This is a genomic window from Tessaracoccus antarcticus, assembly GCF_003688855.1.
In the GTDB taxonomy this organism is placed as follows: Bacteria; Actinomycetota; Actinomycetes; order Propionibacteriales; family Propionibacteriaceae; genus Arachnia; species Arachnia antarctica.
This window is the reverse complement of sequence record NZ_REFW01000001.1, coordinates 227,740-282,565: the sequence shown is the minus strand read 5'-3', so window position 1 is coordinate 282,565 and position 54,826 is coordinate 227,740. Positions and strand designations below refer to the sequence as shown.

The 54,826-nt window shown below is 65.5% G+C and carries 56 protein-coding genes, 3 pseudogenes and 1 riboswitch (2 of these 60 running past the window's edge); of the genes and pseudogenes, 27 read left to right on the top strand and 32 right to left on the bottom strand.

Annotated elements, in window-relative coordinates; all coding sequences use genetic code 11:
- Together EAX62_RS01300 and EAX62_RS01295 are read left to right on the top strand one after the other, a co-directional pair.
- Positions 1-244, top strand: partial view of an amino acid ABC transporter permease gene (locus tag EAX62_RS01300; protein ID WP_456119767.1) — the final stretch only. 410 nt of this gene lie to the left of the window's left edge; 244 of the gene's 654 nt are visible here — the last part of the coding sequence; its start codon lies beyond the left edge, outside the window; its stop codon occupies positions 242-244.
- Positions 245-251: 7 nt separating this feature from the next.
- Positions 252-1,058: an amino acid ABC transporter ATP-binding protein gene (locus EAX62_RS01295; RefSeq protein WP_121900930.1), complete on the top strand. Its 807-nt coding sequence runs from the start codon at positions 252-254 to the stop codon at positions 1,056-1,058.
- A 146-nt stretch (positions 1,059-1,204) separates the two neighbouring features.
- On the opposite strand, the gene EAX62_RS01290 is transcribed toward EAX62_RS01295, so the two are convergent.
- The 4 genes from EAX62_RS01290 to EAX62_RS01275 are packed head-to-tail and all read right to left on the bottom strand — an operon-like array spanning position 1,205 to position 7,114.
- Positions 1,205-3,298, bottom strand: coding sequence for an MDR family MFS transporter (locus EAX62_RS01290; RefSeq protein WP_121899876.1), 2,094 nt, complete (start codon positions 3,296-3,298; stop codon positions 1,205-1,207).
- Entirely contained in the window at positions 3,295-3,714 is a 420-nt protein-coding gene (locus EAX62_RS01285; RefSeq protein WP_121899875.1) for a MarR family winged helix-turn-helix transcriptional regulator, read from the bottom strand. The genes EAX62_RS01290 and EAX62_RS01285 overlap by 4 nt, the downstream gene beginning before the upstream one ends.
- Positions 3,715-3,770: 56 nt before the next feature.
- Entirely contained in the window at positions 3,771-5,711 is a 1,941-nt protein-coding gene (locus EAX62_RS01280; protein ID WP_121899874.1) for an alpha-glucosidase, read from the bottom strand.
- Positions 5,711-7,114 (bottom strand): glycoside-pentoside-hexuronide (GPH):cation symporter, encoded by a 1,404-nt coding sequence (locus EAX62_RS01275; RefSeq protein ID WP_233557753.1) that lies wholly within the window; start codon positions 7,112-7,114, stop codon positions 5,711-5,713. The genes EAX62_RS01280 and EAX62_RS01275 overlap by 1 nt, the downstream gene beginning before the upstream one ends.
- Positions 7,115-7,250: 136 nt before the next feature.
- Here EAX62_RS01275 and EAX62_RS16620 point away from each other — a divergent pair, with 136 nt between their 5' ends.
- The 3 genes from EAX62_RS16620 to EAX62_RS16615 all read left to right on the top strand — a co-directional run bounded on the left by EAX62_RS16620 (position 7,251) and on the right by EAX62_RS16615 (position 8,023).
- Positions 7,251-7,409, top strand: coding sequence for a hypothetical protein (locus EAX62_RS16620; RefSeq protein WP_158600445.1), 159 nt, complete (start codon positions 7,251-7,253; stop codon positions 7,407-7,409).
- 105 nt (positions 7,410-7,514) lie between these two features.
- Positions 7,515-7,748, top strand: coding sequence for a hypothetical protein (locus EAX62_RS01270; RefSeq protein ID WP_147453965.1), 234 nt, complete (start codon positions 7,515-7,517; stop codon positions 7,746-7,748).
- A gap of 44 nt (positions 7,749-7,792) precedes the next feature.
- Positions 7,793-8,023, top strand: coding sequence for a hypothetical protein (locus EAX62_RS16615; protein WP_158600443.1), 231 nt, complete (start codon positions 7,793-7,795; stop codon positions 8,021-8,023).
- Between the two features lie 29 nt (positions 8,024-8,052).
- Here the strand turns inward: EAX62_RS16615 and EAX62_RS01265 are convergent, their stop codons facing one another.
- The gene (locus EAX62_RS01265) at positions 8,053-8,538 is read right to left on the bottom strand and encodes a methylated-DNA--[protein]-cysteine S-methyltransferase (RefSeq protein WP_121900929.1); all 486 of its coding nucleotides are present in this window, start codon (positions 8,536-8,538) and stop codon (positions 8,053-8,055) included.
- Positions 8,539-8,629: 91 nt separating this feature from the next.
- Between EAX62_RS01265 and EAX62_RS01260 the strand changes: the two genes are divergently transcribed.
- The 7 genes and pseudogenes from EAX62_RS01260 (at position 8,630) to rplI (ending at position 13,918) form a co-directional block, all read left to right on the top strand.
- The gene (locus EAX62_RS01260; protein ID WP_121899871.1) at positions 8,630-10,414 is read left to right on the top strand and encodes an AMP-dependent synthetase/ligase; all 1,785 of its coding nucleotides are present in this window, start codon (positions 8,630-8,632) and stop codon (positions 10,412-10,414) included.
- Positions 10,415-10,416: 2 nt separating this feature from the next.
- The gene (locus tag EAX62_RS17425; protein ID WP_233557752.1) at positions 10,417-11,178 is read left to right on the top strand and encodes a rhodanese-like domain-containing protein; all 762 of its coding nucleotides are present in this window, start codon (positions 10,417-10,419) and stop codon (positions 11,176-11,178) included.
- Positions 11,175-11,939 (top strand): SGNH/GDSL hydrolase family protein, encoded by a 765-nt coding sequence (locus EAX62_RS01250; protein ID WP_121899870.1) that lies wholly within the window; start codon positions 11,175-11,177, stop codon positions 11,937-11,939. Before EAX62_RS17425 ends, EAX62_RS01250 begins: the two co-directional genes overlap by 4 nt.
- A 167-nt stretch (positions 11,940-12,106) precedes the next feature.
- Positions 12,107-12,388: pseudogene (rpsF, locus tag EAX62_RS01245) on the top strand (30S ribosomal protein S6); the annotation flags it as partial.
- A 163-nt stretch (positions 12,389-12,551) separates the two neighbouring features.
- Positions 12,552-13,112, top strand: a complete 561-nt coding sequence (locus EAX62_RS01240; protein WP_121899868.1) for a single-stranded DNA-binding protein — start codon at positions 12,552-12,554, stop codon at positions 13,110-13,112.
- A gap of 105 nt (positions 13,113-13,217) precedes the next feature.
- Positions 13,218-13,457 (top strand): 30S ribosomal protein S18, encoded by a 240-nt coding sequence (gene rpsR, locus EAX62_RS01235; RefSeq protein ID WP_121899867.1) that lies wholly within the window; start codon positions 13,218-13,220, stop codon positions 13,455-13,457.
- 14 nt (positions 13,458-13,471) lie between these two features.
- Positions 13,472-13,918, top strand: coding sequence for a 50S ribosomal protein L9 (gene rplI / locus EAX62_RS01230; RefSeq protein WP_121899866.1), 447 nt, complete (start codon positions 13,472-13,474; stop codon positions 13,916-13,918).
- Positions 13,919-13,986: 68 nt separating this feature from the next.
- Here the strand turns inward: rplI and EAX62_RS01225 are convergent, their stop codons facing one another.
- The 4 genes from EAX62_RS01225 to EAX62_RS01210 are packed head-to-tail and all read right to left on the bottom strand — an operon-like array spanning position 13,987 to position 18,328.
- Entirely contained in the window at positions 13,987-14,823 is an 837-nt protein-coding gene (locus EAX62_RS01225; RefSeq protein WP_121899865.1) for a carbohydrate ABC transporter permease, read from the bottom strand.
- Complete coding sequence (locus tag EAX62_RS01220) at positions 14,820-15,767, bottom strand: carbohydrate ABC transporter permease (protein ID WP_121899864.1); 948 nt, start codon at positions 15,765-15,767, stop codon at positions 14,820-14,822. Before EAX62_RS01220 ends, EAX62_RS01225 begins: the two co-directional genes overlap by 4 nt.
- A 3-nt stretch (positions 15,768-15,770) precedes the next feature.
- Positions 15,771-17,078, bottom strand: a complete 1,308-nt coding sequence (locus EAX62_RS01215) for an ABC transporter substrate-binding protein (protein WP_121899863.1) — start codon at positions 17,076-17,078, stop codon at positions 15,771-15,773.
- Between the two features lie 35 nt (positions 17,079-17,113).
- Complete coding sequence (locus EAX62_RS01210) at positions 17,114-18,328, bottom strand: aminotransferase class V-fold PLP-dependent enzyme (protein ID WP_121899862.1); 1,215 nt, start codon at positions 18,326-18,328, stop codon at positions 17,114-17,116.
- Positions 18,329-18,456: 128 nt separating this feature from the next.
- On the opposite strand from EAX62_RS01210, the gene EAX62_RS01205 reads away from it, so the two are divergent.
- Both EAX62_RS01205 and EAX62_RS01200 read left to right on the top strand, forming a co-directional pair.
- Positions 18,457-19,179: a FadR/GntR family transcriptional regulator gene (locus EAX62_RS01205; protein WP_121900927.1), complete on the top strand. Its 723-nt coding sequence runs from the start codon at positions 18,457-18,459 to the stop codon at positions 19,177-19,179.
- A 169-nt stretch (positions 19,180-19,348) separates the two neighbouring features.
- Positions 19,349-19,948: a hypothetical protein gene (locus tag EAX62_RS01200; RefSeq protein WP_121899861.1), complete on the top strand. Its 600-nt coding sequence runs from the start codon at positions 19,349-19,351 to the stop codon at positions 19,946-19,948.
- 15 nt (positions 19,949-19,963) lie between these two features.
- On the opposite strand, the gene EAX62_RS01195 is transcribed toward EAX62_RS01200, so the two are convergent.
- Positions 19,964-20,149 (bottom strand): DUF6767 domain-containing protein, encoded by a 186-nt coding sequence (locus tag EAX62_RS01195; RefSeq protein WP_199711195.1) that lies wholly within the window; start codon positions 20,147-20,149, stop codon positions 19,964-19,966.
- Between the two features lie 50 nt (positions 20,150-20,199).
- On the opposite strand from EAX62_RS01195, the gene EAX62_RS01190 reads away from it, so the two are divergent.
- The gene (locus EAX62_RS01190) at positions 20,200-20,898 is read left to right on the top strand and encodes an NAD(P)-binding oxidoreductase (protein WP_121899859.1); all 699 of its coding nucleotides are present in this window, start codon (positions 20,200-20,202) and stop codon (positions 20,896-20,898) included.
- A gap of 91 nt (positions 20,899-20,989) precedes the next feature.
- Entirely contained in the window at positions 20,990-21,748 is a 759-nt protein-coding gene (locus EAX62_RS01185; protein ID WP_121899858.1) for an SDR family oxidoreductase, read from the top strand.
- Here EAX62_RS01185 and EAX62_RS01180 read toward each other — a convergent pair.
- The 4 genes from EAX62_RS01180 to EAX62_RS01165 form a co-directional block, all read right to left on the bottom strand.
- Positions 21,730-22,617 (bottom strand): oxygenase MpaB family protein, encoded by an 888-nt coding sequence (locus EAX62_RS01180; protein ID WP_121899857.1) that lies wholly within the window; start codon positions 22,615-22,617, stop codon positions 21,730-21,732. The two genes, EAX62_RS01185 and EAX62_RS01180, sit on opposite strands and share 19 nt — an antisense overlap.
- Before the next feature lie 363 nt (positions 22,618-22,980).
- Positions 22,981-23,403, bottom strand: coding sequence for an organic hydroperoxide resistance protein (locus EAX62_RS01175; RefSeq protein ID WP_121899856.1), 423 nt, complete (start codon positions 23,401-23,403; stop codon positions 22,981-22,983).
- 449 nt (positions 23,404-23,852) lie between these two features.
- Complete coding sequence (locus tag EAX62_RS01170; protein ID WP_121899855.1) at positions 23,853-24,161, bottom strand: transcriptional regulator; 309 nt, start codon at positions 24,159-24,161, stop codon at positions 23,853-23,855.
- Positions 24,158-24,640, bottom strand: coding sequence for a hypothetical protein (locus EAX62_RS01165; protein ID WP_121899854.1), 483 nt, complete (start codon positions 24,638-24,640; stop codon positions 24,158-24,160). Before EAX62_RS01165 ends, EAX62_RS01170 begins: the two co-directional genes overlap by 4 nt.
- 594 nt (positions 24,641-25,234) lie before the next feature.
- Here EAX62_RS01165 and EAX62_RS01160 point away from each other — a divergent pair.
- The 4 genes from EAX62_RS01160 to EAX62_RS01145 all read left to right on the top strand — a co-directional run bounded on the left by EAX62_RS01160 (position 25,235) and on the right by EAX62_RS01145 (position 28,143).
- Positions 25,235-25,801: an RNA polymerase sigma factor gene (locus tag EAX62_RS01160; RefSeq protein ID WP_121899853.1), complete on the top strand. Its 567-nt coding sequence runs from the start codon at positions 25,235-25,237 to the stop codon at positions 25,799-25,801.
- Positions 25,798-26,499, top strand: a complete 702-nt coding sequence (locus EAX62_RS01155; RefSeq protein WP_147453964.1) for a hypothetical protein — start codon at positions 25,798-25,800, stop codon at positions 26,497-26,499. Before EAX62_RS01160 ends, EAX62_RS01155 begins: the two co-directional genes overlap by 4 nt.
- A 14-nt stretch (positions 26,500-26,513) precedes the next feature.
- Positions 26,514-26,903: a hypothetical protein gene (locus tag EAX62_RS01150; protein WP_121899851.1), complete on the top strand. Its 390-nt coding sequence runs from the start codon at positions 26,514-26,516 to the stop codon at positions 26,901-26,903.
- 757 nt (positions 26,904-27,660) lie between these two features.
- Entirely contained in the window at positions 27,661-28,143 is a 483-nt protein-coding gene (locus tag EAX62_RS01145) for a hypothetical protein (RefSeq protein ID WP_147453963.1), read from the top strand.
- 399 nt (positions 28,144-28,542) lie between these two features.
- Here EAX62_RS01145 and EAX62_RS01140 read toward each other — a convergent pair whose 3' ends face one another.
- Positions 28,543-29,010: a MarR family winged helix-turn-helix transcriptional regulator gene (locus EAX62_RS01140; RefSeq protein ID WP_121899849.1), complete on the bottom strand. Its 468-nt coding sequence runs from the start codon at positions 29,008-29,010 to the stop codon at positions 28,543-28,545.
- 84 nt (positions 29,011-29,094) lie between these two features.
- On the opposite strand from EAX62_RS01140, the gene EAX62_RS01135 reads away from it, so the two are divergent.
- Positions 29,095-30,003, top strand: coding sequence for a VOC family protein (locus tag EAX62_RS01135; protein WP_199711054.1), 909 nt, complete (start codon positions 29,095-29,097; stop codon positions 30,001-30,003).
- Between the two features lie 335 nt (positions 30,004-30,338).
- On the opposite strand, the gene EAX62_RS01130 is transcribed toward EAX62_RS01135, so the two are convergent.
- Complete coding sequence (locus EAX62_RS01130) at positions 30,339-31,094, bottom strand: YqjF family protein (protein ID WP_199711053.1); 756 nt, start codon at positions 31,092-31,094, stop codon at positions 30,339-30,341.
- A 108-nt stretch (positions 31,095-31,202) separates the two neighbouring features.
- Positions 31,203-31,405, top strand: a riboswitch (cobalamin riboswitch).
- A 131-nt stretch (positions 31,406-31,536) separates the two neighbouring features.
- On the opposite strand from EAX62_RS01130, the gene metE reads away from it, so the two are divergent.
- Positions 31,537-33,855 carry a 5-methyltetrahydropteroyltriglutamate--homocysteine S-methyltransferase gene (gene metE, locus EAX62_RS01125; protein ID WP_121899848.1) on the top strand — a complete coding sequence of 773 codons (2,319 nt, stop codon included), beginning with the start codon at positions 31,537-31,539 and terminating at the stop codon, positions 33,853-33,855.
- A 42-nt stretch (positions 33,856-33,897) separates the two neighbouring features.
- Here the strand turns inward: metE and EAX62_RS01120 are convergent, their stop codons facing one another.
- From EAX62_RS01120 to EAX62_RS16610, 6 genes and pseudogenes are all read right to left on the bottom strand, one after another.
- Entirely contained in the window at positions 33,898-34,467 is a 570-nt protein-coding gene (locus EAX62_RS01120) for a DinB family protein (protein ID WP_121899847.1), read from the bottom strand.
- 174 nt (positions 34,468-34,641) lie between these two features.
- The gene (locus tag EAX62_RS01115) at positions 34,642-35,265 is read right to left on the bottom strand and encodes an NAD(P)-dependent oxidoreductase (RefSeq protein WP_147453962.1); all 624 of its coding nucleotides are present in this window, start codon (positions 35,263-35,265) and stop codon (positions 34,642-34,644) included.
- Positions 35,266-35,381: 116 nt separating this feature from the next.
- Entirely contained in the window at positions 35,382-35,516 is a 135-nt protein-coding gene (locus tag EAX62_RS17420) for a maleylpyruvate isomerase N-terminal domain-containing protein (protein WP_121899845.1), read from the bottom strand.
- Between the two features lie 50 nt (positions 35,517-35,566).
- Positions 35,567-35,827 (bottom strand): annotated as a pseudogene (locus EAX62_RS17415) (ankyrin repeat domain-containing protein); the annotation flags it as partial.
- Positions 35,828-36,045: 218 nt separating this feature from the next.
- The gene (locus tag EAX62_RS01100) at positions 36,046-36,525 is read right to left on the bottom strand and encodes a hypothetical protein (RefSeq protein WP_199711052.1); all 480 of its coding nucleotides are present in this window, start codon (positions 36,523-36,525) and stop codon (positions 36,046-36,048) included.
- Positions 36,526-36,756: 231 nt separating this feature from the next.
- On the bottom strand, positions 36,757-37,554 hold the full coding sequence (locus EAX62_RS16610; protein WP_158600441.1) for a sulfite exporter TauE/SafE family protein: 798 nt from the start codon (positions 37,552-37,554) through the stop codon (positions 36,757-36,759).
- Positions 37,555-37,789: 235 nt separating this feature from the next.
- On the opposite strand from EAX62_RS16610, the gene EAX62_RS01090 reads away from it, so the two are divergent.
- Entirely contained in the window at positions 37,790-38,575 is a 786-nt protein-coding gene (locus EAX62_RS01090) for an alpha/beta fold hydrolase (RefSeq protein WP_158600439.1), read from the top strand.
- A gap of 38 nt (positions 38,576-38,613) precedes the next feature.
- Here EAX62_RS01090 and EAX62_RS01085 read toward each other — a convergent pair whose 3' ends face one another.
- The 8 genes and pseudogenes from EAX62_RS01085 to EAX62_RS01050 form a co-directional block, all read right to left on the bottom strand.
- Positions 38,614-38,892: a hypothetical protein gene (locus EAX62_RS01085; protein WP_121899842.1), complete on the bottom strand. Its 279-nt coding sequence runs from the start codon at positions 38,890-38,892 to the stop codon at positions 38,614-38,616.
- Positions 38,893-39,044: 152 nt separating this feature from the next.
- Positions 39,045-39,791 (bottom strand): annotated as a pseudogene (locus EAX62_RS01080) (SPFH domain-containing protein); the annotation flags it as partial.
- Positions 39,788-40,561 carry a hypothetical protein gene (locus tag EAX62_RS01075; RefSeq protein ID WP_199711051.1) on the bottom strand — a complete coding sequence of 258 codons (774 nt, stop codon included), beginning with the start codon at positions 40,559-40,561 and terminating at the stop codon, positions 39,788-39,790. The pseudogene EAX62_RS01080 and the gene EAX62_RS01075, both read right to left, overlap by 4 nt.
- Entirely contained in the window at positions 40,561-42,876 is a 2,316-nt protein-coding gene (locus EAX62_RS01070) for a nitric-oxide reductase large subunit (RefSeq protein WP_199711152.1), read from the bottom strand. The genes EAX62_RS01075 and EAX62_RS01070 overlap by 1 nt, the downstream gene beginning before the upstream one ends.
- Before the next feature lie 470 nt (positions 42,877-43,346).
- Complete coding sequence (locus EAX62_RS01065; RefSeq protein ID WP_233557751.1) at positions 43,347-45,065, bottom strand: serine hydrolase; 1,719 nt, start codon at positions 45,063-45,065, stop codon at positions 43,347-43,349.
- Between the two features lie 44 nt (positions 45,066-45,109).
- Complete coding sequence (locus EAX62_RS01060) at positions 45,110-46,405, bottom strand: exo-beta-N-acetylmuramidase NamZ family protein (RefSeq protein WP_121899839.1); 1,296 nt, start codon at positions 46,403-46,405, stop codon at positions 45,110-45,112.
- Between the two features lie 65 nt (positions 46,406-46,470).
- Complete coding sequence (locus EAX62_RS01055; RefSeq protein ID WP_121899838.1) at positions 46,471-48,276, bottom strand: glycoside hydrolase family 3 protein; 1,806 nt, start codon at positions 48,274-48,276, stop codon at positions 46,471-46,473.
- 36 nt (positions 48,277-48,312) lie between these two features.
- The gene (locus EAX62_RS01050; RefSeq protein ID WP_121899837.1) at positions 48,313-49,284 is read right to left on the bottom strand and encodes a hypothetical protein; all 972 of its coding nucleotides are present in this window, start codon (positions 49,282-49,284) and stop codon (positions 48,313-48,315) included.
- Positions 49,285-49,590: 306 nt separating this feature from the next.
- On the opposite strand from EAX62_RS01050, the gene EAX62_RS01045 reads away from it, so the two are divergent.
- On the top strand, positions 49,591-50,277 hold the full coding sequence (locus tag EAX62_RS01045; protein WP_147453961.1) for a hypothetical protein: 687 nt from the start codon (positions 49,591-49,593) through the stop codon (positions 50,275-50,277).
- A 31-nt stretch (positions 50,278-50,308) separates the two neighbouring features.
- Positions 50,309-51,577 (top strand): glycosyltransferase, encoded by a 1,269-nt coding sequence (locus tag EAX62_RS01040; protein ID WP_158600437.1) that lies wholly within the window; start codon positions 50,309-50,311, stop codon positions 51,575-51,577.
- 24 nt (positions 51,578-51,601) lie between these two features.
- On the opposite strand, the gene EAX62_RS01035 is transcribed toward EAX62_RS01040, so the two are convergent.
- Positions 51,602-52,294, bottom strand: coding sequence for an NAD-dependent epimerase/dehydratase family protein (locus tag EAX62_RS01035; protein ID WP_121899834.1), 693 nt, complete (start codon positions 52,292-52,294; stop codon positions 51,602-51,604).
- Positions 52,295-52,414: 120 nt separating this feature from the next.
- On the bottom strand, positions 52,415-53,563 hold the full coding sequence (locus tag EAX62_RS01030; RefSeq protein WP_121899833.1) for a baeRF3 domain-containing protein: 1,149 nt from the start codon (positions 53,561-53,563) through the stop codon (positions 52,415-52,417).
- A 243-nt stretch (positions 53,564-53,806) separates the two neighbouring features.
- Between EAX62_RS01030 and EAX62_RS01025 the strand changes: the two genes are divergently transcribed.
- Both EAX62_RS01025 and EAX62_RS01020 read left to right on the top strand, forming a co-directional pair.
- Positions 53,807-54,100: a DUF3072 domain-containing protein gene (locus EAX62_RS01025; RefSeq protein WP_121899832.1), complete on the top strand. Its 294-nt coding sequence runs from the start codon at positions 53,807-53,809 to the stop codon at positions 54,098-54,100.
- Between the two features lie 113 nt (positions 54,101-54,213).
- On the top strand, positions 54,214-54,826 hold the 5' portion of the coding sequence (locus EAX62_RS01020) for a lactonase family protein (RefSeq protein WP_121899831.1). Its footprint extends 401 nt past the window's final position; only the first 613 of its 1,014 coding nucleotides appear in the window; it begins with the start codon at positions 54,214-54,216; the stop codon falls past the right edge of the window.

The following is a 54,826-nucleotide window of genomic DNA, read 5'->3' as shown; positions in this document are numbered from 1 at the left end:
GCTCGCGTTTCGTGCCATCCTCCCGGTTCTGGGAAGCCAGTTCATCATTGCCGTGAAGGACTCGTCGCTGGTGGCCTTCATCGGGCTCACCGAGTTGTTCCGCACCGCCCAGAACACGGCTGCGGCGACCTACAAACCCCTGTCCACCTACGCGATCGTCTCCGTGTACTACCTGGCGATCGTGCTCGTGCTGACCGCCGTGGTGAACCGCATGGAGAAGCGCCTGGGCCGGCACAAGTCGTGAGGTGACCATGCCTGATTCAGAGAACAACCCCGACCAGAGCGCACAGGACCGCTTCCTTGCAGGCGATGCCGACAAGGGCGAGTCCATCGTGCAGCTGCGCGGGGTGACCAAGAAGTTCGGGGAGACCGTCGTCTTCTCCGACGTGGACCTCGAGGTGGGTGTCAGCGAGGTGGTGGTGCTCATCGGACCCTCGGGCGCCGGCAAGTCCACCCTCCTGCGCTGCGTCAACGGGCTGGAGGAGATCACCTCCGGCGAGATCGTCGTGGCTGGGCAGACGCTCAGCTATGACCAGAAACACCTCAACCGCATCCGCTCCCGGATCGGCATGGTGTTCCAGTCCTTCAACCTGTTCCCGCACATGAGCGTGACGGAGAACATTGCCGTGGCGCAGCGCGATGTGCTGGGACGCGGCAAGGACGAGGCCATCCAGAAGGCGCACAGCCTGCTGGAGAGGGTGGGTTTGTCCCACAAGGCCGACGCCTACCCCGGCAGCCTGTCGGGGGGCCAGCAGCAGCGTGTGGCCATCGCCCGAGCACTGGCCATGGACCCGGCGGTCATGCTCTTCGACGAGCCCACGTCGGCCCTGGACCCGGAACTCGTGGGTGAAGTACTGGCAGTCATGAAGGACCTGGCCGAGGAGGGCATGACCATGATGTGCGTCACGCACGAGATGCGTTTCGCGCGTCGCGTGGCGGACAGGGTGGTCCTCATTGCCGACCACGGCATCGCCGAGCAGGGCCCACCTGACCAGGTGCTGGACCATCCGGTGACCGAGCGGGCCCAACACTTCCTCTCGGAGCTCTCCGACCACTGAGCTGCTCGTCGTCTGTTCCCTGAGTGCCGCCCGTGGGGGACGAAGTGGCGGTGTGTCGAAGAGTTGGTGAGGTGTGGGTGGTCCTTTCATGGAAACGGCCCTGACGATCCGTGGATCGGCAGGGCCGTTTGTCGCAAGCGGGTCGGCTACCTGGTTGCGGGCTCCGGGCGTCGACCGGCGTGCACGTCGAGGTCGAGCAACAGCACCGTGGACAGGTCGTTGGCTGCTGCACGCAGCTGCGTGACGTCGACTGCCTCGTAGTTGTCGGTGACGGCGTCCTCGTAGCCGGACAGCACATCGGTGCGGTCCCGGCCCTCAGCCACCCTCACGGCGATGTCCTGGCGGATGCCGTTGCTGAGGATGCCGCCCTTGCGGGAGGCCAGTTTGGCGAGCGTGGCGGCGTACTTCTCCGCCTCCGCGACGTCTGCGGGGTCCTCGGAGGACAGCATGGTGGCTGTCCGTTCCAGGACGGCCTGGCCGTTCTCGAGCTTCCCCTCGCCGATCTCGGTGATGGCGCGGCGCAGCAGCTCCCGCTCGGGGCGCTTGGATTCGCGAACCATGAGGTGCATCTGCAGGGCCAGTACACGTTCGCGGGTGCGGGCACCCTCGTCGTCGTAGTGGTTCAGGCTCGGGACCACTTCGCTGCGACCGCTGCTCTGGGACATGGTGTCGAGGAATTCGCGGCGTGCCTCATCCGGTGTCGAGATGGTGTCGCGCAGGGGCATGGCCTTGATGGCCAGGGTGGCGAAGAACGAGATCACCAGGATGGGCAGGATCGCGAGGAAGACGATGTGCAGCCTGTCAGCCAGGCCGTGACGGATCGCGTCGGCGACTGCCGGGGGGAGTCCCGCCGTGGCGGAGGGGTCGAGGACGTCGCCGACGCCGACGTTGTTGACCCGGTCGCCCATCTGCTCCGCCACTCCCGGAGGAAGGTGGGAGGTGATGGCCTTGGCCAGTCCGCCAGTCATGAGGGAGCCGAAGACGGCAATGCCGACGGTGGCGCCCACGTTGCGGAAGAACTGCGTGGAGGCCGTCGCGATTCCGAGATCGCGGCGGGCCACGGCGTTTTGCACCACGAGGGTGTATTGCTGCATGGAGGCGCCGAGGCCGATGCCCAGCACCACCATGGCGATGCTCAGCTGGGTCTGGGTGGATTCAGCGTCCAGTCGGCTCATGAGCCATACCCCGGCGAACATGGTGAGCACGCCGAGCAGCATGATCTCCTTGTAGCGGCCGGTGCGCGTGATGAGCAGGCCTGCGCCGATGCCAACGAGGATGAAGCCGATCATGAGCGGCAGCAGGATCAGGCCGGAGTCGGTGGCGCTGACGCCGAGCACGCCCTGCGCGTAGACGGGAATGTAGATGGTGGCGCCGAACATGACCATGGACACCGAGAAGGCTGCAATGTTGGCGGCCGTGAACACGGAGTTGCGGAACAGGCGCAGCGGCAGGAGGGGCTCCTCGGCCTTCATCTCGACGAACACGAATGCCACGACGCCCAGCCCGCCCAGGACGAACAGGGAGATGATGACGGCGGAGTTCCACGCGTAGGTGGTGCCACCCCACGAGGTGGCCAGAAGAATCATGACGAGCGACGGTGCGAGCGTCAGGATGCCCCACACGTCCACCTTGGCTTTGCGTTGCACGTGCGGCAACTTCAGGAAGCGGACCACGAAGAAGAGCGCCACGATGCCGAGCGGGATGGTGGAGAAGAAGTTCCAGCGCCATCCCAGGTTGTCGGTGATGAGGCCACCGGCCAGCGGGCCCGCCACGGAGGTGACGCCGAAGATGGCGCCCATGAAGCCCTGGTACTTGCCGCGCTGCCGCGGCGGGATGATGTCGCCAATGATTGTCTGCGACAGCGGCATGATCGTGCCCATGCCGAGGCCCTGGATGGCGCGGCCGGCGACGAGCATCTCGAAGGAGACACTGAACCCGCTGACGATCGAGCCGAGCATGAAGACGGCTAGGCCGCCGATGTAGAACAGGCGGCGCCCGTACAGGTCGGACAGTTTGCCCATGATGGGGACGCTGACGGCGGAGGTCAGCATGGCGGCCGTGGCCACCCAGGAGTAGTGGTCGATGCCGCCGAGGTCGGCGACGATGCGCGGCATGGCAGGGCCGACGATCGTCTGGCTCACGGAGGCCACGAGCATGCCGATCATGAGGCCTATGAAGACCTGCCGGTCCTGCGGTGAGAGTTTGTACGCGGTTGTGGGCGCTGTGGGGGTCTTGGTCATGCGTTCTCCAGGCTGTCGTTCAATCGGCTGAGTAGGCGGGCGAGCTCGCTCTTGTCCTCGGGGGTCCACTCGCCCAGCGATTCGGTGATGAGGTGTACGCGTCGGGCGCGTTCGGCGGAGAGGGCATGGCGCCCTGCGTCGTTGAGGGACAGCAGGTGTGCGCGTCCGTCCTGTGGGTCGGGGTGGCGCTCGAGGAGCCCGCTGTCGCACAGGTGCGCGACGCGGCGGCTCATGGTGGAAACGTCGAAACCGCGCATGGCGGCGAGGTCGCTGAGACGCGCGCCCTCTGAGCAGGCGCCGGAGGAGAGGGTCACCAGCGTCGAGAAGTCCTGGTGATCCATGCCCTGATGGGGACGTTTCGCCAGTGCCCGCCCCAGGTTTGCGAACAGCCTCGCCATCTCATCGGTTAGTTGCATGATGCAAGCATATACTTTTGGCCGAAGGAGCTGAAATCAACAGCTGTCGCTATCGCTCAGCCGAGCAGGTGGTGGAGCCGCACCTCGTAGGGGTCGAGTCGTGCCGGGTCGCCGCTGCCGGTTGCCAGGACCGTGCGCACGAGTTCGTCGCGGTGTGGGCGGTGCAGATGGCGCCCCGAGAGGTTGACTTCGATGAGCCAGGAGTCGCCGTCGAGCTCGCGCCGCCAGGCGAAGTAGTCGCGACGGTGGGCGTCGACGTAGTGGACATCGCCCAGCCTGAGTGCCCGGTGTTGCCGGCGCAGTTCGATGAGGCGGCGGTAGAAGTTCAGCACGGAGTTTGGGTCCTGCCGCTGTTCCGCCACGGTGTACCCGGTGGACTGCTCATGGAATCCGATCCACGGTGTGCCCGTGGTGAACCCGTGGGACGCGGAATCGTCCCATCGCATGGGAGTGCGCGCATGGTCACGCGACCCGGCCATCACCCCATCGATGCTCTCAGGGTCCTGCTGCAACGCCAGACGGTTCAGGGTCTCGATGTCGCGGAAGGACGCGGCGTCCGGGAAAGCCTGGTTGACGGCCGCGATCTCCTGGCCCTGGTAGATGAACGAGGTGCCCCGCGAGAGCAGCTGGATCGCCGCCAGAGCCTTGCCCAGAGCGGTGCGGTGGCGCGGATCGGCGTCCACTTTCGAGATCATGCGCGGGTTGTCGTGGTTCTCCCAGAACAGGCTCACCCAGTCCCCGGAACCGAGGCGGGATTCACGGGACACCATCTGGGCCTTGAGCTCGTTGAGGTCGTAGCGGTAGTCGTCCCACCGCGTTTTGCCCGGATTGTCCAGCAGGTCGAAGCCAAAGAGGAGATCCAGCTCCTGGCGATCCTCACCTGTGAGGAGTCGGCCGGTCTCAACGCCGATGCCGGGGGTCTCGCCGATCATGACGGCCACGGGATCGCAGCCCGGCCCCTCCGTGGTGTCGCCCGGGCGGGTAAACCCCTCCCGACGCAGCTCGGCCAGGTACCGGTGGAGGTTGGGGCCGTGGAAGTAGTGCTCCACCCCGGGATACTGCATGAGCCGACCGACGAGCTCGTTGCCGTCGGGCAGACCCGGCCGCTTGGAAATGAAGTTGATGACGTCGAGTCGGAAACCATCGATGCCGCGAGCGAGCCACCACTGCACGATGTCGGCCACTTCGCGTCGCACTGCCGGGTTGTCCCAGTTGAGGTCTACCTGACCAGGGGCGAACAGGTGCAGCGCCCAGCGTTTCGCGTCGTCGAGCCATCGCCAGGCAGGGCCGTAGAAGTACGAGCCCCAGTTGTTGGGGAGCAACTCCGGCTCCCCACGGCGAAGCATGTAGTAGCTGCCGTACGGTCCGTCCGGGTCCTTGCGTGCCGCTCTGAACCACGCGTGCTGGTCGGAGGTGTGGTTCACCACCAGGTCGAGGATGATCCGCATCCCCCGCTCGTGGCAGGCGGCGATCAGTTCGTCGATGTCCTCCTGGGTGCCCATCTCGGTCATGACGGCGCGATAGTCGGAGATGTCGTAGCCGTTGTCCTCATTGGGTGACGCGAAGATCGGGGACAGCCACAGGCAGTCGACACCCAGCTCGGTGAGGTGGTCGAGGTGGTTGATGACACCCCGCAGGTCACCGACGCCGTCGCCATTGGAGTCGGCGAAGGACCGTGGGTAGACCTGGTAGAACACTGCCTCCTTCCACCAGTGGGGGACAACGGGGCCGGTGGTGCGGGCCGGGGAGTCGGAGACGTCGTTGAGGAGTTCCAGCAGGGTGTCCATGAAGCCGGGCCCCATCAGACGCCCTCCGACGCGTTCGATGAGACCAAGTGGCAGTGGGCGGATGACGGGGTTGTCCACCCAGAGTCGGGAGCGGCCCATCTGGAGCAGGATTCTGCCGATCACGTCGCGCCCCAACGGGTGGGCATAGACGTCCCCCACGGTTGAGTGGCGGTCCAGGCCACGTCTCGACGAACGGTGCTCTCGCTGCATCACGACAAACCTTCCCTCGTGCGCAGGTCCGAGACGATGCCGGCATAGCGCTTCTCATCCAGTGTGTACCAGCGTCGCAACACCACCCAGCTGATGATCACCAGCACCATGGGCACCACCATCATCACCACTTTGAACGACACCACGCCCGAGGCCGTGAGGTCGGCCGCGGACTGCGCCCGACTGATGCCGGAGACCACGAGGGCGATACCAACAAGGCCGGTGCCGAGCGCGTTCGAGGCCTTGTAGATGAACGGCTGCAGGGCGAACGTGATGGACTCGTTGCGACGGCCCAGCTTCCACTCCCCGTACTCGACACAATCTGCGATGAACAGCAGCATCAGGAGCTGGATGAACGCCTGCCCCATGAACAGCAACACACCGGCCACGGCGATGAGCGCCATCGATGAGCCGGCGAGAGCGAAGACGGCCAGCCCCGCGGCGCACATCGCGGAGGCCACCCCGTGGATCTGGCGACGCGTCAGCCGGGCAGAGACGAGCGGGAAGATGGCCAGGCCGGTGAGCTGCGCCACCCCGAGGATGAGGGCGAAGATGGGGTACATCCCCTCGTCGCCGTACACATACTTGAAGTAGTAGATGCCCAGGCTGGTGGTGGCGGTGTACCCGGCCATGAACAGCAGCATGGCGGCTGTCACCACGAGCAGTTGGTCGTTGCGGGTGATGACGGCGAACAGTTCACGCAGAGGGGTGCGGGCAGTGGGGGTCGCAACCCGCTGTCGCGTGAAGATGAGTGTGAGGGACTGGAACGCCAGCATCAGGGACACGAGGATCACGGCGAAGACGAACCAGGCCTTCTCCTCACTACCCAGCAGGGCCGTGAGCTGGTTCGTGATGGGGATGACACCCACCACGACACTGAAAAGGCCGACGTTGGCGGCGATGCGTGCCACCACCCCAATGGCTTCGCGCTCCTTCAGGTTCCGTGACAGGGACGGGAGCATGCCGTAGAAGGAGATGTCGTTGATGGTGTAGCTGATGCCCCACATCAGGTAGGCCACGGCGAACACCAGGAGGAACCCGGTTCCCCGCAGTCCTGTGTCGACGAACAGGATGAGGGTGGAGACCGCCCACAGCACGGCGCCGACGGCGATCCATGGCTTGAACTTCCCCCACCGGGAGCGGGTGTTGTCGACGACGACACCCATCACCGGGTCGTTCAGTGCGTCGAAGATACGCATGACCACGATGATGACGGTCACGCCCACCAGTGTGGCCTGGGAGATGTTGACCACCTCGGTGAGGTAGTACACAAGGTAGAGGCTGACCAACGCGGCCGACATGTCCCGGCCGATGGTTCCCAATCCGAAGCTCAGCCTGTTGCGCCACCGATCAGGCGCCACGGACCCGTCCGACGACGTCGGATCCCCCCCGAGTCCACTCATGGGCGTCAGTGTTGCACGCCTGCTGGTTACAGCAGCAGCAGTTCGCCATTCATCCCCTCAGGAGACCCGATGCCCGACACAATGGAGGTCCGTGAGGTCACGGAAGCGGGCTGACAAGCACCACGAAGGAGTTGCCATGAGCGAACAGAATCAACCATCCGAGGATGTTGACCGCGTCACCACCGAGGCGCCAGCAGAAGGGGCGGAGAACCCCGGCGACGACACCACTGCGGGCACGCCCCATGCACAGGACCCGGCAGAGGGCGTCGACCCCGATGAACCCGCTCAGCGCTGAGGCAACAGGTGGCGTCCGATCGCGGCAGGCACCCATCGCATGGGGTGATAATGGCGGTAGATGCGCGCCGACGCGCACGCCGTCGGCAATGACGAAGGAGTCAAGATGACCGAAGTGCAGGACCTCCCGGACGAGGGGTCCGACAACCCTGGGGGCTACGGGGAACAGGTGGTCGAAGAGGTACCCGAAGAGGGTTCGGGTAACCCTGGGCCCAACCTGGGGGACGTGGTCAAGGAGGTCCCGGCGGACGGATCCGAGAACCCCGGCCCGAACCTCGACGGAATTGAGGAGAAGGTCCCCGAGGAGGGGTCCCAGAACCCGGGTCCGGAACTCGCCTGAGTCATCTCACCCAGGAACTCATCCCAACTGAGGAAGGATTTGCCATGAGTCAAAAACCACATCCCCGACACGGGTCGGAAAATCCCGGCGGACACTCGCCGGAAGTACCCGAGGAGGTTCCAGCGATGGGGACGCTGAACCCGGGCGGTCACCCCGGCGACGTGCCGGAGGAACGCCCGCACAGGGGTTCACAGAACCCGGGCGGCCACACCGCCGATGAGCCGGAAGAGGTTCCGGGCGAGGGTTCGGACAACCCGGGGCCTGAACTGGTCTGACGTGTGGTTGGTCGAAGGACGGACAGCTCCTACTGGTCTGCAGCGGCAATGCGCCGTTCATGATCCAGCAGGAGCTGTTTCGTGGTGGCGCCCCCGGCGTAGCCGATCAACTGTCCGGAGTACCCCACCAAACGGTGACACGGCACGATGATGCTGAGCGGGTTGCGACCGGTGGCACCACCGACTGCCCGGCTCGCCGTCGGGCGGCCGAGCGACGCCGCCAGCTCCCCGTAGCTCATGGTCTGCGCGTACGGGATCTCCCGCAGGGCATCCCACACCATGATCTGGAAAGTCGTACCCCGGGGCGCCAGCCGGAGGTGGAAGTCGCGACGCTCGCCCGCGAAGTACTCATCGAGCTGGGTCACCACCTCAGCGCCGGCCGCGTCGTCACGTTCCCCCAGGTCGCTGGCGGCGGGCATGTGCTTCTGCTCGAGTCGGTAGAGCCCCGTGAGGGCGCCGTCGTCCAGGACCAGGACGTAGTCACCGACCTCCGTGGTGTGGAAACGATGCTTCATCTTCATCCCCTCCTTGCTGGTTGTGGGGCCCCGGGGCCGTGGTTACGCTGACGTGGATAAGCTGACCCGAACATGATTGACAGGGGAGTCCATGATCGAACAGATTGCCGTGCGGATGCGAGCCACCATCGCCGAGCATCCCCACAACACTGCCACGCGCATCCGCGTCGATGATGCCTGGCGCACCCAGACGTTCACGGAGTTCGGGAAGCGCATCGACGCCGTTGCGCAGGGTCTGCTGGACATCGGCATCGAGGCCGGCGACCGCGTTGGTCTGTTCCTGAACAACTGTCCTGAATGGTCGGAAATCGACTTCGGCGTGGCCACGGTGCGGGGGGTGCTGGTTCCGCTGTACGCCACGTCCACACCCACGCAGATCCGCCACATCGTGGGGGACTCCGAGCTGCGCATCCTGTTCGTCGGTAACCGCAGCGAGTGTGAGCGCGTGCTCTCGGTGAAGTCGGAGCTGCCCTGCCTCGAGACCATCGTCATCGTCAAGCCCTACGACGACCTTCCCGAGGGCGTGATCTCGTTCGCCGATTTCCTCTCGACGCCCGATGACGCGGCGCTGGCAGCGCGTCTGGGGGAGGCGGAGGGCTCTGACCTCGCCTCCATCATCTACACCTCCGGCACTACCGGCGATCCTAAGGGCGTCATGCTGGAGCACAAGGCGCTGGTGCGGCAGAAGGAGGCCCTCGAGAAGGTTTTCGAATTCGGCCCCGAGGATCATTCGTTGGCTTTCCTTCCGCTCTCCCACACCCTGGAGCGTGCATGGACCACCGTCGTGCTGCTCAAGGGATGCATGAACACCTACGTGGAGAACGCCCGCACCGTGGCCGACCAGTTGGTGCTGGCCAGGCCCACGCTGCTCGTGAGTGTTCCTAAGCTGTACGAGACGGTGTTCTCGACGGCGCACGCCAAGGTGTCGTCGTCAGCTGTGAAGCGTCACATCTTCACGTGGGCGCTTCAGGTGGGTGCACGCAACCAGCACTCCTTCCGCAAGGGACGGACCCCCAGCCTGTGGTGGCGCGCCCAGCTGCCATTGGCTGACAAGCTCGTCCACTCCAACGTGCGCGCCGCGATGGGCGGTACCAAGACGGTGCTGGCATGCGGCGGGGCACCGCTCCGCAAGGAGATCGAGGAGTTCTTCTCCTCCATCGGCATGCCCATCTACACCGGCTACGGCCTCACGGAGGCGTCCCCGCTGGTGAGCTTCAACTCGCCGGGTGGGTTCAAGTTCGGCACGGCGGGAAGGGTCATCGTCGGAGGTGAACTGCGTGTCGGTGAGCTCGGGGAGATCCTGTACAAGGGCCCCAACGTCATGGCCGGGTACTGGCACAACGATGAGGCAACGGCTGAGGCCATCCAGGACGGCTGGCTGCACACGGGCGACATCGGCTACGTGGACACCGACGGTTACCTCGTGATCACCGACCGGTTGAAGGACATCATCGTCACGCTGGGGGGCAAGAATGTTGCGCCGCAGCCCATCGAGGGCATGATCCTCGCTGATCCGCTCTTCGAACATGCCGTACTGCTGGGCGACAACCGCCCCTACATCACGCTCCTCGTCAAGCCTGCCCTCCCGCAGGTGGAGGAACTGGGGAAGATGAAGCAGTGGCCTGGAGAGGTGGCCGACTGGCTCGCCGGCAACGAACTCCTCGACGAGGTCAAGCGTCGCGTCGCCGAGCTGACTGCCATGCTGCCCAGTCAGGAACGGCCCCGTGAGACGGCGGTCATGGATGATGAGCTCACCATGGACAACGGCATGCTGACTCCCACGCTGAAGGTGCGTCGGCGTCAGGTGGAGGAACGGTTCAAGGCGTTGATCGAGGACATGTACGCACGCCTTGATCGTCTCCGCTCCGACCGCTGAGGATGGCCGTTCGGAACCGTCGGATCTGGTGGGCCTCGTGGCCCGGCGCTCTGGCGGTGGGGCTTGTCTCGCTGATGATGGTGCTGGCCGGGGCTGTGCCGTTGGCGCTGTTCTCCCTGCTGGCCACCTCCGACCCGTCCGGCACCGACGTCGGGGTGGCGGATGCCCCCGGCGTCGGGCTGCGGGTGCTGTGGATGGTGCTGGCCGTTGCGGCGTTGGCTCTTCCGGTAGCGGTGGTGGTACTCGCCCGTAAAAGGTGGCTGGGCTGGACCCTGGCAGGGCTCGCGGGCAGCGGAGTTGTCCTTGCCGTGGGTCTGGGGATGATGGGAATCCTCTTACTCTGGGACCGCCCTTTGCGTGGCGCGCCAACCCGGGGCACGATTGCGGCTATGGGACTGATGGATTTCCTCAGCAAGCGCATGCCGGGGCTGAGCGTCGACGAGACATTGATGGCACTCAGCAAGGGGGCCGTGCTGATTGACGTCCGCACCAAGGCCGAGTACGAGAACGGCCACGCCCCCGGCGCCCGGCCCGTGGATCCGAAAGCCCTTCACGATGATCCTGATCTGGCGATCCATGGCGACGACCCACTCGCCGAGCGTGACGCAGCCATCATCGTCATGTGCGACAACGGACTGCGGTCGTCGGTGGCGGCCGCAGAACTGCGCAGCAAGGGGTTGCTGGCCGAATCCGTGGCCGGTGGCTTGTTCGCCTGGATTCGCGACGGCAACCCCTCCATCCCCGGCCCGTACCGCCGCCGATGAAGTGGGTCGTACCGGCCGCTGCCGGGGCGGGCCTCGTGGGCGCGGTGGGTTCCTATCTGGTGGGGCGACGGGTCATCGACACGCACGTCACCGACTACGCAACGCACTGGGGTATCCGGCCCGGCCAGCTCCCCGAGGGGGTGCTGCACTACGTGGCGCTCGGCGACTCCGCCGCCCAGGGCGTGGGGGCCTCCCGCGTGGGGGCGTCGTACGTGGCGATCATCGCGGCACGCCTCGCTGAGCAGACGGGCCGTGAGGTGGCCGTCACCAACCTGTCGGTCTCGGGCGCAGTCAGCGACGACGTCGTGGCCCACCAACTGCCCCAACTGGCGGACCTCCCGTTCACCCCCGACATCATCACCATGGACATCGGGGCCAACGACGTCGTGTTCCCGGGGCACGACACCGACACGTTCACCCGTTCCATGCGCGTCATTCTGGAAGCGCTGCCGCGGGGAAGTTTCGTGGCGGACGTGCCGTGGTTCATGATCCCGGGCCTCGACAAGCAGTCGCGCAACATGGCGGCGGCCGCCGCAGCCCTGGTACGACTTTCCGGCCACCACCTGGTGGCGATCCACGAGGCGTCCAGGGCCGTGGGTCGGCTGGCCTACCTGCGCTACACGGCGCAGGACCTGTTCCACCCCAACGACAAGGGCTACGCCAGCTGGGCGCAGGCGTTCTGGGATGCCATCGTCGCATCGGGGCGCCTGGATGATCTGGCGCAGATCCCGCCGGCGGAGGACGCCCCGGCTTCACCTTGAGGGCAGAACCCGGCCGGACGCGTCGACAGCGGGGCTTCCCGGGGTCCGCTTTCGCTCGAGGGGCCCCACTCCGGTAGAGTCGGGCGTCGGTCGGCATTCAGCCGGCCACGCACTCCTGCCGCGGGACATCCTCGCGGCCGTCAGTCCACAGGAGGTTGTGCCAAAGCATGCGTAAGTACGAAGTCATGGTCATCATCGACTCCGACGTCGATGAGCGTCAGGTTCCGGCTCTGGTCGAGAAGCACCTCGAAACCATCACCAAGGGTGGTGGCACCGTCGACAACAACGACCTCTGGGGTCGTCGTCGTCTCGCCTACGACATCAACAAGAAGTCCGAAGGCATCTACGCCGTCCTCAGGATCACCGCCGAACCGGCCGTTGTCCAGGAGATGGATCGCCTCATGGGCATCGACGAGGCAATCGTGCGGACCAAGGTCCTGCGCGTTGAGGAGCCCAAGAAGTCCAAGGACAAGGACAAGGACTCCAAGGAGTCCAAGGCCGTGAAGTCCGAGGACTGAGTCCTTTCAACACATCCAGTCGGGATTGATGATGCACTCGGGCTGATGCCCACAGTGCACGTCAACAATCCCAACGTCCGATCCCGGAGGAAACATGGCAGGCGAAACACAGATCACACTGGTCGGCAACCTCACCGCCGACCCCGAGCTGCGCTTCACCCCGAGCGGTGCAGCCGTCGCGAACTTCACTGTCGCGTCCACGCCCCGCATGTTCGACCGTCAGACCAATGAATGGAAAGACGGCGACGCCATGTTCATCACCTGCTCGGTCTGGCGTCAGTACGCCGAGAACGTGGCGGAATCCCTGCAGAAGGGGTCCCGCGTCATCGTTTCCGGCCGGCTGAAGTCACGCAGCTACGAAACCCGCGAGGGTGAGAAGCGCACCGTGTTCGAGGTTGATGTCGAAGAGGTCGGTCCCGCCCTCCGTTACTCCACCGCCAAGCTCACACGAACCACCGCTGGTGGTTCCGGTGGCGGCGGCGGTGGCCAGTGGCAGGGCAACCAGAACACTGGTGGCTCAAACAGCAGCGGCGGCGGCGGAGGCCAGGATCCCTGGTCCAGCAGCAGCAGCAGCAGCAGCAGTTCGCCGGCAGGCGGCAACCGCGGAGCAAGCGATCCGTGGGCGCAGAGCAATGCCGAAGAGCCCCCGTTCTGATCCACCACCACAACTGACCTTGCCAAGGTCAGCTGGCACATTCCGTCTTAGGGACGGGCTTCCATTGGGCGCCGCCGGCGCCTGCACCACAAGGAGAGCACCACAATGGCCGGTCCACAGCGCAAACCTGTGAACAAGAAGAAGATCATGCCGGTGAAGACGACTCGCGTCGCCAACGTCGACTACAAAGACACCAACCTTCTGAAGAAGTTCATTTCAGAACGAGGAAAGATCCGCGCCCGCCGCGTCACTGGCCTTTCGGTCCAGGACCAGCGCAAGGTCGCTATTGCCGTCAAGAACGCGCGTGAGGTTGCTCTGCTGCCTTACGCCTCAACCGCTCGCTGATTGGGGAGTGCATTATGAAGCTCATTCTCACCAGCACCGTTGAAAAAATCGGTATCGCCGGCGACGTCGTCGAGGTCAAGGACGGCTACGGCCGTAACTTCCTCCTGCCCCAGGGCAAGGCGATCCGCTGGACCCGTGGCACCGAGAAGCAGATCGAGGGCATCAAGCGCTCTCGTGACGCACGCGAAATCCGCGGCGCAGACCATGCCGCTGAGATCCGTACCCAGATTGAGGGCCTGCAGATCAAGGTCCCGGCCCGCGTCTCCGACTCGGGTCACCTGTTCGGCTCCGTCACGACCAGCGACCTCGTCGTTGCCGTGAAGAAGGCTGGCGGCCCCTCGATCGACAAGCGCTCCGTCTCCTTCGCCAAGCCGGTGAAGTCGGTCGGTCAGCACACCGCAGCCATCAAGCTGCACAACGCGGTCACCGCGCACGTTCCTTTCGAGGTCGTAGCCAGCTGAGCGCAACCCAGCAACGCAGAAGAACCCCGGCCACCTGGCCGGGGTTCTTCTGCGTTGTAGAGGGTTTCTCAGCCCTTGGTGGCGCCCTGGGTCAGCCCTGCCACGATCCATCGGCTTGCGAAGGCGAACAGCACCATGGTGGGAAGGATCGTCAGGACGGCGGCGGCTGACATGGGCCCCCATTCGATGTTGAAGTTCGAGATGAAGCCGTTCAGCGCCGTGGGGATGGTCTTGCGGTCATCGGTGTTGATGAGCGTCACCGCAAGAAACAGTTCGTTCCAGCTGTTCACAAAATTGAAGATGAACGTGGCAATGATGCCGGGCGTCATCACCGGAACGATGACCCTCCACAGCGCCCCGAAGCGGCTGGCGCCGTCCACCATGGCTGCCTCCTCGAGGCTGTCGGGGACGTTGTCGAAGAAGCCGCGCAGCATGATGGAGGCAAACGGGATGGACATCGCGATGTAGACCAGTACGAGGCCGAAACGCTTGTCGACCAGCCCCAGGTTGGTGAACATCTGGTAGAGGGGCCCCAGTGCGATGAAGGCCGGGATCATCTGGGTGACCAGGAAGGCCATCATCACCGCACCCTTGCTGCGGAAGTGGAACCGTGACAAGACGTAGGCACTCAGCAGCGCGATGGTCGTGGCCACGAACGCTGCAGATGCAGACACCACCAGGCTGTTGAGCAGGTAGGCGCCAAACTCCGACTTCTGGAAGAGGCTGGTGTAGTTGCTGAATGAGAACTCCCGCGGCCAGTAGCGGACCGGATATTCGGCGATTTGATTGGCCGGTTTGAACGAGGTCAGCAGTATCCAATACAGGGGGAACAACGAGATGAGGGCCCAGACTCCCAGACCTGCAGCCCGCGGAATGCTCACCCACAGCGGATCTTTCTGGATCATGGCTTTCGCTCCCTCGTGAGCAGCGTGAGGTACACGCCTGTGAAGACCACGAGGACGCCCATGACGATGAACCCGAGTGCAGACGCCAGGCCGTAGTCACCCTGCTGCGTGAACTGGATCATCCACGTGGTGGCAATCTGGGTCTGGTTGCCGGGGCCGCCTCCGGTCATTCCATAGATGATGTCGGGGAAGTTGAATATCCAGATCACTCGCAGGAGAACGGTCAGGACCAGTGTGGTGCGAATCGTGGGGATGGTGACGCGCGTCAGGGTCCGCCACCTGCCAGCCCCGTCGATGGCTGCGGCCTCGTGCAACTCGTGCGGTACTGATTGCAGCGCGGCGAGGATCATGATGGCGAAGAAGGCCACGCCGTACCAGACGTTGGCGACGATGACGGCGACGAGTGCGAGGTCGGGATTCGCCAGCCAGGGGATGGGCTTGGCGCTGACGCCCGTCCTCATCAGCATGTCGTTGAAGACACCGAACTCCGAGTTGAACATCCAGCGGAAGAGGATGCCGATGAGGAAGCCGGACACGGCCCATGGGTAGAAGATCATCGCCTGGTACACGCCGCGGAAGCGGAACTTCTTGCGCAGCCCCAGTGCCAGCATGAAACCGATGAGGAACTGCACCACCAAGGAGGCGACCACCCACACCAGCGAGTTGAGCATCACCTTGCTGAAGAGCGGGTTCGCGATCAGGGTCGTGAAGTTCTCCAGCCCGATGAACGGCGTGCTGGTCAGGTCGTACAGCGACCACTTGCGAAACGCCATCTGCCCACCGACCACGAGGGGGTAGTAGGTGAAGATGATGACGAAAATGAACGCGGGCGTGAGGTAGGCGAGGATCGTGAGCGACGTGCGTTTGGTGAACTGTCGCCGCCTGGGCGGGGGCGCCTCGTGTGTGCGCCCCCGCTCGGCGACCTCATCGGTCGAGGCTGACATGGGTCAGCCGTTCCACTTTTCGGTCCAGAACGTGTCCCAGCTCTTGAGCATGTCAGCCGTGGACATCTTGCCGAGCAGGACCTGCTGCAGGTCCGTTTCCGACTTCTGCATCCACTCGGTCCACCATGCGACGTCACGGGGTTCCGTGACGCTGATCCACGTCTCTGGTTGGGAGGTCATCTCCACATAGGCCGCCCAGGGGCCGGTCTTGAAGAACTCGTCCTCGCCGGCAGACTTCAGAATCGGCACCAGCGAGTTCTCCTTGGCGAACTTCGTGGAGATGTCCCCGGACAGCCACTGGACCAGCTTCACCGCTTCCGGCTTGTGCTTCGATGCCTCTGCCACGCCCCAGCCTGCAGTGGCCATGGGCCAGGCGGCCTTGCCTGTGGGCCCAACCGGGTTGGGGGCAACACCCCACTGATCAGCGGTCAGCGTGGAATCGTTGACCACGGCGATCACTTCCGGATCCTGGAGCAGGAATGCGGTGGACCCGTTGGTGAAGGCCTGGACCATCTCGGAATAACCCCATGACACTGACGATTCTGGCGAGCCCGTCTTGAACAGGTCGATGTAGCGGTCGATCGCCGTCTGCGACTCCGGCGTGGAGAAGATGGTCTTGCCGCTCGTCACCTTGTAGGCGTTGGTGACGTCCAGATTGTCGGCGTTGTAGGCCTGAAGGATGCTGAGCACCTGGCCGGCCGAGTTCTTCCCGCCACGGAAGGCGTAGCCGTACTTGTTCTTCGTCGGGTCCTGGATCTTGGCTGCCTGCGTGATCAGGTCATCCCAACTCTTGGGTGCGCCGTCGAAGCCGGCCTCCTTGACCATGTCTGTCCGGTAGAACAGGCTGAGCCCGTAGAACCCGTAGGGAACGTAATACGACTTCCCGTCCTCGCCGACTGCGACGGTCTTGGCTTGGTCGGTCAACTTGTCCAGGCCCTCCCAGCTCTTGAGGTCCCCGGACATGTCGTACAGCCATGTGTTGTTGCTGAAGGGGCCCACCGTGAGGTCGCGGACCTCCAGCACATCCACGCCGGATCCTGACTGGAGCATCTGCTGGATCTTCTGATCAGCCTGCTCGGTTGGCGGTGAGATGAGTTGCACCTTGATCCCGGGATTCTCGGTCTCGAACTCGGAGAGCATGCCCTTGAGCAACTCGGTGCGAGCGGGGTTGGTGAGGCTCTCCACCATGGTGATGGTGACGTCCCCGCCATCGGACTTGTCGTCGCCCCCGCCGCCGCTGCCGGAACATCCGGTCAATGACAGTGCGAGCGCTGAGACGGCGGCCACTGTGGTCAGAAGCTTCTTGCGCATCGATCCTCCTTGATGATGATGATGGTGTGTCGTGTTCACGTGATCCCCCTGGTCTGGTCGGATGACCATGCGTGAAGCAGGGGGATTCCCACGCTGGCCAGATACTCGAAGTCGTGGATGGAGGTGTAGGCGTGTGCTGACAGTCGCATGTAGCCGGATCCATCGAAGTTCGTGAAGGCGGCTGCGATTCCCGTGGCGTCCCCGAACGGAACCCGGAGAGCATCTGCCTCGGAATGTGTGCTGGCCAGGGTTCCCGGAAGGCGGAGCAGCCTCATGGGTCCGACCGGTTGTCCCACATCTGGACAGGGATTCTCCACGAGACCGTCCAACGACTCAGCGACTAACGCGCAACCGGCATCCATCACTGCGCGCGCGTGGTCACGGATCTGGGACCAGCCAATGGACTCGTCCAAGTGGCGCCACGCGAACGGGGCGGTCAACCAGGCGGTGATGTCCAGGGTGCCGTTGTGGTCGAAGCGCTGTGGGAATGGGCTTGGCGAACCCCATGAGTCGATCACGGGGTAGAGGTCCTGTCCCGTTCCCCGTGAAACCAGAACCGCTGCGCCCCGGGGCGCGCACACGAACTTGTGCAGGTTCCCCACCCAGTAGTCGGCTTCCTTGCACACGGGATCGGCAAGAACACCCGGGGCGTGGGCGCCGTCGACAAGCGTCAGCACCCCCCTCTCCCGTGCTGCCCGGCAGATGTCGTCGACCGGGAACTGGCGGGCCGTGGCAGAGGTCACTTGGTCCACCACCAAGAGGTGGGGCCTGTGGTGATCGAGGGCTGCGACGATGATGGAGATCGCCTCGTCGGCCGTTGCACACAGCGGGATCCGCGCCGTGCCCATCCGCCCTCCGGTGCGCTGCGCAAGGCGGTCGGCACCCATGGTGATGGCGCCGTAGCCGTGGTCGGTGACCAGAACATCGACGGGATCTGCACCCAGCAGCGACTGGAAGACAACCGAGGCGCCGGCTGAGGCGTTCAGCACGAACGCCATGTGGGCGGGGTCGACGGCGAGAAGTGTTGCCATGTCTTCCCTGGCGGATGCGATGCGAGGTGCCAACGTGGCGAACCACCTCACGGGGTTCCACTCCATGAGGCCACGCAGTCGGGCCTGCTCCTCCTGCACTGTCACGGGCACAGCGCCGAAGGAGCCGTGGTTCATGTGGTGCACCACAGGATCGAGCGACCATCGCGGCTCGGGATCGGACCATGCCGTTGATGGGACCTTCGAAGGGGATTTCGACATTGATTGCCTCCTGTCGGACAAGTATGCGACAAGTACTCGCTTTTGGCTATGGATGGACGTGAAAACATCGCTATTGTCAGACAATCCTGAGGTGGGCGCGGGATGGGATGATCGACACAGGAGGCGAGATGAGCGCTGTGGAGACCGCAAGGACCGGGCTTGCCCGGATGATTGCTTCGGGGGAGTTGGGCGCAGGGCAACTTCTTCCCAGCGAGGCTGACCTCTGTGAGCGTTTTGGTGTGTCGCGGAGTTCGCTGCGCGAGGCGCAGAAGATGCTCTCGGTGGCTGGCGTGCTGACCTCGCGGCCGGGTCGCAGGTCCGCCGTGTCTGAGATGAAGGCTCCCCAGATCATGTCGGGGCTGGAGATGGTGATGCCGCTGCTTCCATTGGACCGCTACCTGGAACTGTTCTCGCTGAGGGAGGTCCTGGAGGGTCACGTTGCGGCCCAGGCGGCAGCACGGATGACCGATGCCGAGTGCGGCCGCCTCGTCGAACTGGCCGAAGAGTTGGCAACGACGCCGCCTTCAGATCTCGCGCAGACGCTGGACGCCGAGTTCCATTCAATGATCATTCGTGGTGCTGGCGACGAGATGGTCGCGTCTCTCCTGGAGGTCATGCGCCGGCGTGGCCGCGATTACCGGATGTTCGAGATGTCTGAAGGGGACACGTTGAAGGGCATCAGCGATCACGCGCATGGGGAGATCGCTTTGGCCATCAGGAACCGTGATCCCGAATCCGCCCGGTACCTGTCCATGCAGCATGTACGAGTGACAAGGGCGTGGTTGGAGAGCTTGCGGCCGGGCCCCATCGTGTTCGAGCCGGACCCTGGCGGGAGTTCTGCACGGGCCTGATTCATCGACGGGTGGGGCGGCTCAGCCACCACGGCGTCTGTGTGAAGAGTGGCCGCTCAGCGCTGCCGATTGGGCAACTCGGCCATGGGGATCTAATATTGTTCGGCTACTCATCGCAGGCCGCGTGTGTATTGCCGCGCGCCGCACAAGAATTCCCTGGAGGAAATTGATGTCGTTCAACCGTCTTCGTTTTGTTGTCCCCTTCGCCCTGGCTGCCGTTGCGCTGGGCGTGACCGCGTGCGCCCCGGATGACTCCGCCCCGACGCCCACCGTCACAGTGACGGCGCCGGGTGAAGAGGCAACCACCGCGACGTCCGAGCCGATGGGCGAGTCCATCGAGCCGATGACGGAGACTTCCGAGCCAGAGTCCGCCCCCACCGAACCGTCGACGCCGGCTGAGACCATTGGACCGAACGATGAGAGCGGCGTCGTTGACGTCACCGTCGCAGGGGACCAGGGCATCCTGGCGCTGCAGCACTCCGGCACCGTCCCCACGGGCACGGCCGGTCCGACCAACCAAAAGCTCATCGCTGGTCCCGGCGGCTGCTTCGCGCTCACCAACGAGGGTAAGCCGCAGCTGCTGGTGTTCCCCGCCGACGCCACGTTCGTGCTGCAGGAGGGCAAGCCGTCTGCGACCATCGCCGGCACCGAGCACCTCGTGGGCCGTCAGTTCAGCGTCGCCACCACCGCGGTCCTCAAGACCAGCGTTGCAGGCATCCCCGAACGCTGCACACAGGGATCCGCCGACACCGTCCTCGTCGTCAACTGATTGACCATCCCGGGGTCAGCGTCGCTTCCAGGCGGCCAGCTCGTCCCGGGATTCCGGGTCGTCCATGATCAGGTAGACGAGGCCGCAGTCCTGCGGTCCCGTGACGCTCGCCTGGCACAGAGTGCACGGCTCCCCGGGTCGCAAGGGACACTTGGGGTCGGGGCGTTTGCGGGGGCGTGCGGCGGGAACTGCGGCTGTCACGACCCCGACCATACGCCTCGCCGAACCGGCCCCCCGGGTAGGGTCGATCCATGAAGATCATGATCATCGGTGGACATGGGAAGGTGGCCCTGTTGGCCGCCCCGATGCTGGCCCGAGGGGGTCATGACGTCAGGTCCGTGGTGCGCAACCAGGACCATGTGTCCGACGTTGAGGCAACGGGTGCCACCGCCGTGGTGGCCGACGTCGAGCGTATGGACGATATGGAGACCCGCGACCTTGTGCTGGGCTGCGATGCCATCGTGTGGGCTGCCGGCGCAGGTGGCGGAAGCCAGGAGCGGACGTACGCCGTGGACAGGGACGCGGCGATCCGCGCCATTGATGCGGCGGTCACGCAGGGGGTCGGGAGGTTCGTCATGGTGTCCTACGTGGGTGCTGGACGGGACAACGTCCCTGAGGACGATCCGTTCCACGCCTACGCGGATGCCAAAGCAGCGGCCGATGCCCACCTTCGTGCCACCGGCCTCAACTGGACCATCCTCGGTCCGGGCGAGCTCACCCTCGACGAGGGGACGAGTCGCATCGAGTATGGCGACCACGTCACCGAGGGCAGGACTTCCCGTGCCAACGTGGCGGAACTGCTGACGGGTGTCGTGGGCCGCAGCGACCTCGGTGGTGTCACCATCAACTTCCGGGACGGCAACGTGGCCATCTGGGAGGCAATGGAGAGCCTGGCCCGGCGCGCCGACGGCACCCCCGTCGCCCCGCTGCGGGAAGGTCAGCCCGAGTAGTCGATTCGCCGTATCCGGCCAAGGTCGTCCCTCACCTATTGCTTGCCAACGGATCAGATTCTTCCATCCGTGCCAGCGTTATGGTCGACCCATGAGGATCGTGATCATTGGAGGACACGGACAGGTTGCCCTGTTGGCTGCGCCATTACTCGTCAGGGGCGGCCACCGGGTGACATCGGTGGTGCGTAATCCTGACCATGTGGCAGAGGTCGAGGGCACTGGTGCGAAGGCGCTGGTCAGCGATGTGGAGCAGGCAGACGAGGCGGAACTGCGACGCCTTGTGGCAGGTGGCGACGCCGTCATCTGGGCTGCGGGAGCCGGGGCCGGTATTCCGCAACGCACCTACGCTGTGGACAGGGACGCTGCCATCCGCACCATCGACGCCTCTGTCGCCGAGGGAGTGGGGAGGTTCGTCATGCTCTCCTACGTGGGGTCAGGCCGCGACAACGTCCCTGCGGACAATCCGTTTCACGCGTACGCGGACGCCAAGGCTGTAGCCGATGAATATCTGCGGGGAACCTCCCTGAACTGGACCATTCTCGGGCCGTGTCAGCTGACTGACGACCCGAAGTCAGGACGGATCCAGTACGGCGACGAGGTGTCCGGGGGGAGGGTCTCCCGCGGCAATGTGGCCGAGCTCCTGGTGGGCGTAGTGGGGCGCACCGACCTGGCGGGGGTGACCATTCGCTTCCGGGATGGCAGGACCGGCGTGTGGGAGGCCATGGAAAGCCTGGCGCGTCGAGCAGCCGGCCGACCCTTCGCACCACGGCGGGAAGGCTACCGAATGGCGCCGGAGCCGGAGCGGTCCGGATTGCCGCATCGAAGTGTCCGTCAGCTCGGCGTGGAGTAGGTCCCCGACTGGACCCGGCCGGGTGAGGTGAGTGCCCATCGCACCACGGCAGTGGCGAAACTGCCGAGCGGTTTGCCCACCAGACGGTCAAACCATCTGCTGGTTGGCAACTTCAGCTCGCGCCGCGCCCACACCGGAAGCGTGCTGATGGCCCCGGCCACCAGCATCCAGTATCCCGGCCGAGCGATCCACGGCACCGGAGGTGTGTTCACCAGGAAGGACACCGTGTCGTGCGCTGCCTGCGAGGCCCGCAGTTCGGGACGGTAGGCGTCCAGCGCCGCATGGAGTTCTGCTTCGGTGCGCGGAAGATCGACCGCTCCCAGCATCTCCCCGACGGGGGCGGCCTCGGCCACGTAGGCGTCCGCTTCGGCCTGTGTGAGCTTGCGGTCCCCGAACTGGTGGAAGCCTGTGAGGAAGCTCTCTGTCTCTGCGAGGTGGACCCACTCCAGCAAGTGTGGGTCGGAGGCGCGATAGGGGGTGCCGTCGTCAGTCTTGCCGCGGACTCGTTCGTGGATGCTGCGGATCTTGCCGATCAGGGCTTCGGCCTTGGGGATGGGACCGTAGGTGGTCAGTGCGAGGAACTCGCTGGTGCGCTGCAGCCGGCCCCACGGGTCGGAGCGGTAGCCCGAGTGGCCGGCAACCCCTGCCATGGCCGCGGGGTGCAGGGCCTGCAACAGCAACGATCGTATGCCGCCCGCATACATGGCAGCGTCGCCGTTGACATGCCAGATCATGGAATCGGGGGTGTGCCAGCGTTCGCCGGGGGAGTCCCAGATGGCGGCGGCCTTGGCATCCGCGTCGGGGCCAGCCACGCGGGAACGCAGAGTTTCACCGATGGCGCGACGAAGTGAGGACAGGGGGTTGTGCATACTTCCAGCCTATGCGGGGCTCAACACAGGGTTATCCACGGAGTTGTGCACAGCCCGTGGATAACTACATACGTGTAACTCGATGCCGCTGTGGACTGAGACGCTCACCTGTTGTCGAGACGCAGCCTAGATTGGACAAACGCCTTTCTGTCTTGGATACCGTTCAATGTGCGGTTTCGGCCCTCTTGGAAGGCATCCCTGGTGTGTCGGCGGCGCCCGTCGATTTGTGTCCACCAAGTAGGAGGCACGACCTCGGTGTGAGGATTCGACCGCCCCACGCCAATCGGCGCGGAACTGGAGCTAGCTCATTCAGTCCCGCGCCGTGTCAGTTGTTGAGGTGTACCCCGCGCAGCAGGGTTGGGATCAGTCCTGCGAGACAGTGACGGTGACGTCGATGTTGCCGCGGGTGGCGTTGGAGTACGGGCAGGCCTGGTGGGCGGCCTCCGCAAGAGCTTGCGCCTGTTCGTGGGCGAGTTCAGGAATCACGACCTCGAGGTTGACCGCCAGGGTGAACCCGCCTTTCTCGTTGGTCAGGACGTGCACCTCGCTACCGACGGAGGTGTCAGAAATCGCGACCTTGGCCTGACGGGCGACCATCTGCAGGGCAGAGTGGAAGCACGCGGCATAACCGGCAGCGAAAAGCTCCTCCGGGTTCGCACCGTCGCCGGATCCACCCATTGCTTTCGGGATGGCCAGGTCGAGGTCGACCGTGCCGGATGTCGTTCTCACGTGACCGTTGCGACCAGCGCCAGTCGAGAGGGCTTCCGCAGTGTAGAGCGGTTCCATTGTGTGTGCCTTTCATCTTCGAAGACCTCGACGAGCAGGAGGGCTCGCGAGAGTTGTGGTTCCTTCGTGGAAGAACTATTGCACACAACTGAATTGAGCACAATCTAACTTCATGTGTCATCGCACTCACGCCCGATCGAGCGTGTCTGGCCGAAACCGACGCTGTCGCCAATGAGTGGCGGCAGCAACCACCTCGTCCATGGCCCTCGGACACGTCAAGGTGCTGGGGTTCGACTTGTGCGTCGACAGTTCCAGCCACTGGCTGGCCACTGGGTCAAGCTTGTGACGATGGCGTTCACGCTGAGTGTTCAATCTGCGCTGCGTCTCGACATTGTCGAGGTGCCCTCCAGTCTTTGAAAACGGCCCTCTATAAATTCATGGTCAAAAACTAGCGTCCCTTTCACGTTCAACCAGCGATGGGTGTCGCTCCAGGCGGGTCGCCGGGGAACTCATGGGGTCACGTCGTCGCCGATGAGTCGGCGCAGGGCGGCGACGTGTGCATCGAAGGCGCGGCGGCCTTTTCGCGTCAGCGAGACCCAGGTGCGTGGTCGTCCGAAGGGCTGCTTGCGCTTGTCGAGCGTGACATAGCCAGCTTCTCCCAAAACCCCCAACTGTTTGGACAGTGTGGAAGTGGAGATCCTGAGTGCGTCCTCGATGGCTGTGAATTCCAATGCAGTGGCTGTGGCCAGCGCGGCGCAGATTTTTAGTCGAACTGGGGAGTGGATGAGTTCGTCGAAGGTGTCCGGTTGTTGGGTCACGGCATCAGGTCACTGGATTCAAAGTCTCCGGTGGCCAGTTTCTTGGCTGTGTCGGCGGCATCCCAGCGGAGATAGATGTAGCCAGCAATTGCGACTGAAAGCCCCGCCGCGATGGCAAACCATGGCTGCCAGCTGATGGGCGGTTGGATCTGGCCGAGGACGAAGATGATGGCGTACATCAAGAAGAATCGCAGAGCGTTGCGCCCGCTGACGTTCAGCAACCCTCCCGTGCGGCGCTTCAGATGAGTGTCGATCACGAGGAATCCCACCAACCCCACGACGAAGACGACCGCCCCCACTGTCCACCCGGTCGGGGTTCGGAGCACTGCGAAGCCGAATGCCACCCCAACTGTGAGGGCGAAAAGGACGTTCAGCCACTCCGGGCGCGGGGTGCTATCGACGGCGGCCTGTCGGGCGGACTCGATGGCCCGCAGCTCTTCTTGCGTGCCAGATTCAACCCCTGGTGCTGGCGTGGCCACGATTGAACATCCTTCCGGTCCGAGTATTGGCATCACCATCTCACTTGCTTTCCAGTTGTGCAACTAACTGGGAGGCCTTCTTTGCTTCGAAATTGAGCCGCACAAGTGAGTGATTTCGGTTACTGGCACCACATGGCGCGGAGATGCAGTCAACGACGTCCTTAATGGCAGTCTCGGTGATGTGTCAGGTCTGCCCCGCGACTCAAAACCCAACATCCACCGGATAGCGGAGCCAGCTTCGAGTAGCCGGTTCCTAACGCTTGCATATGACTCACGTACTTTGAATACCTACGCCGAATCGGGCCGTTTGTTCGATGTGCTGAGCGGAGAAGTGTTCAATCTGCGCTGCGTGTCGACACCCCACATGCGAAGCGTGGCTTCAGTGGCACTCGATTCCACGCAACTGAATTCTCAATCGCAGGCGGCAGCCATTGCGTTGCCAATCGTTTGACTCTCCGGAGACGCCGGGCGATTCAAAGGTCATTCTGAGCGGTGGGCCCACCAGAGGGATGCGACTCCTGAAGCTAGCCGGTAATCCTCTCCACATCCGCGTGGAAGGTGAATCCTTTTGCGGATGTGGGGACACTACAGGGTATGGAAGCACAGGAGGAGCAGGTGCTCTGGGGCGAAGCCATCGCGGGCGATGGTGAGTCGTTCGCGCGCATCTTTGACCTGCACAGGGACCGAGTGTTCCGGCATGTCCTTCGCCTGGTGGAGTCGGTTGCGGACGCGGAGGACACGGTCGCGATTGCGTTCATGGAGTTGTGGCGACGGCGTATTGACGTGCGCGTGGTGAACGGGTCCGTGATGCCGTGGCTTCTGGTGACTGCAACGTATGTCACCCGCAACGTCAGGCGGTCCTCGCTCAGATACCGGGAGATGCTGGACCGGTTGCCGCGCTCTGATGTTTCGCGAGATGCTGCTCAGGAATTTCTCGGCGGCAGTATCGATGGGCTCGAACCGCTCCTTGCCTCGGAGTTGAAGAGCCTCGGACGGCAAGACCAGCAGATGCTCTCGCTTGTCGCGTTGGAGGGCTACACCATGGCGGAAACAGCAGAGGTGCTTGGTATCAGCCTGGCTGCTGTGAAGTCTCGCATGCATCGGCTCCGTCGACGACTTCACCCCAAGTTGTCAGCGCAGATAGGAGAGACAACGACATGACCCACCCCACGTTGGACCCGGAAATCGCCACTGCGCTGCGGGGCGAACTCATCACCACCGTGACACAAAAGCCCGCTGCGAAAAGCCATACGGCCCGCAACCTCATCGGAGCAACCGCGGTAGTGCTAGGAGTCGCCGTCGCCATCCCGCTTGGAGTGAGAATGGGTGGGTCGAGCCCCAATGGAGGGGCTCCCTTCCCTGAGGTGACCACGACCGCTGAAACCAGCCAAGACTCCGGGATGAGTCGTGCCCACATCTACAACAGCCTCATGGAGCTGGCTGGGGATTCTTCACTGGTCGTGAAAGTGACGGCGTCGTCATCGCGCGGCGGAACCTTGGGCGGGGCCTCTACGGATGAGACTCGCCTCGAGGTGGCCGCCTGTTTCGACGTTGGTGGAGTGGTGGGGACCCAGCCGGTGTTCCACCAGCAGGCCACGACCGGACCGGACCCCTGCAGCCCGGGTGACGTTGTCGAGGTCCGAACGTTTCGCGACTATGACATCGAACTTCAGGAAGGTGACACCTACCTGCTGTTCCTGAAGCACACGGGTCTGCCGCAGGACCCCTCCACCCTGTACTACGTGACGGGTGCAGTTGCTGGCGCCTACAAGGAGGTCAGCAGCGGCACCTACGAACGCTCGGTCACCGACGTGCCCGATGCGATCCCGTTGCAGCTCGACAATTCTGACGTAGCGTGAACGGGAGGGTTTCAATGTTCTGGAAACGAACCACCAAGTACTCCCTCGCGGCTCCCCTCATAGTTCTTGTTGTCCTGAGCGGGTCAACCGCCTGCGCGAGGCCGGAGCCCACGGAGGCTCCCCACGTGGCGAAACTTGTTTTCGGCCCGGATATGAGGGGAGTCGAGGAAACGCCGGAGGTCTCCCTCGAAGGTGAGTACAGTCTCGACACCGACTGCACCGACCGAGCTGATGTCGTCATCGCGATTCTGGTCGACCGCGAGGAAGTCCTACGCCTGCCAATCCAGTGCACTGGTGTCACGTCTACGCAGGTGACATTCGAAAAGCCCGTCGCGGCAGGCCTTGTCTCCTTGAATGTCGTCTCGGGATTGGGTGAGGGAACCGCGACGCTTCGAGTGACATGACCGCGGGCGCCTGACTGACGCTACAGAGGTGCAGTCAAAACTTGGCTGCTGCCTGCGGACCCTTGAGGATCTAGTCGCTTCAACTGTGCGGGCAGGCACCGCCAAGGATGGGAAGCCACCAACTGGATGCCGAGCGACGACGCATCGACCGTGACATATTCGCGGAATAGGTCGTTTGTTGAAGGTACTGAGCCTGGAAGTGTTCAATCTGCAGTGCCGCTCGACTTGACTGCCACCACCAAAAATCGGCAGCGGCATCACTCTTCTCGCGATTGGGAGCGCTGCCCGTTGTTGTGTCCGCAGTAGTCTCCAAGGATGCTGGTCACCGTGATGAAGACGCTTGAAAAGATGGGCGGGTAGCTGGGCCCCACAAGAGCTCCCCCTTGTGGCAACCACTTGAGCCTTACGTCTAAGCAGCGGGCGTACTTCACCTTTGCTACTGTCACGGCATCTAGCCGATCGCGGGGGCCGGTGAATGGAATACACCAAGGACGAGAGTGTGCAAGCGCAGCCACGCTGGCCGTGGTTCGCTGCTGGCGTCTTGCTGTTTGCTTCGGCAGCGTCAACGGCTGTTTCGGTCCATCTCCACTGGATCCCCTGCCGGGGGAGCATGCTGGTCGGCACCGTGTTTGCACCCACGGCAACCGCTGAGTTCACGACCGCCTGCCTGGCGCGGATGGACACGGGTCTCCCGTTCCCGTACCCACCTGAGATCGCTGAACAGGCACCCTGGGCGTCCGAGCTCGCGGGAATCGGCATGGTGTTGGCAGTCGCATCGTGGGTTGTGCTGGTTCTCGGTCTCCGCCTCCGTGGGGAAACCCGTTGCGTCGCGCTCATCGCAGCCGTGGCTCCTACCCTCGTCGCGGTCTTGGGGTTGTTCGCGGCGCTGAACCGCCGGCGTCATCCCGACGCCTACATCTCGGGGTGGCTGTGGATAGCCGTCGACGTAGTGGCCGTCGTGGTGATGCTTGTGCTCTGGTGGAGAAACACCGAGCTCAGGAGTGGGGTCCTTCCCGGTGTGGCGTTCGTCCTGTGGGGGGCCACTGCGTTCGGCATGGCGCACGGAATCGTTGAGTACCTGAGCATGACGCTGTTCAATCAGAACAACTGGGACACGCCTCCTGGAACAGGATGGATCACGGTCGCCGTGCTCGTGATAGCTGGCTCCGCCTCCTTCGGGTTCGGCGGGGATCCGCGCGGATCTCGAAGACTGGCGAGCGTGGTTTCGCCATCGGCGTGACCTGTGTCTCGTCGACGGGTACCTACGCGCACCGGCCGGAAGTCCGGCGCCCAATCATCAGACGCCAACTGCTCGAGAGTTCGTTGCGCCATGCGAACGGACATGACAGCCTTGCCGAGAACCGGACTTCCAGGCGCCATCCGCTTCTCCCTCATGACCGCACTGGGGCCTCGCACCGAGACGACTTCCGAACGCTGCGCGAGGTGCTTGAGGCCGAACACGATGCTGACGCAGGCTGATGGCCCCGCCACCGCGACGGGGAAGAACGGGCCGCCCAGCACCAATGCCTACGCACCCGATCCAGAGTCAGCGACTCTCGGCGGCGGCTCGGTCCGTGGCCCGGCTGGACCGTGTTGTGCGCACGAGGTGTCCGGCGTTTCCATGAGCAGTTGCTGTGGGCTATGTCCTGCCCCCTCCGTCCATCCGGCTGAGGATGGCCCCCATGATGCGGTCCAAATCGGCGACGTCCGCCTTTGTCAGTGGCCGCATCACGGTGTCTCGTACGGTGTGGACGTGATGGGGGGCTGCTGCGACGACGGCGTCCCAGCCGGCGGCAGTGAGTGCCGCGTTCGTTGCGCGGCCGTCGTGCGGACACGGCTCCCGGCGTACCAGACCGCGTTTCTCCAGCCTGGACAACACATGCGACAGGCGGGCGACGGTGGCGTTGGTCTTCAGGGCAAGCTCGGTGATCCGCAGCTTGCGATCCTTGGCTTCGGAGAGCATTGCCAATGTGAAGTACTCGAAGTGGCTCATGGCGGAGTCGCGTTGCAGCTGGGTTTCCAGGATGTTGGGCAGACGTTCGACGACCGCGATCATCTTCCTCCACGCCGCGAGTTGCTCATGGCTCAGCCACTGTTCATCGCTCATGGACTGATCGTACCAAGTACTTGTTGGGACAACTATAAGGTAGAGTGCTTGTAGCAACAACTAATTCTATCAGGGGTGTGCAGCATGAACACAGTCACGGTCACCGGCGCCGGAACCATGGGCGCCGCCATCGCCAACCAGATTCTCGGCCCCTCCACCGGCGTGGGACCTGTGACGCTCAAGGTTGGCGACCTCGACGCGATGGCGGCGTACTACTCGGGCGGGCTCGGTCTGCATGTCCTGAACCAGAAAGGCTCGACCATCACGCTGGGTCAGCGGGGAGTCCCGGCTGTCGTCCTCGAGCACACCCCGCTGCTCACACATGCTCCGACATCCGCTGCGGGACTGTTCCACACAGCACTACTTTTCGACGACCCGGCGGGTCTGGCGTCCTCGATCTACTCGCTGGCCCGGCATTACCCCTCCTCGTTCACCGGTAGCGCCGACCACAGCGTGTCGAAAGCGTTCTACTTCGATGATCCCGAGGGAAACGGCGTTGAGCTGTACTGGGATCGTCCTCGGGCGGAGTGGGGTTGGAAAGATGGTCGAGTCCGGATGACCACGGATTACCTCGATCCGAATAAGTTCCTGAGGGACAACCTCGCTGAGGATGGAGCAGGTCAATCGAGTGTTGGGGCCGCGACTGTGGGTCATGTGCATCTGAAGGTGGGTGACATCGAGACGGCGCGAGCGTTCTACGTCGACACAGTCGGCTTCGAAATCACTGCCGAAATCGGGACGCAGGCACTTTTTGTGTCTGCTGGGGGATACCACCACCACCTGGCGATGAACACGTGGCACAGTCGTGGCGCGACCGGACGCTGGCCTGCCCTCGGTCTCGGCGAGGTCACCATCGACGTGGGATCTGAGGACGACCTGGGCGGGTTACAGGAACGGCTGACGAGCCGCAGTATCGCGATCCGCAACGATGGCAACGTCCTTGCCTTCGAAGACCCCTGGAAAAACGAGATCCAGGTTCGTGTGGGGGCCTGAGCGGGCTACCGAGGGCGTGGTGAGGCGGAAGGTTCACCCACCACGCCCTATGGCTGCGGGGGCGCCGCGAGGTGAGGTCAGCGTCACTGCTGCCTGAAGTCACCCACTAGTCGAGCCGATCCGCGCAACGACGGCACCAGTGCGTGCACCGGTGCCTCTACCGATTCGTGTGTTCGCAGACGGTCGACCAACGCAACTGATCTGGGAGACCGGCTGGTGGGACCCGACCTGATGCGGAGGTGGCCCCGGTCTCGGGAGCGGTACCGCCGTGGTTCTGCCGTGTGTCCCCGTGGGGGTGCTGCGTGACCACTGCCCTGGGCCCCTGAAGCGCCCCGTCACGAGCGACGTGGACGAGCCGCGTCTCCGGGAAACCCGAACTCAGTGTGAACCCCGGGGCTGAACGCCACGTGATCCGGCGGACGGGCGGCGAGGTCGGGCAGCCCCACTGACGCCAGCAGCCCGTCGTCCAGCACCAACACCTCCGCGTCATGCACAGGCCAGGCCTCATGGTGGTTGGGCACGTACAGGGTCCTTCCCCACCAGTGCACGTGCAATCCCCAGCGCGCGCTGACGAAGTCGTCGAGCTCGGTGCTGCGGCGCCTCGCCCCCGGGCGGATCACGATGCGGCTTTCCGCCCGTGTGCCGGGATGGCGGAGTTGGGTGTCGTAAGAGTGCACGTCGCCGCTCTTGCGGTATCGCATCCGCGCCCAGCGGTAGGGCAACCCGAACGCGGCGCGAGCACCGACCACCACCGCCGCGCGGTCAGCGTCGAGGCTGAGGAACACTATGCCCCGGCGCCCGGTGTCGTCGACCGAATAGAGCCGCACATTGGTCTCCAGGAACGACCCCAGCCAGGGGATTCCGGGACCGCCGGCGATCCCTGCACCGACCATCCGGAACGGGATCAAGCCGACGTAGGTGACGCCGTCGAGGGTGTCGGGTCGGACCCCGGGAGGCATGCGGTGGGCAACCTCATCAGGGTCGACGGCCCAGTGCAGGAACGTGAGGTCCCGCCAGTTCTGGTTCATCATCAACGGGCCGGTCAGCTCCGGTGCACGTGAGGAGACGGGCTCGACGCCGGACAGGCTCATGCCCGCATCCTAGTTGTCACGTGCTGGGAGTGGTCCCACGGGTGCGTGAGGGTCCTGTGTCACAGGACCAGGGGGCGGACGTGAGCGCTGCCCGGGCGAAAACCCCCTAGTCTCGAACCTGCAGCTGGTTCGACTTCCCGCCAGGGATGTCGTCGCAAGAGGGAACCCGGTGTGAATCCGGGACTGCCCCGCAGCGGTAAGTGGGAACGAACGGTGTCATCAGCACTGGGCCAGCGCCCGGGAAGCGACATCCAGTAGGCACAGGCATGGAGCCCACGAGTCCGAAGACCTGCCAGCGCACCATGTACCCAATGCATGGTGGTCTGCGGTTCTCGTGGGAAGAGCCTGGCACCGTTTGTCGGGCACTCACACGTCCCGGCTGCTCTGCTGATCTCCCCCGCGGACCCGGGCTGCGTAACAGCAAGCTCACGAGGGTTGAGTCATGAATGCATCACCACACAGCGAAACCACCATCGGCGCGACGGTGCTCGGCTATCCGCGCATCGGCCGCACGCGAGAATTGAAGAAGGCGCTCGAGAAGTACTGGGCCGGGAACATCGACGTGGCGGCGCTGAACGAGGCCGCCAGGGCCGTGCGCCTCGACGCTCTGGACACCATGGCCGGTGCGGGCCTCGACACGGTTCCGGTCAACACCTTCAGCTGGTACGACCACATGCTCGACACTGCCGTGCTGGTGGACGCGATCCCCGCGCGGTTCCGGGATGTCTCCGGAACCGACGTGCTCGCCGGCTTCGACGCGGCTCGCTACTTCGCCATGGCCCGCGGGACCGGGACGGTCCCGCCACTGGAGATGACCAAGTGGTTCGACACCAACTACCACTACCTGGTGCCCGAGATCGGTCCCGACACCAGGTTCACCTTGAGGGCCACCAAGCCGGTCGCCGAGTACGCGGAGGCAGTGGCACGAGGGGTCTCGCCCCGCCCCGTCGTGGTGGGTCCCTTCACCTTCCTGAGCCTGGCCAAGGCTGAAGCAGGGGCACCTGATGACTTCTCCCCCCTGTCCCGACTCAACGATCTCGTGGAGGTCTACGCCGAGCTTCTGGCCGTGCTGGCAGACCCCGGGGTTGCCTGGGTCCAGATCGACGAGCCAGCGCTCGTGCGCGATCTGAACGACGCCCAGGTGGGGGCGGTCGCACGGGCCTACGAACGACTGGCAGCGGTGAAGCACCGTCCGAAAATTCTGGTGGCCACCTACTTCGGCTCGCCGGTGGAGACGCTCCCGGTACTGGCCGGCACTGCCATCGAGGGGCTGGCCCTCGACCTTCTCCGCGGTCCGGATTTCGACGAGGTGGCCGGCACACCCGGCCTGGCCGAGAAGTCCCTGGTGCTGGGGGCGGTCGACGGGCGCAACGTCTGGCGAAACGATCTCACCGCATCCAGGCTCGAGCTCGACCGGTGGCGTGGGGCCGTCCGCGACGTCTCCGTCTCGACGTCCTGCTCATTGCTCCACGTCCCCTACGACGTCGAGATCGAGACCGACCTTGACCCGGCGCTGAAGGAGGTACTCGCCTTCGCCGACCAGAAACTCGCTGAAGTCGTGGCGCTCCACGGCGCCCTGCACGGACGCTTCCCCGACGCTTTCTCGGCATCCGACGATGTCGTGTCCCGGCGCGACCTGGTGCCGGGGCTGCTCCGTCCCGACGTCACCGCCCGTGCCGCGGCCATGACCGCTGACGACCGCCAGCGTGAACCCCGCCATGTCCGCCAAACCGCCCAGCGCGAGCGGCTGACCCTCCCGCTCCTGCCGACCACGACGATCGGGTCCTTCCCGCAGACCCGTGCGGTGAGGGTGGCACGCGCCGATTTTGCTGCGGGACGCTCAGATCTCACGGCCTACACGGAGCGGATGCAGGCCGAAATTCGTGACGTCGTCGCCCTCCAGGAGCGGATTGGGCTCGACGTACTCGTCCATGGCGAGCCCGAGCGCAACGACATGGTCCAGTACTTCGCCGAACAACTGGACGGCTACGCAAGTACCCGCGCAGGCTGGGTCCAGTCCTACGGGTCCCGCTGCGTCCGGCCGCCGATCCTGTACGGCGACGTGCACCGACCCGAGCCCATGACCGTGGAGTGGGCGACCTACGCGCAGGGGCTCACCGCCAAGCCCGTCAAGGGAATGCTCACAGGGCCGGTCACGATGCTGGCCTGGGCGTTCGTCCGGGACGACCAGCCGCGCGCCGTCACCGCGGATCAGGTGGCGCTTGCCCTGCGCGACGAGGTCATCGACCTCGAGGCAGCAGGGATCTCGATGATTCAGGTGGACGAACCGGCCCTGCGTGAGCTGTTGCCGCTGCGTGCTGTTGATCACCAGGCATACCTGGACTGGTCGGTGGGGGCATTCAGGCTTGCCACCAGCAGCGTTGCCGCCCACACGCAGGTGCACACCCATCTCTGTTACTCGGAGTTCGGTGAGATCATCGAAGCCATCGACGGACTCAACGCTGATGTGACCAGCGTCGAGGCCGCCCGCTCCGACATGGAGCTGCTCGCATCAATCTCGGAGCGTGGGTTCGACGGTGACATCGGTCCCGGCGTCTACGACATCCACTCGCCGCGAGTTCCTGACCAGGCCGAGATCGAGGTGCTGATCGGCCTTGCCCTCACATCGGTTCCTGCCGAACGGCTCTGGATCAACCCCGACTGCGGCCTGAAAACGCGTGGCTATGCCGAGGTTGAGCCCGCGCTGATCCACATGGTGGAGGCAACGCGCGCCGTGAGGGCCAGGATCGCCGGGGCCTGACCGCCCCGGCCCGCTCCGGGCGCCGGTGACGGGGCGATCCAGTTACGGGGCGGACCCCATGGGATGCCACGTGGCCGGGGGATCCTCCCCGACACGGCCGTCGACGGCCTCCCGGAGCAGGTCCGCATGGCCGGTGTGCCGGCCGTACTCCTCCACCAGGTCGAAGACCAGCCGGCGCATGCTCACGTGCTCTCCGTCGTCGAAGGTCAGGTGGGCGAGTTGGTCGAGCCCGCCATCCCTCAGCGCTTGTGTGAAGCGTGCCCGCGAACGCTCCACGGCGTCGTCCCACATGGCGTAGAGACTTGCGGGGGTGTCGTCGTCGGTGACGCTGAACTGCCACTCCTCGTCGGAACCCTCGGGGGCGGCGAGCCACGCCACCGGCGGCTCACCCGCCAGCTTCCAGGAGAAGATGACGTCCTCGCAGACCGCCAAGTGCTTCAGTAGACCGCCCAGCGTGAGGGTGGAGGGTCCGACGCTCGCAGTGAGCCCGTCCCTGTCCAGGCCATCGCACTTCCAACGAAACGTCCAGCGGAGCCGGTCCAGGGCGCCCACCAGGTGGTCAGCCTCTGAGCCGGCGGCCGGTGGCTCCCACGGGGGCTCTGTTTTTTGCATACTCAACCCTAGGCTTCGACAAGTTGACGAGTGCGAAAAAGGCTCATTGTGTGGGGCAGGAAGTCCACCGCGCGGTGGCGTGGACCCAGAGGAGGACAGGGGAGCGAACGACGTCCACCGGCACGTGCACGTCCATGACCAGCGGGCGGGTGCAACGCGCGAATGTCCTCGCGCTCAGCTCATGATGTTGGGCTTGGTCCCGATGTATGCGGTGTCGTCGAGGGTGTCGAGAACGAAGGACGCGACGGAGGCGCGGCTGACACCGGTCGATGACGAGGTGGCACTGACGTCCTCTCCGCTCCTGAAGCTGGCGATGGGTCCGTCAGTGAGCTGCGCAGGCCGCACGACGGTCCAGTGGAGGCCGGTGCCGGTGATGATGTCCTCCTTCTCGCCATGGTCCGCGACGGCGTTGCGCAGGAACAGGGGCACGGCGATGACGCGACCAAGCCAGCCCAGTTGGCGCGCCGAGTCGCCGACACCCATGGTGGAGACGTAGACGAGGCGTTGGACGTCCTTGTCCTGCATGGCAGCCACGATGGTGCGGATGCCCTCGACCAATGCGGGATCACGCTTGAGCGGGGACCTCGGACCCAGCGCGCTGACCACGGCGTCCTGCCCCACCATCGCGCCGCGCACGGCGTCGGGGTCGGTGATCTCGCCCACCACCTGCTGGATGTCCTTCTGCGTCAGTTTCGAGGAGTCGCGCACGAACGCCGTCACCTCGTGGCCCCGCTCCATCGCTTGTGTGACGAGTAACTGCCCGGTTGCGCCCGTGGCGCCGAAAATCAGGATCTTCATGAGTCCGTCCTCCGTTGTCTGGTCTCCCTGACGTTGCCCGACCGCCGTGGTGGGGACCGCCGACAGCACCGACGTCCAAGGGTGTTGTCATGGTCGCCGGGGGCACGACGTCAAGACTACGTCTGGCTTCGGACCATCGAGGGGTGGGCCACCACCTCCCGCACGCGCCAGCCGTGGCACAGGGACGGTACGTCCCAGTCAGCGGGTGCCAGGTTGGTGAGCAGCCCGACGAGGCGGCGCCGAGTGGCCACCCGGTGAGATCCCCGGCCGCAGCAGCCAGCGCCAGGCTGTCGATGCGTGCGCCTGCCGCGACGAGCAGGTCGAGCACGTCGGTCATGCCGAAGACGGCAGCATGCGTGACGGCTGACGCCGACGGCACACCACCGGCGGTCGGAGCCGAAAGCACATCGAGTGATGCGCCCGCGTCGATGAGAACCTGGGTCACCTCGGCGTCGCCGTAGCTGGCAGCGGTGATCAGCGGCGTCTCCCTGTCCTCGGGACGCCCGTCGACCGCTGCGCCGCCGGCGATGAGTTGTCGGGCAAGTTCGCCACTGCCGGGCATGTCCCGCCACACGCCCTCGTCGAGGGTTGCGGTGCCCGCCCTGGCGGCGCGCAGCAGATCCTTTGCCTGGTGGCGCAGGTTCCCGCACGTACCGCCCCCTCCCAGGGGAGGGCGGGGAGAGCCTCGCCGTGGAGCGCCCCCTACTCGCAGTCCAAGGACACCGTGCAGGCTTCTTCCTCATCGACGTCGAGAACGAGGAACGACCACGCGAGGTCCCTTCAGTTTCGCCGGGCCGGCGAACCGTGGATACTCACGATCAACGATCCGTGACCGTTTTCGTAGATCTTGCCCGGTTTGGGGTGGGTGAACTTGAGTCCAGACCAGGTGTCGTCCACGCTCAGGCAGGTACTTTCCACCAGGCCGTGTGAGTAGCCGATCCGGATCACCGCAGGCAGTGTCAGGTCGGTGCCGAGCCTCCTGCCCTTGGGCCAGGAGACCCACAGCATCCCCGACGTTGCGAGGTGCTCCTTGAGGGTGGGGAAGGCTTCGTCCATCTCCGCCTGCGATGTCGTGAACAGGTGGAGGTAGCCGAACTCTCCCTCAAGGGTGGGGGGCAGCTCGAGCGCTGGTAGCGCCATGGCTGTCACGGCCGACGGGGGCGCCGACACCATGTGTGTACGGCTCCCCGGCTTGATGCCCATCTTCTGGGAGACGGATCGTTGCGACTGCCCGGTGGGCCTACGCGGTGGGCTCGTCATCGGTTCGTCCAGTCGGTGGCCCTGGGTGAGGAGAGTGCGACGGTGAGCAGGATGGCTGCCCTGGCGTCGAGGGTGTGCACCGCACGGGTCGGATCATGGGAGGAGTCTGTCCCATCGTGCGTCGTCGCGCGGTGGTTGAAGAAATCTCTGGCGATAGAGCCGCGGGGCAATGCTCACTGGGGGGGTCCACCCACCCCCTGCCACTGGAGGCCTACTCATGGCCATGTCCGCTCAGGACGCAATGCGCTGTGCCCGTGCACGCCGGATGAGTTGGACGGCAGAGAAGAGGAGGAAGATGGCAAAAATGCGTGAGAGCCACTCTGCCGGCAGCAGGAGTGCCAACCACGCCCCGAGCGGGGCCCCTGCCACGCCGCCGACCCCGAGCCAGGCGCCACCTCGCCAATCCGTGTAGCCATGGCGTGCATTGCGCCAGGCCCCCATGAGGGACACCGGGACCATGACGGCCAAGGACGTTCCTTGGGCCTCATGCGGGGACATGCCGAAGCCAAGGATGAAGGCAGGCACCAGGATGGCGCCCCCTCCCACGCCCAGCAGTGCGGAGAGCACGCCCATGCTGAGGCCCGCCAGCAGGTACCCACCCATCACGAGCGGTGTCAGGGCGGCGACCTCGGCGGTGTCGCCGACCCCCGTCGTCGGCCACAGCAGACGAACGGCAACGGCAACCATGAGGAGTGCGAACACGAACCGCACCTGGTTCTCGGAGAGCCGACGCACCAGCCCGACGCCGATGACTGCCCCCGCCAGTCCACCCACCGCAACGACCGCGGCTGGAAGCAGCCGCACGTCACCGGCAGTGCCATAGGAAACAGCGCCGGAGAGTGCCGTGAGCGTGATGGCTGCCAGAGATGTGGCTTGGCCGTTCTTCTGCGTGTAGTGGAGTAGCAGGACGAGGATGGGCACCAGCACAATGCCCCCGCCGACGCCCAGCAGGCCCGAGAGGATCCCGCCCACCAGGCCCGTCGTGAGGAGGATGAACGCAGACGCCTCACCGGTACTTCCAGCTCTCACAGACCCACCTCCTCGCCCACCTTCGCACGCCGGGCGCCCACGAGCACACCGGGTCCGACGCGGGATGGAATCGGGTACGGCCGGATCCGTGGCAGGTTCACCCGGACAGGGCCCGCATGAGGCGAAATGGTGTGGAACAACCCGTTGGACGGCAGTGCCCGCGAGTACGCTTTCACGCGTCAGCCTCGCCTGCGACGACGTGGGTCCCGGGCTCACGCAAGGAGGCGCAATCACCATGTCAGAACACCCGCCCGCCACCAGCGACACCGTCACATCCGCAGACGGCACGAGCATCAGCTGGAATCGACAGGGCGCCGGACCGGCGCTCGTGATGGTTCACTGCGTTGCCACGTCCCGCGCCGGCACACCGCAGCAGACACTCGCCTCCGCGCTCGCAGAGCACTTCACCGTGTACACCTACGACCGTCGTGGAACAGGCCTGAGCAGCACCACAGGCCCGTACGCGGTGGAGCGCGAATTCGAGGACCTGGCGGCCATCGCCTCCCTGGCGGACGGCCCCGTCGATGTGTACGGGTTCTCCTCGGGCGCGACACTCGCCCTGCTGGCGGCGGAGTCGGGCGCCGACATTCGACGGCTGGCACTCCTGGAGCCGCCGCTCAACCCTGAGCCCGATCCCGGCCTCGCCGTGCGGGACGAGGCGCAGCGCCGCATCGACGCGGATCTCGCGGACGCCCGCCACTGGTTCGACACCCAGGTGGTGGGGGTGCCCGAGGAGGTGCTCGCGGGGTTCCACCCGAGCGCGGAGGACCTGGAGAACACGCGCACCATCGTCCACGAACTCATGTTCCTGCCGGGCACGCCGCCGCAGCGCTTCGCGGGGGTGCAGACACCGACGCTGATCATGGCGAGCGATCACACCGCGCCGAGTTTGCTGGAATGGTCGGCCCAGCTCGGGGAGGCAATGCCCCGTGCAACCTACAGGGTGCTCGCCGGCGGGTGGCACGGCGTGGACGACAACACCCTCACGAGAACCATCGTGGAGTACCTGTCGGCGGAGTAATCCCACCCGTGCACTCCACGCAAACGAGATCCGGTGGGTCAGCGGGCGCGGGCCTCTTCCTTCTGTCCGCGACTCCAGCGTCGGTACCGTACGAAGCCCAGGGAGATGATCACGACGCCGACGGCGCCCACAAACAGGCCGATGACGAAGTACTGGAACAGTTGGCCTGTGGAATTGGGGTCCGGGGAACCCGCCATGGACCCGGCGAGCAGACCGAACAATGGCCCCAATACCGTTGTTGCCGCGCCCAGAATCATGATCATGATCCCGGGCGTCCCCCCGGGCCGGGCGGGATCCGTCGGCTCGAGTGCGCTCATGGCTGGCTCCCGTCAATGAGGTGGCTGTACCCGGCGGTGACCCCGTCGGCATGATTCGTCTCCGTGGAGATGGACGTCGTGGTGGTTCGCGGCGGGGATGCGTTCGGTGTGGGTTGCGGGGCGGGGGTGAGCCGTGAGAGGAGCTCCGGGGCCTTTGCCAGGAATGGGCCGATGATGTCCATCGGCAGCGGAAACACCACCGTGGAGTTCTGGTCGGCGCCCAGCTCAAGGAGCGTCTGCAGGTAGCGCAGCTGCAACGACGCCGGTGCGCGACCCAGGATTTCGGCAGCCTGCGCCAGTTCCTCCGCCGCCTGCAGTTCACCATGGGCGTTGATGACCTTCGCCCGTCGCTCACGCTCCGCCTCCGCCTCTCTGGCCATGGCGCGTTGCATGGCCTGGGGGATCTCGACGTCCTTGATCTCCACAACGTTCACCTGCACACCCCACGGCTGGGTCTGCGCGTCGATGCTGCGGGCGAGGTCCTCGTTCAGGTCGGCGCGGTGCGCCAGCAGGGTATCGAGGTCGGCCCGCCCCACCACGGAACGCAGTGTGGTCTGCGCCATCTGTGACGTCGCCATGGCGTGGTTCTCCACCGCCATCACGGACTGGACCGGGTCCGTGACCTGGAACAGGACCACCGCGTTCACCCGTGCGGGAACGTTGTCCTTGGTGATCACCTCCTGCGGGGGGATCGTCAGCGTCACGACCCGCAGGTCCACCCTCACGAGGGAGTCGATCATCGGCATCAGCAGCCGCACCCCGGGCTGCAGCGGCTCCCGTAGGCGCCCCAGACGAAAAGCAACGCCCCGCTCGTACTCCTTCAGCACCTTCACGGATGAGACCAGCAGCAGGAGGGCGACTCCCACAACGACACCCAGTGCGACGCTCCACGGGTTCATGGGTGACCTCTGCTCTCAGGGGCGTGACGGACGGGGAACCCTGGCTGGTACCGCTGCGCCGGCGTCAGTGCGGTGTCGCTGGTGTAGCGCACCGTGGGTGTGGGGAGCGACACGGCCGCGCGGGTGTGGGGGGTGTCCGCCGAGCGGTTGCTGGTGTCGCTGCGATACATCGCCCGACGCTGGTGGAGGCTGCGAGCGAGTTGCTCCTGCTGCGCCACGTTCTCGTCGAGGTCCCTGAGTGGCACGTGAATCGGAAAGTTGGCGGGGGTCCGGCGCAGGTGCGACCACAGCGGGAGGCTGGTGACCACCACGATGGCGAGCACCGTTGCGAGCATGATGCGCTCCAGCGCGCTGGAGGCGGTGAGCAGCGTGATGGCGGGCCACAGCATGGCCAGCACGACGATGCAGCAGGCGATTCCTCGGTGGAACCGTTCAGCCTCGGAACTGGGCCACGGATCAACGTTGCGGCTGATCTCCCTGCCCGTGTTCGACGTGGTGCACGTGTCCTTGACGGGGCACGAGTTGCAGACCACCGGATTCGCCCGGTACCGCATGACACGGTTGCCGGGGTCGAAGGATTGTGGCCACAGCCACTGGTCCTCCGGGCAGATCCAGGCGTCGTGGTCCTTGTGGTAGGTGAAGGCGCCCGAGCGCCACGCCGTGGTGCGCTGCGCGGTGCGGCGGGCCGCGAGGTCTATGCCCCACGCGACGACCAACAGCAGGAGCCCGTAACCGGCCGCCAGCCACACCATGATGTCCACGCCGGCCATCAGTCGGCCTCGCTGCGGCGATGGTCGGAGGCGTAGGGCGAGCCCTCGACGTCGCCCGCCGCGGCGCCCGGGTCTGCGCCAGCCCCCAGGGGCCCGCCCACCGTTGCCGGTTGCTGCAGCACGAACAATTGCTCCATGGGCACCTCGTGGGTGGTGGCGGCGATGCCGTGGCGAATGCCCAGCCACGCGATCCACAGGAACGCCACGGCACCGCTGATGAGCGCCACGTCGCCCGGGAGACGCAACCACTCCAGGACTGCATTGCCCGGCGCTGCGATGTAGCCCAGCGTCCGGGACTCGTAGTAGCCACTGTTGACGGAGTGCCACAGCTGCAACACCCCAAGCGGCAGCAGTGTGGCGAAGCTCATCCAGGCCAGGCCCAGGTTCGTCGCCCAGAAGCAGAACCGTGCAGTTCGTTCCGGCCAGCGCTCCGCCGGGATGATGTAGCGCAGCGCGAACAGCGCGAGCCCGATGGCGAGCATGCCGTAGACGCCCATCATGGAGGCGTGGGCATGGTTGGCCGTCAGCGCCGTGCCTATTTGGTAATAGGAGACAATCGGCAGGTTGATGAGGAAACCGAACACCCCTGCCCCCAGGAAGTTCCAGAACCCCACGGCGACGAGGAACATCACGGCCCACCGGTGGGGGAAGGGTGCCGAGGAGCGTGACTCCTGGCGGGACCCGAGCTGGAGGAACGTCCACGCCTCGATGGTCAGGAAGGTGAGGGGGATGATCTCCAACGCGGAGAAGAATGCGCCGAGGGCCATGTGCTCCACGGGGGTGCCGGAGAAGTACAGGTGGTGCATGGTGCCGATGACGCCACCGACGGAGTACAAGATGATGTCGAGGAAGATGATCGCCATGGCGATCTGGCGACGAACGACGCCCAGAATCACGAAGATGTAGGCCACCATGACGGTGGTGAACAACTCCAGGAAGTCCTCCACCCACAGGTGGACCACCCAGAACCGCCAGAACTCCGCGACGGTGAGCTGGGTGTCCGGCCTGGCCAGCATCCCGACGGCGTAGAAACCGGGAATGGCGAGGGCCGCATACAGGAAGAGCCAGGGGAGGTTTCCACGGCTCTCCGTCTTCAGTCGTGTGCGCATGCCGCGATACAGGATCGCCACCCAGATGAAGAGGCCAAGGACCAGCAGCGCCTGCCAGAACCGGGGCAGGTCAAGGTACTCCCATTGCTGGTCGAAGAAAATTGATCCCTTGGCCCATTCGACACCAAAAATACTGAGGGCCTCGCCGGTCATGGAACCCACGACCACGATCACCAGAGCACCCAGTAGGCCGTAGGCCAGCCAGTTCTGGCGGCGCGGTTCACGTCCCGAGACGAAGGGCACGATGAAGATGGCTGCGGCGAGGAACGAGGCGGCGGTCCACAGGAGTGCGAGTTGGACATGCCATGTGCGGGCCAGGTTGAAGGGCAGGATCCGGGCGAGGTCGAGCCCGAAGAAGCTGGTGAGTTCCGCGCGGTAGTGCTCTATGGCGGCGCCGAGCAGGGCCTGGGCGACGAACATTCCGGCGACGACGAAGAAGAACCACGTGGTGGCGCGCTGCGCCGGGGTGATCTTCACCTCTCCGGGCTGGGAGAACGCGAGGGCGGGCGTCTCGCTGCTGTGCCAACCGATTCTGGTGCTCCACCGGCCGTAGGCGGCGAACAGCACCCCGATGCCGACGAGCAGCGCACACAGGGAGAGCCCGCTCCACACCAGGATGTCCGCCGTCGGCTTGTTGTCGACGAGGGGCTCCGACGGCCAGTTGTTGGTGTAGGAATAGCTGTGCCCCGGCCGTTCCGCCGCCGCGGCCCATGCCGTCCAGGCGATGAACGCTGTAATTTCGTGGATGTCCCGCGGATCGGTGATGGCGTTGGGAATGAGCCCGTACTGCGTGGTGGGGGAGCCGAAGTAGTCGGCGTAGTGCTGCTTCACCTCGGTGAAGGCTTCGGCCTGCAGGTCCGTGTACACCAAGGTGCCGGTCTGCTCGTCGTACCTGTTGGTGCGCATCTCCTCGACGAGTTTGCCGCGGGGGTCCTGCACGCCGGAGTCGGTCAGCGACTGGAGCGCAAACGTGGAGGCACGGCGCAGGTAGTCGGCGGTGTAGTCGGGCCCGAGGTACCCACCATGCCCCATGACCGAGCCGTACTCGTGCAGTCCACGGCGCAGGAAAGTCTGTTGCCCGGCTGTGATCTCCGCGCCGTTGAAGACCTCCGTCCCGTCCTGCGTGACGACGGTTGTGGGTTGTGGCATTCCGTCGGTATAGGTGCGGACTGCGAGAAATCCCATGACGAAGAAGCCGAAGATCATGACCATGGCAACGCCCTGGACCCAGCCTTTCGACACCAGGAACTCAGTCCGTTGCGGGTTGTTGACAGGCGCTGTTCTGGCCACGACTCGTCCCTCCAGGAAGATTCCCGACTTCCCGGCGCCAACCGTTGTTCCAGCGGGTCCGGGTCAAAGTGTCTAACCGCACAAGCAGTGTGCGATTGACGTGCTGTTGAGGTGCCGATGCGTTGTACGAGGCTAATGGTGAATAGTTGTTTAAGATAGCAGACGGATGATGTGGGAATCCGGCAATGGGAAAACGACTTCGAACACCAGAAACGAAATGTCGGCCACATCGGCCGCATTGGCAACGGTCAGATTCATCACGTGTGCCTTTCCACGTCGGTCACCCGCGTGATGGTCGACCGGGGTGGGCCACATTGCCAACCGGGCATGAGAATGACAGGAGCCCAGCACGAGAGATCTCTCATGCTGGGCTCGCCTGTGGTGCTCTACCTTCGTGTCTCGACGAAGCCGCTGGCGGTGAAGGCCTTCGTGCGTTTCTCCCCGTTGAAGAGGACCGTATCTCCCACCGTGACGCGCACGTCGTCGACGAGGACACCGCGCCCGCGCGTGTTCGTGTCGGTGGTGTAGCGCCAGCGGACCAGCTGCGCGGCGGCAGGAAGGGTGGCCACGGCGGAACCCCATGTGCGGAGACCCTGGTTGTTCCAGGTGCCGTCGGTGGGCACGCTCCGCGGTCCGTCGGCGGATTCGGTGGTGATGGTGGTCGGCAGCAGAGTCCAGGTCGCGCCTGCATCGTCGGAGGTCTCCACGGCAAAGATGTCGGTGGCCTCGTTGTCCGCGAAGGCATCGAAGTGCAGGACGGCATTGGAACTCCGGTCGGGCAGTGCCAGCTGCAGCGTGTGCTCCGCCGCGTCGGATGCCCCTCCGAACCATGCCGTGGAACCCTTGCGGGGCTGGACGGCCAGAGCCGCTGCCAACCCGTCGGTGACGGCCCGGCGTGCCGGATTGTTGGATCCCCAGGCGCGGCTGGGATGCACGCGGTTGGTCAGCAGCACCACGAAGGAGCGGGACTGGAAGTCGATCACCAGCGAGGTTCCCGTGTAGCCGGTGTGCCCCGCGGTGCGCGGGCCTGAGACACCTGACATGTACCAGAGCTGGTTGAGCTCGAACCCCAGACCGTGGGCGTCGCCGGGGAACGCTGCATTTTCGTCGGTCACCATGGCCTGCACCGACTCGGGCTCCAGGATGCGGGCACCGTCATAGGTGCCGCCATTGAGCATAGTCTGGGCGAGGACGGCCATGTCGGCGGTGGTGGAAAAGACACCGGCATGACCGGCGACACCCCCAAGACTCCAGGCGTTCTCGTCGTGCACTTCACCCCAGACCATGCCCCGGGCGGGACTCGTCTGGAACTCGGTGGCGGCAATCCGCTGCCGGAGGCTGGGATCGGGAGTGTAGGAGGTGTCGACCATGCCCAGGGGCTCCGTGATCCGCTCCTGCAGCAGGACGTCCAGCGGGGTGCCCGTCATCTGCTCCGCAAGGACACCCAACGAGATGAGGTTGAGGTCGGAGTAGGTGTAGCTCGTGCCCGGGGCCGAGATGGGTGTGGTGTCCATCACCGCCTCGATGCGGGAGTCCTTGTCCGGGTACTGGCTCCACAGTGGGAGCCATGCCACCAGGCCTGAGGTGTGCGTCAGCATCTGTCGGACCGTGATGGCCTCCTTGCCGTGGGTGGCGAACTCCGGCACGTACTGCGCATACGCCGCATCCAGGTCCACCTCGCCCTGTTCCACGAGCTGCATCACCAGGATGGAGGTGAACAGCTTCGTGACGGAGGCCATGTCGTAGATGGTGTCGTGACGGGCCTCGATCCTCTCGCTCTCGGGCAGCAGGGTTCCCTGGCCGTCGGCGTACTTCAACGAGTCGCCGACGACGTGCTGCCCCACGATCCGTCCCTGGTGCCCTATCACCGCAGCCGCCGAGGCGTACATCGGCAGGGCTGCGGGATCTTCCGGGTACGCGAAGGCATCGACACGGTCCCAGGCATCCTGAATGGGTGCCGGGTCGAGACGGAGCCGGGCGGGGCGCTCCTCCTGCAACACCGTGTCCGCGGGGGCAAAACCCGTGAAGACGACGTCGAACCTACCCGTGACCGGGTGCCTGCCGTCCGTTGGGTCGGCTGCGGAGAGCGAGGGGGTGGCGAGCATCAACATCCCTGCCACGGCCACCCCCGCCACGAGCCCCCGTGCCCTCACCGGGGGCCCCGGTAGAGGAGAAAACGGTTCGTGTCGACCACGAAGCGCCGCAGGTCGCGCTGCCATGCAGCGATGATCTGCGTGGCACTCTCGCCTGCCTCGAACTGGGTCCGGAACCGGTCCGAGCCTGTCAGGAGGTCGATCCAGCGTCCGCCGTCGCCGCGCCAGTCGAAGTCGGCGTAGAGGTCGCGGGCGGTCACGAGCATGTGCGTCCCCACGGCGACGGCGTCCACCCCCGACGGGTCGATGAGGTGAACCTGGACACCACCACACACCTTGCCCTCGTTCTTCGAGAAGGTGGGCACGAAGTAGGCCTCACGGAAATCCACCCCCGCCAGGCCCTGCTCGTTGAGTGCCGCCGCCCACCGGTAGTCGCCGTAGGGGGCGCCGATCAGCTCGAAGGGGCGCGTGGTGCCGCGACCCTCGGACATGTTGGTTGCCTCGAACATCCCCGTGCCCGGGTAGATCGTGGCAGTCCACGGCGTCGGCATGTTGGGCGATGGCATCACCCAACGGTCAGCGAGGTCCTCGACGTGCATTCCCCGCTTCCATCCCTGGACCTGCACCACCTCAATGGCGGGCAGCGGCTGCACACCTGCCCGCGTCATGAACGTGGCGTTGAAGTACCGCGCCAGTTCTCCGACGGTCATGCCGTGCTGCTGGGCGATCTCCAACTGCCCCACCCCGGAGGCAAACTCCGGCTTCAGCACGGGACCCCGGGCCTTGCCGCCGAGCGGGTTGGGGCGGTCCAGGACCACGAAGTCCACACCCGCGGAGGACGCGGCCTGCATGGCTGAGAACATCGTCCAGATGTAGGTGTAGAAGCGGGCGCCGACGTCCTGGATGTCGAACACCACCACGTCCACCTCGGCTTCGGTGAAGAAGCCCGCGAACTTGGCGGCGTTGGCGCCGTAGGCGTCGTAGACGGTCACCCCGGTGCGGGGGTCCACCGACTTCGGTTCGCTGGAGCCCGCCTGTGCGGTGCCTCGGAAGCCGTGCTCCGGTCCGAACACCGCCCCGACGGTGACGCCCTTGGCCACCATGTCGTCGACGATGCTGGTGAAGTCGCGGAGAACGCCCGTGGGGTTGGTGATGACGCCCACGCGGCGGCCTGCGAGGATCCCCCAGTTGTCCGCGGCGGCCACGTCGGCGCCCGCGAGGGCTCCCCCCGCGGTCCTGCGGGTGCCGTCGGTGGGGCCGTCAGCGAAGGCGGGGGCAACGATTCCGGACACTGCCCCGGCGGCGGTCGCGATCCCGGCTGCCCGGAACAGTCCTCGTCGGCTGGTGCTCATGGTGGTTCCTCTCATCGATGTGTCGGTCAGCGAATCCCCCCGGATACAACGTGGTGCCCTGGGTCCTACCAGGTCAGACCGAACCCGAACGGGTACAGGATCTGCTCGGGGTCATCGGAGGCCAGGACGTCGACGGGCAGCTTGCCCGTGGGTGCCACCTCGCCGGTGATCACGCGGGCCAGGGACCCGATCGCCACAGGGGAGTAGGAGTAGGACGCCAGCATGTTGGGTGCGTCGGGCAGTTTCGCGATGTCGTAGGGGTTGCGGACGGCGGCCGTCACCACGTGGGCCCCACTTCCGTAGAGCGCGTCGGCGAACTGCTGTTGGGCGCTGCCTGCTGCCACGTTGTTGGTGAGCAGCACCGTGACGTCGTGCGCCTGCGCCTGGGCCACCACAGCGGCCCGCTGGGTGGCCGAGGGTGCGGCACCCGTGGCCACGGTGGTCACCGTCGCGCCACGTTTCGTCAGTTCAGCGGCCAGGGTAACGGTGGTGCTGTCGCCCCACCCGGTCACCAGGACCCGCTTGCCCTGCACGCTGACCGGAAGGGAAGCATCCTCGTTGCGCAGGAGGGTCGTGGTCCTGTCGCTGATCTGCTCCGCGGTGCGCAGGTTGCGGCCGGTGCCCACCCACGTCCCGATGCGTGACACCTGCACGGTGGGTCGGGCAATGACGCCCTGGGCATGTTTCATGGCGAGGACGCGCTTGACGCTCTCGTCGATGCGTCGTTCCGTGAGCCGTCCACTGTCGAGGGCCTCGTCGATGGCCTCGTAGGCCTTCCTCGGGTCGGCGGGCAGCAGCAGCTGGTCCACGCCAGCCTCCAACGCACGGACGGCCACTTCACCGTCGCCGTACTTCTCACGCACGCCAGCCATCTCGAGACCGTCGGTGACGATGACGCCGTCGAAGCCCATGTTCTCGCGGAGCTGGCCGGTGACGATCTTCTTCGACAACGTGGCGGGGTCGCCGCTGTCGTCGAGGGATGGGACGACGATGTGTGCCGTCATGATCGAGTCCACACCCGCCGCGATGGCGGCCTCGAACGGGGGCTTGTCGATGGTCTCCCACTCCTGAAGGGTGTGGGTGATCACCGGGAGGCCGGTGTGGGAGTCGGTGGCCGTGTCGCCGTGCCCGGGGAAGTGCTTCGCCGTGGCGATCACCCGGGCATCGTCCTGATAGCCGCGGATGGTGGCCGCACCCATCGCTGACACCAGCTCAGGCTCGGAGGAGAACGAACGGACGCCGATCACCGGGTTGTCGGGGTTGATGTTGACGTCGACATCGGGCGCGTTGTTCTGGTGGATGCCCATGGCGGCCAGTTCACGGCCGGAGATCGCTGCCGCGGTGCGCGCGTCGGCAGCGCTGCGGCCGGCACCGAGTGCCATGTTGCCGGGGAACTGGGTAGCGGGCGGACCGATGCGGGTCACGATGCCGTGCTCCTGATCGGTGCTGACAAGCAGAGGGATCCCGGCTCCGGTGTCGAGGGCTGCATGCTGCAGCCCATTGGACAGCTGCGCCACCTGGGTGGGGTTGGTGATGTTGTCGCGCGCCGAAAAGAGAATGAACCCGCCGGGTTTGAATTGCTCGATGATCTGGCTGGCGTTGGGTACGCCGTAGAGGGCGGTGTTCTTGGCGTCATTGCTGTCGGCCGTCTGGCCGTAGGCGAAGAGGATGAAGAGCTGCCCCACTTTCTCCTCGATGGACATCTTCTTCACCGTCTTTTCGGCGTACTTCATCGCGGCCCGGTCCCGGGGCCCGTCGCCGGGTCCAGTGTCCGCCGAAGCGGGGGTGGCGATCGGGCTGAGTGCCATCGCCGTTGTCAGGGCGACGCCGGCCGCCCACAGTCGTGTCGTTCTCGTTCTTGTTTTCGTCATGTCTTCAGCCGCCTTTGCAGTTGGTCGGGGAGGGAATCAGAGCTGGGCGGGGCCGGCCTCGGTGGCTGCCGTGACGGCGGCCGTACGCCGCTGCTCCAGCTGGGTGCGGGCCTCAGTGCCGCGGTCGGGCTGGGCGGCCAGGACGCGAGCCCGGGCCTGGACCTGCGCCGTGGCAGCCATGTCGGCGAACTGGCCGCCGAGGGTACCCCGGACGCGGTTGCCTCCGCCGGTGGGGGCAGGGTCGTTGCCGGTGCCGGTGAGGTCGCCGCGGATGATGTTGCCACGCACGCTCACCCCAGCGGTGGTGTTCGAGATCTGGAGGCTGGAGCCGAAGTAGTTGGCGCCGTCGGTGCAGCTGCCCAGCAGGTCGCCGTCGCCCACCTGCACTCCCGTGTTGCCGGTGAGGCGGGTTTCGCCGTCCACCTCGCTGGCGCACACCGAGGTGCCTTCGGTGTTGTCCTTGACAGTCAGGGCCCCCGACAGCGTGCTGTTGATGACGTCGACAAAGGTGGTGCCGAGGCCACGGACCTGACCCGTCACCTGGCTGCTGTCGAGCAGCAGGTCACCTGCGCGGGCGTCGACCTGGCCGGCGACGGCGCTGTTGTACAGATAGGTGAAGGAGGAGGCATCGGTGCCGGCCCGCCCGCGGACATCCCCGCCCAGCTCGGACCGGTCCAGGGAGACGCCGAAGCCGCGGTTCGTCACGGTGCCGGCCACGGTGCTGGTGGTGGCATCGAAGTAGGCATCTGCGGCCACCGCCACGGTGTCGTTGAACGTGGCGTCCACCACCACGAGGTCAGCCCCCGCCATGACCCGCACTGCGCCCTCCACGGTGGTGCCCGTCAGCGTGCATGCCTGACCGGCAGGCACAACGAGGTCGCCGGGCACTGTGACGGCACCGGCGGTGCCGATGCATCGCGTCACCAGATCGGCGGAGGCGGGGGTGGTGGTGGCTGCCAGGACAAGGCCGGTTGCCAGAACGGTGCCGAAAATTGCTCGGTTCTTCATGTGATCTTCCTTCGGGATTGGCCACATCTGTGTGGTGCTCTCGGGCTGGTTGGATCTGTGGGGAGTGTCGCCCCCACATGTCACATTTTCATAACGGCAGGTCATGGGGAAGGATGCCGGGTGGGTGGATGCCTGAAGTTGATCGTGTCTCACCGACCGGCAACTCCGCGGATTCGGATGAGCCAGCCGTTTCGATGCCGGTGCTTGCCGCGCCAGAAACTGATCGCATTCCGGAGGCACTGACCCACCCGGACAATCACCGTGCATGATGCCGCCTACGAGGCCGGCTGCCCTATGGTTGCCTCCATGACAGCCGGCGATGCGACGGAGACCACCGAGACCCCAGAGCACTCAGGCAGGACTGCGCACCGCGCCTGGAGCGCGGGGGTCTCATCAACGATGTGGGTGTTCGCCTTCCTGATCCTGCGCATCTTCGCCGTCTCCGGCTACAGCTGGGACACGGCGTTCCTCGTCAGCACGACCATCAGCCTGAACGACGGACTCGCCATCCTGTTCGGATCCCTCATGGCGGGCCACCTGTTGGTCGCCCTACTGCTGGTGTTCGTGCTGCCGCTGCTCGTGGCCGCCCTGCTGTGGGGACCGCGGGATCGACGGCTCGTCATGGGCCTGGCCGCGACCGTCTCGCTGGTGATTCTCGTGACGATCACGGCGAGCTTTCACAGCTGGTGGCTGCCGGTGGCCGCATCGGCCGTCCTCGTCTCCTTCTCCCTGATCCGGCGCCTGCCCCCGGATCATCGTCTGCGTCGGGTCTGGTTCGCCGTGGTGGTGCGGGCCAGTGCGGTTGCCGGTGCGGCAGTGCTGGTGCTCGCCGCCTTCCTCCAGACGCCGTGGGTGCCACACGAGGTCATCGGAACCACCGACGGCACCATCACCGGATACGTGCTCAGCGTCGACTCCGGCTATCTGAATGTGCTCACCGACGACCACGTGTTCGTCATTCTCCTCAGCAGCGACGTCACGTCCCGCAAGTGAGTCCTTGGGCGACGGTGGCAGGATGACGGGCATGCCGCGTGTTGTCTTCCTCGCCATCGGATCCCGCGGCGACGTGTTGCCGATGGTGGCCCTCGCCCGGGAGTTGGCGGAGCGTGGCACGGAAACGCTGGTGCTCGCACACCCCGAGTACGTGGGCATTCCGCGCACCCAGGGCATCCCGTGCGTCAGCCTCGGTGCCGGCCTCGTGGAGCACGCGCAGGACCAGCGCAGGGCGCAGGGCCTCATCGGCAACCCGGTCCTGGCTGCCGTCGGACTGCAGGGGTGGCAGTGGAGGATCGCCGGCACGCTGGCACCCGTCCTGTTCACCCACATCCGTTCCGATGACGTGGTGGTCACGGGTGTGGTGGGCGTCGCAGCGGCGCTGGCGCTGGCCGAGGACCGGGGCTGCCACGTGGTGCACGTCACCTTCAGTGCGACGCTGCCGTCGTCCGGTCCGATGGCCATGATGTCGCCGTTGACGAAGCGACCGAACCGGTTGGTCGGATTGTGGACCCGGCACGGCGTCTGGACCGGGAGTCTCGCCCTCGGGCACCCCCTTGAGAGGGTGGTGCGCCGAGCGCTGCGACTTCCATGGCGCTCACCATGGGCGGTGGCCGGCCGTGCCCTGGCGATGCCGGTGCTGGTGGCCGCTTCGCGGGAACTGCTGCCGCCACAACCGGACTGGCCCGAGAACACCATGGTCACAGGGGCGTGGGAACTCCCCGGTGAGCCGAACCCACCTGATGACGAGCTCGTGGAGTGGCTGCAGAGGAATCCATCGCCCGTGTACGTCGGTTTCGGGAGCATGCTCAGCCGTGATCCGGCCGAGGATCTCCGACTCATCGACGCTGCCGCCGGAGCTGCTGGGGTCGTGGTCATCCACCGTGCTGATGACAGCGCTCCGCACCTCGACTCCACCCCACATGTCCACGTCGTGCGCACGGTGGACCACCGGTGGCTGTTTCCCCGGTGCGCAGCAGTGATCCACCACGGTGGGGCCGGGACCACGAACGCCGCCCTGGCCGCCGGGGTGCCTTCCGCCATCGTCGCCCACGGGTTCGACCAGCCGTTCCACGGACGCCGACTCCACGAGTTGGGGGTGGGCCCGCAACCGCTGCGCCGGGCCACGCTGACGAGCCGGAAGCTGGCGGCCCTCCTGGCGGATCTCGCGCACGGCCCACACCGCGAAGGCTACGTCCGGCGCGCCGCTGATGTCGGTGGCCTCGTCCGTATCGAGCACGGGGCAGCCTCGGCGGCGGACTGGCTGGAGCGCACCACACTGGTGCCGGGACGGCGCTGACCACGGTGCACACTGCGCCGATTCCTAGTGGACCAGCGCTTCCCAGCCCAGCAGGTCCCGGGCGGACCCGACGACGATCGTCTCGTCACGGTTGCCGCTGATGTGGACGGTGTGGAAGCCGGCGGGCAGGTCGGCGGCGAGGGCCGAAAGATATGCCCTCGCGACGTCGGAGCCGGCGGTCGCGATGCCGGCGTCGCCGCCGGTCATGGCGAGGTACTCACCGTCCTCCTTCGGGAGGAACAGGCGCAGCGCCACCACCGGTATGGCGAACTGGGTGGCCGCCGCCCGCGCGATGACCTCCCCGCACCCCTTGCTCAGCCCGTACGCGTCGGTGGCGTCGGGGCTGTCACCGGGATCCCGGTTCACCCAGTCGGAGAAGACGGAGCCGGAGCTGGTGTGGACGATGCGCCTCACCCCGGCGTGGCCTGCCGCCTGGATTGCAAGGTAGGCACCGGTGACGTTCACGTCGAAGTGCTGCCGGGACCATGCGGTGCTTCCCCAACCCTCCATCGGTCCCATGGCCATGTAGATGAGGGCCTCCACGCCGTCGAAGAGGGCGGGGAGTTGGGCGTGGTCGGTCACGTCGAGGCTGACGAACTTCCCGTCCCACCAGGGGGCTTGCTTCAGGTCCGCGACCGTGACGTCGTGCTCCACCCCCAACCGGGGGACGACCAGCGACGCCACGTGCCCGGACCCGCCGATGACAACGATCTTCATGAGCACATCCTGTCAGCCACGGAGACCCCCGGTGGCCGGCGCCGCACGGCTCCTGTCCACCGGGGTGGATCCGCGAGCATCGGGTGGCCGACGAGTGCCGACAACCACCCGATGATCCCGTCAGTAGCGGAGGATGGCTGCCACCTGGCTGTCGGAAACGACCTCCTGCGAGGTGGCGTGCACCTTCCCGCCGTTGGCGAGGGTGTCCACGGCTGCGGCGTCGAGGGCCTCACACTCGGCGTAGCGGCCGTCGGCGCCCAGAAGTACTACGGGCAGCTCGTCGCCCGCCACCTCTTCCCAGCACCAGGGGTTGGCGCGGAGGAACAGGGTGTCCACCCGGCCCTGCGAGGCCGCCTCCCGGACGGCTGCCAGGTCGCTCGTGACGCGGCCTGTGCCGTTCAGCTCGTGGAACCGGTCGATGAGTGCGCTGCGTTCGTCCCGCAGTCGCGCCTCGACGTGCGGCCAGGCCAATTCGTGCAGCTGCTCGGGCGACAGGTCGTCGGGGTTCCGGATGACCGCCTCGGGGAGGACGTGTCCGTAGTCGCTGACCTCGCGGTAGGCGGCCACGGTGGGGTCCAGCCCCACGAGGACGAGGGGGGCGCTCTGCCCTCGGAGGATGTCGTGCATCCCGGTGGCCACCTGGCGCAGGAAACGCTTGAGGTCGGCCTCGCCGGCAGCGTCGTCGCCCGTCCCGTGGCCGTAGAAGACGGCCCTCCCGCGACTTCCTGAACTCGCCGGCCGGGTGACGGTGTTCGAGCGGGGTTCGCGGGGCTCGACGACGTCGGCCAGGCTGGTGGGCACCTCGTCGAGTTCCACCTGCACCACGGTGTGGCGGCTGCCGTCCATGAGTCGTACCTCGTTCTGGCTGAGGGCCAGCAGAAGGTAGTGCTCGTCACCTGACAGCAGGTGCATCAGCGGTCCCGTGATGAAGTGGTCGCCGACTGTGGCAAGTTCGGGCAGCGGGGCGGGGAGGCGGTACGTCTGGTGCCAGCCGGGCCGCAGGAACATGGCCAGTCCGTCGCTCATGTACTGCCACGCCATCGCATCCATCTGGAGGTCGCGGGCTGGTTGCAGGAGCGCTTCCACGTCGGGGCGCCGCAGTGTTTCGAGCAGTTTCGACTCGACACCGCTGATGAGATTCTTCCATTGCAGTTGATCCGCTTGCACGCCGCTGCCATAACGGTGTGTCGGCAAAAACAGCGAGACATGCGTCCCGTCTGCCGCCGATGCTGCGAGCTCGGAAATGTCCTTGGATGTCAACAGGTCCATGACGGCCTTTCTCTCGAGGGCTGTCTGGGTAAGCCTATCGAGTGTGATGAGGCGAGGCGGGAAAGGTCGGTGGTTGGACGCCGTGAATGATCCACCTCACCCTGCCCAATGCCGCAACAGAGATGGTCGACGTGATCTTCGTCTTCGACCGCGGGCAGGCCGCGCGGCCCCGGCACACCCTGAGGGATGGGGTGTGACGCCAGCACCCCGTTCTGGTCAGTGTCGGGACCTACGCTGTCAGGCATGACCGATGAGAACACGTCCCCGACGGGCGACATGAATGACAACGCGGCACAGGATCGCATGGACGACACCTCCGGGAAGGAGACCCTGGGTGGGGACGGCGGTGCGAGTGGCGCCGAGAAGGACCCCTCCGACTGGGTCACGGGCGATGAGCCCATCACCGCGTCGCAGAAGAGCTACCTCGACACCCTCGCCCGCGAGGCAGGGGAGGAACTGGATGCCGACATGACGAAGGCGGAGGCGTCCGAACACATCGACAGGCTGCAGGGCAAGACCGGTCGCGGCGCCAACTGACCTCCCAGGGAGGTCTGCCGAACCGGGCCACGGGTTCGTTCCTTCAACAAGGGGCTCGCGGCTTTGGCGCTAGCGTGTCCCACGAAACGATCGTTGGAGATGGGGAGCAGAACATGGAGTCAGCATTCCTGGTCGCGAGCCACAGCAACGGCCACGTGGACGTGGTTGCACTCGGCTTCGACGAGTCGCGGGTGGTGGGGACCATTGAGGCTGCGGCCGCCAACGGGCTGGCCTGCCATCCACGACTGCCCATCGTCTACCTGGCCACCTACAACGACGGAGGGGCGGTCACGTCCGTCGACGTGGCTTCCGGTGCCGTGTCGGAGGTCACGGGCATCGGGGAGGTGCCGTGTTTCCTGCTCGCCGTCGACAATGACGGAGGCGACGGCGATCCCGTCTGCCTGCTGTCGGTCAACTACGGCGACGGCACCGTCTCCTCCATTGAACTCAGCGACGGACATGTGGTGGGGGTGGTGAGCCGCGTGACGTTCCCCTTCGAACAGCGTCCTGGGATGGACCCGACCCGCCAGGAGCGATCCCATCCGCACTGGATCGGGCGCAACGGCGGCGACCTGCTGGTCACTGACCTGGGCAACGACGTGATCCACGACGTGTCCATGCACGGCAACAAGCTGGTTCACCGAGGGATCCATCGCAGGATGCGCTCGGGGACGGGTCCCCGGCACATGTGTCGCGATGACACGGGTGGGTTGTGGGCCAGCCTGG

Bases quoted from the DNA above. Each gene is read 5' to 3' on its own strand.
- EAX62_RS01295 (WP_121900930.1), top strand. From the start codon at position 252: ATGCCTGATTCAGAGAACAACCCCGACCAGAGCGCACAGGACCGCTTC.
- EAX62_RS01290 (WP_121899876.1), bottom strand. From the start codon at position 3,298: ATGACCAAGACCCCCACAGCGCCCACAACCGCGTACAAACTCTCACCG.
- EAX62_RS01285 (WP_121899875.1), bottom strand. From the start codon at position 3,714: ATGCAACTAACCGATGAGATGGCGAGGCTGTTCGCAAACCTGGGGCGG.
- EAX62_RS01280 (WP_121899874.1), bottom strand. From the start codon at position 5,711: ATGCAGCGAGAGCACCGTTCGTCGAGACGTGGCCTGGACCGCCACTCA.
- EAX62_RS01275 (WP_233557753.1), bottom strand. From the start codon at position 7,114: ATGAGTGGACTCGGGGGGGATCCGACGTCGTCGGACGGGTCCGTGGCG.
- EAX62_RS16620 (WP_158600445.1), top strand. From the start codon at position 7,251: ATGAGCGAACAGAATCAACCATCCGAGGATGTTGACCGCGTCACCACC.
- EAX62_RS01270 (WP_147453965.1), top strand. From the start codon at position 7,515: ATGACCGAAGTGCAGGACCTCCCGGACGAGGGGTCCGACAACCCTGGG.
- EAX62_RS16615 (WP_158600443.1), top strand. From the start codon at position 7,793: ATGAGTCAAAAACCACATCCCCGACACGGGTCGGAAAATCCCGGCGGA.
- EAX62_RS01265 (WP_121900929.1), bottom strand. From the start codon at position 8,538: ATGAAGCATCGTTTCCACACCACGGAGGTCGGTGACTACGTCCTGGTC.
- EAX62_RS01260 (WP_121899871.1), top strand. From the start codon at position 8,630: ATGATCGAACAGATTGCCGTGCGGATGCGAGCCACCATCGCCGAGCAT.
- EAX62_RS17425 (WP_233557752.1), top strand. From the start codon at position 10,417: ATGGCCGTTCGGAACCGTCGGATCTGGTGGGCCTCGTGGCCCGGCGCT.
- EAX62_RS01250 (WP_121899870.1), top strand. From the start codon at position 11,175: ATGAAGTGGGTCGTACCGGCCGCTGCCGGGGCGGGCCTCGTGGGCGCG.
- EAX62_RS01240 (WP_121899868.1), top strand. From the start codon at position 12,552: ATGGCAGGCGAAACACAGATCACACTGGTCGGCAACCTCACCGCCGAC.
- rpsR (WP_121899867.1), top strand. From the start codon at position 13,218: ATGGCCGGTCCACAGCGCAAACCTGTGAACAAGAAGAAGATCATGCCG.
- rplI (WP_121899866.1), top strand. From the start codon at position 13,472: ATGAAGCTCATTCTCACCAGCACCGTTGAAAAAATCGGTATCGCCGGC.
- EAX62_RS01225 (WP_121899865.1), bottom strand. From the start codon at position 14,823: ATGATCCAGAAAGATCCGCTGTGGGTGAGCATTCCGCGGGCTGCAGGT.
- EAX62_RS01220 (WP_121899864.1), bottom strand. From the start codon at position 15,767: ATGTCAGCCTCGACCGATGAGGTCGCCGAGCGGGGGCGCACACACGAG.
- EAX62_RS01215 (WP_121899863.1), bottom strand. From the start codon at position 17,078: ATGCGCAAGAAGCTTCTGACCACAGTGGCCGCCGTCTCAGCGCTCGCA.
- EAX62_RS01210 (WP_121899862.1), bottom strand. From the start codon at position 18,328: ATGTCGAAATCCCCTTCGAAGGTCCCATCAACGGCATGGTCCGATCCC.
- EAX62_RS01205 (WP_121900927.1), top strand. From the start codon at position 18,457: ATGAGCGCTGTGGAGACCGCAAGGACCGGGCTTGCCCGGATGATTGCT.
- EAX62_RS01200 (WP_121899861.1), top strand. From the start codon at position 19,349: ATGTCGTTCAACCGTCTTCGTTTTGTTGTCCCCTTCGCCCTGGCTGCC.
- EAX62_RS01190 (WP_121899859.1), top strand. From the start codon at position 20,200: ATGAAGATCATGATCATCGGTGGACATGGGAAGGTGGCCCTGTTGGCC.
- EAX62_RS01185 (WP_121899858.1), top strand. From the start codon at position 20,990: ATGAGGATCGTGATCATTGGAGGACACGGACAGGTTGCCCTGTTGGCT.
- EAX62_RS01180 (WP_121899857.1), bottom strand. From the start codon at position 22,617: ATGCACAACCCCCTGTCCTCACTTCGTCGCGCCATCGGTGAAACTCTG.
- EAX62_RS01175 (WP_121899856.1), bottom strand. From the start codon at position 23,403: ATGGAACCGCTCTACACTGCGGAAGCCCTCTCGACTGGCGCTGGTCGC.
- EAX62_RS01160 (WP_121899853.1), top strand. From the start codon at position 25,235: ATGGAAGCACAGGAGGAGCAGGTGCTCTGGGGCGAAGCCATCGCGGGC.
- EAX62_RS01155 (WP_147453964.1), top strand. From the start codon at position 25,798: ATGACCCACCCCACGTTGGACCCGGAAATCGCCACTGCGCTGCGGGGC.
- EAX62_RS01150 (WP_121899851.1), top strand. From the start codon at position 26,514: ATGTTCTGGAAACGAACCACCAAGTACTCCCTCGCGGCTCCCCTCATA.
- EAX62_RS01145 (WP_147453963.1), top strand. From the start codon at position 27,661: ATGGTGTTGGCAGTCGCATCGTGGGTTGTGCTGGTTCTCGGTCTCCGC.
- EAX62_RS01140 (WP_121899849.1), bottom strand. From the start codon at position 29,010: ATGAGCGATGAACAGTGGCTGAGCCATGAGCAACTCGCGGCGTGGAGG.
- EAX62_RS01135 (WP_199711054.1), top strand. From the start codon at position 29,095: ATGAACACAGTCACGGTCACCGGCGCCGGAACCATGGGCGCCGCCATC.
- EAX62_RS01130 (WP_199711053.1), bottom strand. From the start codon at position 31,094: ATGAGCCTGTCCGGCGTCGAGCCCGTCTCCTCACGTGCACCGGAGCTG.
- metE (WP_121899848.1), top strand. From the start codon at position 31,537: ATGAATGCATCACCACACAGCGAAACCACCATCGGCGCGACGGTGCTC.
- EAX62_RS01120 (WP_121899847.1), bottom strand. From the start codon at position 34,467: ATGCAAAAAACAGAGCCCCCGTGGGAGCCACCGGCCGCCGGCTCAGAG.
- EAX62_RS01115 (WP_147453962.1), bottom strand. From the start codon at position 35,265: ATGAAGATCCTGATTTTCGGCGCCACGGGCGCAACCGGGCAGTTACTC.
- EAX62_RS01100 (WP_199711052.1), bottom strand. From the start codon at position 36,525: ATGACGAGCCCACCGCGTAGGCCCACCGGGCAGTCGCAACGATCCGTC.
- EAX62_RS01090 (WP_158600439.1), top strand. From the start codon at position 37,790: ATGTCAGAACACCCGCCCGCCACCAGCGACACCGTCACATCCGCAGAC.
- EAX62_RS01085 (WP_121899842.1), bottom strand. From the start codon at position 38,892: ATGAGCGCACTCGAGCCGACGGATCCCGCCCGGCCCGGGGGGACGCCC.
- EAX62_RS01075 (WP_199711051.1), bottom strand. From the start codon at position 40,561: ATGGCCGGCGTGGACATCATGGTGTGGCTGGCGGCCGGTTACGGGCTC.
- EAX62_RS01070 (WP_199711152.1), bottom strand. From the start codon at position 42,876: ATGATCTTCGGCTTCTTCGTCATGGGATTTCTCGCAGTCCGCACCTAT.
- EAX62_RS01065 (WP_233557751.1), bottom strand. From the start codon at position 45,065: ATGCTCGCCACCCCCTCGCTCTCCGCAGCCGACCCAACGGACGGCAGG.
- EAX62_RS01060 (WP_121899839.1), bottom strand. From the start codon at position 46,405: ATGAGCACCAGCCGACGAGGACTGTTCCGGGCAGCCGGGATCGCGACC.
- EAX62_RS01055 (WP_121899838.1), bottom strand. From the start codon at position 48,276: ATGACGAAAACAAGAACGAGAACGACACGACTGTGGGCGGCCGGCGTC.
- EAX62_RS01050 (WP_121899837.1), bottom strand. From the start codon at position 49,284: ATGAAGAACCGAGCAATTTTCGGCACCGTTCTGGCAACCGGCCTTGTC.
- EAX62_RS01045 (WP_147453961.1), top strand. From the start codon at position 49,591: ATGACAGCCGGCGATGCGACGGAGACCACCGAGACCCCAGAGCACTCA.
- EAX62_RS01040 (WP_158600437.1), top strand. From the start codon at position 50,309: ATGCCGCGTGTTGTCTTCCTCGCCATCGGATCCCGCGGCGACGTGTTG.
- EAX62_RS01035 (WP_121899834.1), bottom strand. From the start codon at position 52,294: ATGAAGATCGTTGTCATCGGCGGGTCCGGGCACGTGGCGTCGCTGGTC.
- EAX62_RS01030 (WP_121899833.1), bottom strand. From the start codon at position 53,563: ATGGACCTGTTGACATCCAAGGACATTTCCGAGCTCGCAGCATCGGCG.
- EAX62_RS01025 (WP_121899832.1), top strand. From the start codon at position 53,807: ATGACCGATGAGAACACGTCCCCGACGGGCGACATGAATGACAACGCG.